Origin of the sequence: Haloarcula vallismortis ATCC 29715, from assembly GCF_000337775.1 — an archaeon.
Taxonomy (GTDB): Archaea; Halobacteriota; Halobacteria; order Halobacteriales; family Haloarculaceae; genus Haloarcula; species Haloarcula vallismortis.
Window position 1 is genome coordinate 1 of the sequence record NZ_AOLQ01000027.1, and the last position, 50,992, is coordinate 50,992.

General features: G+C 59.5%; 41 protein-coding genes and 3 pseudogenes. 25 read left to right on the plus strand and 19 right to left on the minus strand.

What is annotated here, in order from left to right; all coding sequences use genetic code 11:
- Positions 1-392, plus strand: a pseudogene (locus C437_RS20140) (carbon-nitrogen hydrolase family protein); the annotation flags it as partial.
- Between the two features lie 52 nt (positions 393-444).
- Here C437_RS20140 and C437_RS20560 read toward each other — a convergent pair.
- A complete protein-coding gene (locus tag C437_RS20560) occupies positions 445-612 on the minus strand; it encodes a hypothetical protein (RefSeq protein ID WP_004516314.1) in 168 nt (55 codons plus the stop codon).
- A gap of 406 nt (positions 613-1,018) precedes the next feature.
- Between C437_RS20560 and C437_RS07440 the strand changes: the two genes are divergently transcribed.
- From C437_RS07440 to C437_RS07455, 3 genes are all read left to right on the plus strand, one after another.
- Positions 1,019-1,672, plus strand: a complete 654-nt coding sequence (locus C437_RS07440) for a DNA-binding protein (RefSeq protein ID WP_004516315.1) — start codon at positions 1,019-1,021, stop codon at positions 1,670-1,672.
- Between the two features lie 702 nt (positions 1,673-2,374).
- Entirely contained in the window at positions 2,375-2,872 is a 498-nt protein-coding gene (locus C437_RS07450; protein ID WP_004516317.1) for a dihydrofolate reductase, read from the plus strand.
- A gap of 237 nt (positions 2,873-3,109) precedes the next feature.
- Complete coding sequence (locus C437_RS07455; RefSeq protein WP_004516318.1) at positions 3,110-4,486, plus strand: aminomethyltransferase family protein; 1,377 nt, start codon at positions 3,110-3,112, stop codon at positions 4,484-4,486.
- Positions 4,487-4,779: 293 nt separating this feature from the next.
- On the opposite strand, the gene C437_RS07460 is transcribed toward C437_RS07455, so the two are convergent.
- The 3 genes from C437_RS07460 to C437_RS07470 form a co-directional block, all read right to left on the minus strand.
- Positions 4,780-5,640 carry a methylenetetrahydrofolate reductase gene (locus tag C437_RS07460; RefSeq protein ID WP_004516319.1) on the minus strand — a complete coding sequence of 287 codons (861 nt, stop codon included), beginning with the start codon at positions 5,638-5,640 and terminating at the stop codon, positions 4,780-4,782.
- Between the two features lie 78 nt (positions 5,641-5,718).
- A complete protein-coding gene (locus C437_RS07465) occupies positions 5,719-6,921 on the minus strand; it encodes a hypothetical protein (RefSeq protein WP_004516320.1) in 1,203 nt (400 codons plus the stop codon).
- A 138-nt stretch (positions 6,922-7,059) separates the two neighbouring features.
- Positions 7,060-8,016 carry a succinylglutamate desuccinylase/aspartoacylase family protein gene (locus C437_RS07470; RefSeq protein ID WP_004516321.1) on the minus strand — a complete coding sequence of 319 codons (957 nt, stop codon included), beginning with the start codon at positions 8,014-8,016 and terminating at the stop codon, positions 7,060-7,062.
- Between the two features lie 363 nt (positions 8,017-8,379).
- Between C437_RS07470 and C437_RS07475 the strand changes: the two genes are divergently transcribed.
- From C437_RS07475 to C437_RS07500, 6 genes are all read left to right on the plus strand, one after another.
- A complete protein-coding gene (locus C437_RS07475; protein WP_004516322.1) occupies positions 8,380-10,953 on the plus strand; it encodes a GcvT family protein in 2,574 nt (857 codons plus the stop codon).
- Between the two features lie 162 nt (positions 10,954-11,115).
- Positions 11,116-12,255: an aromatic ring-hydroxylating oxygenase subunit alpha gene (locus C437_RS07480; RefSeq protein ID WP_004516323.1), complete on the plus strand. Its 1,140-nt coding sequence runs from the start codon at positions 11,116-11,118 to the stop codon at positions 12,253-12,255.
- A 4-nt stretch (positions 12,256-12,259) separates the two neighbouring features.
- Entirely contained in the window at positions 12,260-12,628 is a 369-nt protein-coding gene (locus C437_RS07485; RefSeq protein WP_004516324.1) for a hypothetical protein, read from the plus strand.
- A 293-nt stretch (positions 12,629-12,921) separates the two neighbouring features.
- Positions 12,922-15,474: a GcvT family protein gene (locus C437_RS07490; RefSeq protein ID WP_004516325.1), complete on the plus strand. Its 2,553-nt coding sequence runs from the start codon at positions 12,922-12,924 to the stop codon at positions 15,472-15,474.
- A gap of 56 nt (positions 15,475-15,530) precedes the next feature.
- Complete coding sequence (gene ilvA / locus C437_RS07495; RefSeq protein ID WP_004516326.1) at positions 15,531-16,793, plus strand: threonine ammonia-lyase; 1,263 nt, start codon at positions 15,531-15,533, stop codon at positions 16,791-16,793.
- Positions 16,794-16,883: 90 nt separating this feature from the next.
- The gene (locus C437_RS07500; protein ID WP_004516327.1) at positions 16,884-17,327 is read left to right on the plus strand and encodes a universal stress protein; all 444 of its coding nucleotides are present in this window, start codon (positions 16,884-16,886) and stop codon (positions 17,325-17,327) included.
- Here C437_RS07500 and C437_RS20345 read toward each other — a convergent pair.
- Complete coding sequence (locus tag C437_RS20345) at positions 17,324-17,491, minus strand: hypothetical protein (RefSeq protein ID WP_004516328.1); 168 nt, start codon at positions 17,489-17,491, stop codon at positions 17,324-17,326. The two genes, C437_RS07500 and C437_RS20345, sit on opposite strands and share 4 nt — an antisense overlap.
- Before the next feature lie 414 nt (positions 17,492-17,905).
- Between C437_RS20345 and C437_RS07505 the strand changes: the two genes are divergently transcribed.
- The gene (locus tag C437_RS07505) at positions 17,906-19,666 is read left to right on the plus strand and encodes a BCCT family transporter (protein WP_004516329.1); all 1,761 of its coding nucleotides are present in this window, start codon (positions 17,906-17,908) and stop codon (positions 19,664-19,666) included.
- A 69-nt stretch (positions 19,667-19,735) separates the two neighbouring features.
- On the opposite strand, the gene C437_RS07510 is transcribed toward C437_RS07505, so the two are convergent.
- Positions 19,736-20,344 (minus strand): hypothetical protein, encoded by a 609-nt coding sequence (locus C437_RS07510; protein WP_004516330.1) that lies wholly within the window; start codon positions 20,342-20,344, stop codon positions 19,736-19,738.
- Positions 20,345-20,450: 106 nt separating this feature from the next.
- Between C437_RS07510 and C437_RS07515 the strand changes: the two genes are divergently transcribed.
- On the plus strand, positions 20,451-20,882 hold the full coding sequence (locus C437_RS07515) for a hypothetical protein (RefSeq protein ID WP_241431644.1): 432 nt from the start codon (positions 20,451-20,453) through the stop codon (positions 20,880-20,882).
- A 9-nt stretch (positions 20,883-20,891) separates the two neighbouring features.
- Here C437_RS07515 and C437_RS07520 read toward each other — a convergent pair whose 3' ends face one another.
- Positions 20,892-21,125, minus strand: a complete 234-nt coding sequence (locus tag C437_RS07520) for a hypothetical protein (protein ID WP_049919673.1) — start codon at positions 21,123-21,125, stop codon at positions 20,892-20,894.
- Between the two features lie 25 nt (positions 21,126-21,150).
- Entirely contained in the window at positions 21,151-23,550 is a 2,400-nt protein-coding gene (gene folP, locus C437_RS07525; protein ID WP_004516333.1) for a dihydropteroate synthase, read from the minus strand.
- 316 nt (positions 23,551-23,866) lie between these two features.
- Here folP and C437_RS07530 point away from each other — a divergent pair, with 316 nt between their 5' ends.
- Entirely contained in the window at positions 23,867-25,612 is a 1,746-nt protein-coding gene (locus tag C437_RS07530) for a formate--tetrahydrofolate ligase (protein WP_004516334.1), read from the plus strand.
- Positions 25,613-25,696: 84 nt separating this feature from the next.
- On the opposite strand, the gene C437_RS07535 is transcribed toward C437_RS07530, so the two are convergent.
- From C437_RS07535 to C437_RS07545, 3 genes are all read right to left on the minus strand, one after another.
- The gene (locus C437_RS07535; protein WP_004516335.1) at positions 25,697-26,290 is read right to left on the minus strand and encodes a cyclodeaminase/cyclohydrolase family protein; all 594 of its coding nucleotides are present in this window, start codon (positions 26,288-26,290) and stop codon (positions 25,697-25,699) included.
- A 513-nt stretch (positions 26,291-26,803) separates the two neighbouring features.
- On the minus strand, positions 26,804-28,114 hold the full coding sequence (locus tag C437_RS07540; RefSeq protein ID WP_004516336.1) for a hypothetical protein: 1,311 nt from the start codon (positions 28,112-28,114) through the stop codon (positions 26,804-26,806).
- Positions 28,111-28,803 (minus strand): hypothetical protein, encoded by a 693-nt coding sequence (locus C437_RS07545; protein ID WP_074654956.1) that lies wholly within the window; start codon positions 28,801-28,803, stop codon positions 28,111-28,113. The genes C437_RS07540 and C437_RS07545 overlap by 4 nt, the downstream gene beginning before the upstream one ends.
- A gap of 308 nt (positions 28,804-29,111) precedes the next feature.
- On the opposite strand from C437_RS07545, the gene rdfA reads away from it, so the two are divergent.
- Complete coding sequence (rdfA, locus tag C437_RS07550; protein WP_004516338.1) at positions 29,112-29,708, plus strand: rod-determining factor RdfA; 597 nt, start codon at positions 29,112-29,114, stop codon at positions 29,706-29,708.
- A 38-nt stretch (positions 29,709-29,746) separates the two neighbouring features.
- Here the strand turns inward: rdfA and C437_RS07555 are convergent, their stop codons facing one another.
- Positions 29,747-31,705 carry an archaea-specific SMC-related protein gene (locus C437_RS07555; protein ID WP_004516339.1) on the minus strand — a complete coding sequence of 653 codons (1,959 nt, stop codon included), beginning with the start codon at positions 31,703-31,705 and terminating at the stop codon, positions 29,747-29,749.
- 232 nt (positions 31,706-31,937) lie between these two features.
- On the opposite strand from C437_RS07555, the gene C437_RS07560 reads away from it, so the two are divergent.
- From C437_RS07560 to C437_RS07580, 5 genes are read left to right on the plus strand one after another with little or no spacing between them, the layout of a single operon-like run.
- Complete coding sequence (locus tag C437_RS07560) at positions 31,938-33,089, plus strand: PTS fructose transporter subunit IIC (RefSeq protein WP_004516340.1); 1,152 nt, start codon at positions 31,938-31,940, stop codon at positions 33,087-33,089.
- Between the two features lie 14 nt (positions 33,090-33,103).
- The gene (locus tag C437_RS07565; protein ID WP_004516341.1) at positions 33,104-33,580 is read left to right on the plus strand and encodes a PTS sugar transporter subunit IIA; all 477 of its coding nucleotides are present in this window, start codon (positions 33,104-33,106) and stop codon (positions 33,578-33,580) included.
- Positions 33,577-33,864: an HPr family phosphocarrier protein gene (locus C437_RS07570; protein ID WP_004516342.1), complete on the plus strand. Its 288-nt coding sequence runs from the start codon at positions 33,577-33,579 to the stop codon at positions 33,862-33,864. The genes C437_RS07565 and C437_RS07570 overlap by 4 nt, the downstream gene beginning before the upstream one ends.
- Positions 33,857-35,542 (plus strand): phosphoenolpyruvate--protein phosphotransferase, encoded by a 1,686-nt coding sequence (gene ptsP, locus C437_RS07575; RefSeq protein WP_004516343.1) that lies wholly within the window; start codon positions 33,857-33,859, stop codon positions 35,540-35,542. The genes C437_RS07570 and ptsP overlap by 8 nt, the downstream gene beginning before the upstream one ends.
- Positions 35,539-35,973, plus strand: a complete 435-nt coding sequence (locus tag C437_RS07580; protein ID WP_004516344.1) for a PTS fructose transporter subunit IIB — start codon at positions 35,539-35,541, stop codon at positions 35,971-35,973. Before ptsP ends, C437_RS07580 begins: the two co-directional genes overlap by 4 nt.
- A gap of 14 nt (positions 35,974-35,987) precedes the next feature.
- Here C437_RS07580 and C437_RS07585 read toward each other — a convergent pair whose 3' ends face one another.
- Entirely contained in the window at positions 35,988-36,536 is a 549-nt protein-coding gene (locus C437_RS07585) for a heparinase II/III domain-containing protein (protein WP_004516345.1), read from the minus strand.
- A 36-nt stretch (positions 36,537-36,572) separates the two neighbouring features.
- Entirely contained in the window at positions 36,573-37,820 is a 1,248-nt protein-coding gene (locus C437_RS07590) for a glycosyltransferase family 4 protein (RefSeq protein WP_004516346.1), read from the minus strand.
- A gap of 1,086 nt (positions 37,821-38,906) precedes the next feature.
- Here C437_RS07590 and C437_RS20905 point away from each other — a divergent pair.
- Positions 38,907-39,365, plus strand: coding sequence for a hypothetical protein (locus C437_RS20905; protein WP_004516347.1), 459 nt, complete (start codon positions 38,907-38,909; stop codon positions 39,363-39,365).
- Positions 39,366-39,692: 327 nt separating this feature from the next.
- On the opposite strand, the gene C437_RS07600 is transcribed toward C437_RS20905, so the two are convergent.
- The 4 genes from C437_RS07600 to C437_RS07615 all read right to left on the minus strand — a co-directional run bounded on the left by C437_RS07600 (position 39,693) and on the right by C437_RS07615 (position 44,607).
- Positions 39,693-40,445, minus strand: coding sequence for a DUF1616 domain-containing protein (locus C437_RS07600; protein WP_004516348.1), 753 nt, complete (start codon positions 40,443-40,445; stop codon positions 39,693-39,695).
- 86 nt (positions 40,446-40,531) lie between these two features.
- Complete coding sequence (gene wecB, locus C437_RS07605; RefSeq protein ID WP_049919679.1) at positions 40,532-41,647, minus strand: non-hydrolyzing UDP-N-acetylglucosamine 2-epimerase; 1,116 nt, start codon at positions 41,645-41,647, stop codon at positions 40,532-40,534.
- Positions 41,648-41,789: 142 nt separating this feature from the next.
- Positions 41,790-43,070, minus strand: coding sequence for a nucleotide sugar dehydrogenase (locus C437_RS07610; RefSeq protein ID WP_004516350.1), 1,281 nt, complete (start codon positions 43,068-43,070; stop codon positions 41,790-41,792).
- 217 nt (positions 43,071-43,287) lie between these two features.
- Entirely contained in the window at positions 43,288-44,607 is a 1,320-nt protein-coding gene (locus C437_RS07615; protein ID WP_004516351.1) for a glycosyltransferase family 2 protein, read from the minus strand.
- Positions 44,608-44,956: 349 nt separating this feature from the next.
- On the opposite strand from C437_RS07615, the gene C437_RS07620 reads away from it, so the two are divergent.
- Complete coding sequence (locus C437_RS07620; protein WP_004516352.1) at positions 44,957-45,886, plus strand: NAD-dependent epimerase/dehydratase family protein; 930 nt, start codon at positions 44,957-44,959, stop codon at positions 45,884-45,886.
- A 213-nt stretch (positions 45,887-46,099) separates the two neighbouring features.
- On the opposite strand, the pseudogene C437_RS20910 reads toward C437_RS07620, so the two are convergent.
- Positions 46,100-46,372 (minus strand): annotated as a pseudogene (locus C437_RS20910) (IS1595 family transposase); the annotation flags it as partial.
- 333 nt (positions 46,373-46,705) lie between these two features.
- Here C437_RS20910 and C437_RS07625 point away from each other — a divergent pair.
- From C437_RS07625 to C437_RS19830, 4 genes and pseudogenes are all read left to right on the plus strand, one after another.
- Positions 46,706-47,590, plus strand: a complete 885-nt coding sequence (locus tag C437_RS07625; protein WP_004516353.1) for an alkaline phosphatase family protein — start codon at positions 46,706-46,708, stop codon at positions 47,588-47,590.
- A 110-nt stretch (positions 47,591-47,700) separates the two neighbouring features.
- Positions 47,701-48,714 (plus strand): DUF1616 domain-containing protein, encoded by a 1,014-nt coding sequence (locus tag C437_RS19825; RefSeq protein ID WP_074654958.1) that lies wholly within the window; start codon positions 47,701-47,703, stop codon positions 48,712-48,714.
- Positions 48,715-49,319: 605 nt separating this feature from the next.
- Positions 49,320-50,594 carry an IS4 family transposase gene (locus tag C437_RS07645; protein WP_004516355.1) on the plus strand — a complete coding sequence of 425 codons (1,275 nt, stop codon included), beginning with the start codon at positions 49,320-49,322 and terminating at the stop codon, positions 50,592-50,594.
- Positions 50,595-50,727: 133 nt separating this feature from the next.
- Positions 50,728-50,992 (plus strand): annotated as a pseudogene (locus tag C437_RS19830) (IS6 family transposase); the annotation flags it as partial.

Consider the following 50,992-nt stretch of genomic DNA (forward strand, 5'->3'; position numbering starts at 1 on the left):
CGTATATGAACGACGCTGTGCCAGACGGCTTCTCGGAGGATGAACTCGGATTCAACGTCGCCGCGGGCGGGAGTATGCTCATCAACCCGGCGGGGATAGTCAAGGCCGGTCCGCTGGTCGGTGAGGAGGGGCTTCTGACCGCAGAGTTCCGGGACGACGAACGGCGGGCAACAAAAGCGTACTTCGATGCGATGGGCCATTACACCCGATGGGACGCAGTCAATTTGTCCATCAGTGATGACACGTTAGCACCGGCACACCCTCGAAAACCCTGTACGGATACAGTCGCTGAAGACAGCTCGCTCTCAGCAGCACGGGCACAAGCAGTCGCCGACGAGTACGACGTTCCTATCGAGGTTGTCGAAGCGGTCGCCGACGAACTGGGTGAGTAAGGGGTCGTGGCTAGTCCATTTTCGGATGGACTGCTAAACCGTGGTCAAGGAATCACTTATTGTAGCTGTCCGGGATCAACACGACACCGTGGAAGTCAAAGAGGTCGGAAACGACCGACTCAATACGATCGAAATTCGGTGGGAGCGCGACTGCCGGCAGATAGAAATCGTCGTTGGAGAACTTGCCATTCTCTGTAGTCTTGGTCTGTTGGTTACTCATTTCAATACATAATACTCGTTATAGCATACTAAGCTCACTGGTGGATAATTACGGACATTTATTACAGACAATTTTCAATGATTATTGGCACAGATTATCAGTAGAGCCCGTTCGTTTCCCTAGATTGTGTGGATTGAGAACACATAGCATTTGAACCAGCTTCCCCTGGTCTGTTCCCGGAATTGGCTTGATATCTGTTCTCAACGGTGAGAGTGTCCGTTCCTCAGAACGCTCTGGATGGCTTGGATTACAGTCAGATTTATATTTTTGCCCTCGTGTGTGCATCTGTGTATGTAAACATTGACGTGGAGACCCAGCATATACATAGCAACTCACCGATGATGGTGTTCAGCTGTCCAGCTCGAACTGATCTTTGACGCCTCGATAGCAGTCCCCTCCCCACACAATGTCAATAACGACGAAGATTCACATCGAACACGAACGCCTCGCGCTGGTTCCAACCTTACAGAACCTCGGCGATATAGCCATCCGTGTCATCACGCAGGGGAACACCGATCCGGGGTCTACTGTGTTTCCGTTCCTCATCGAGTACCACGACAGGGCGCGACTTGAGGAGATGCTTGATACCGACCCGACAGTCCAGAGCTACGAACTTGTCGACTGGACCGACCAGACCGGCATATACTACATCGAACACACTCCTGAAACGAAACTCATCAGCTCCGTCGTTACCGATGTCAACGGTTTCCTCATCCATACAGAGACAAAGGGCAATGGGTGGCTTGTCCGACTCTTGCTCCCTGACCGCGAAGCGCTCAATACTATCTGGGAGTATGCAAACGAGAACGATATTTCCCTCGATATTATCGAAATATACGGAAACACGGACACCGGTGGCGAGTCGTCGTATGGATTGACCGATGAACAGCGGACCGCCCTGACAACTGCGTACGAAAACGGGTATTTCGGAGAACCAAGGGACATCTCGTTGAACGAAGTCGCCGACGAAATCGGACTATCCTCGACAGCCATGAGCGGCAGACTCCGCCGTGGGATGCGGAACCTCATTGCGGCAACGATAATAGACAGAGAGGACTGAGCTCGCAGGTCGGATATTGGCGAGTGTTCGGAGGGTGTTCCTCCTTGCGTTTCAAGTTTCAATCTCAGCTGGTGACATCGAATCGCATTTGAAAACGGATTGTACGATTTATCTATGAAGCGTGGCGAAGAGAGATGTCTTCTGCCGGATAGTATATCTCATTCACCGTCAAAAGCTACTTCGATTGCCCACTCGAATCCTTTTGACGATAGACTGGCCGTAGGGCTGTCGCGTCCTTGTTGTATCCCAACCACACGCTCAACGCCGTCGCGGCGAAGATGAGATACACAGGGAACAGGAGGACGAGCACGTATCCAGCAAACAATGGAGTCAGAACGTCTAGCCAGTACAGAGCCGCGATTCCAGCGAGCCCACCGACAGCGCTCGCGACAATTCCCAGGCGAAACGCCTGAGCAGCGGCGGGCCCGGGCGACAGGTGAATCGTATCCATGCAACATTTTATATGGCTGACCCTCATAAGTGGCGCGCGAAATACGCTATCATGGTCCGAGCTAGCACTGGAGTAACAACATCTTACCCACCCGGTCGCATGCGCCGCAGGTACGATACCCGAGAGCAACCGTTCGTCCCCCGCTCTGTGCCTCCAATTCGGGCAGCGGGACTGATATGCGAATTGCGGGCGGTGGCCCCACTCGTCGACTGGGACGGAGTTATTACCAGCAGCGCGGCAAAGAGCTATGTATGAAACTCTCTGTGATCGCCGCCGTCGCAGCTAATGGCGTGATCGGCGCTGGCGGCGACGTTCCGTGGCAGTATCCCGAAGACCTGACACACTTCAAACAGACAACAGTCGGTCATCCCGTGATTATGGGGCGGCGGACCTTCGAAAGTATTCGGCGTGACCTTGGTGGCCCGCTACCGAAGCGACTGAACATCGTCTTGACCACGACACCGAGCCAGCTTCCCGACAGTGTCACGGCCGTTACCTCGACAACGACGGCGTTGGCAGAAGCGGCCGACAGTGGTGCATCTCTGACGTACGTTATCGGCGGGGCGACGGTGTACGAGCAGTTTCTTCCACAGGCCGACGAGTTGCTTCTGACCGAACTAACAGCATCCTTCGATGGCGATACGGTCTTCCCGACGGTCGACTGGTCGTGCTGGACGGAGACCGACCGAACGACACACAGCGAGTTCGCTATCGTGAAATACACGCGAACCAGCAGTCCATCGGACTAATAGATAACTGAACAGTCACAGCGATTGCACAGTCGTGTTTTGTATTGACCGTCTCGTACCACAGTGACCAGTCTTGATCGAGTCATACGCTTACGCACTCTGATGAAAATTCATGCTCAAGAGCCCTAACACAGCGACTCAGAGCATCGCTGCTGCCAGTCAACTCTACCCCGCATATAAATCCCAGAAGCAAGTAACAGTATCTTTTATTAGTATTTCACATCTTCTTTCAGAGGCATGAGCGGTAACGAGGAACACCCTAACTATCCCAGTGTCGACCAGTCAGATCGGACAGTCCCCCGTAACCTCCGCCAGACTGGTGACCCCAACATCGAGATGTTGGTGTCAACGCGCGTTCGAAAATCCCCGTTCTTCCACAAGTCTTTCAATGAGGAGGGGGCCTGGCGAGCGACCGTCTACAACCGCCTCTATCACCCGCGCGGCCTCATCGAACCCGAAGACGGCGGCGTGATGAAGGAATACGACGCACTGACTAACACCGTCACCCTCTGGGACGTCGCCGTAGAGCGCCAGATCCGTGTCAAGGGTCCAGACGCCGAGGCGCTGACGAACTACGTTGTCACGCGTGACGTGACGGGCATGGACGCTATGGACGGGAAGTACGTCATCCTCTGTAACGAGGACGGCGGCGTCCTGAACGACCCCGTTCTGCTGCGTCCCGAGGAAGACGAGTTCTGGTTCTCTATTTCAGATTCGACGCTGATGCAGTGGCTACAGGGCGTCAACGTCGACAACGAATTCGACGTCGAAATCGACGAAATCGACGTCGCACCGATGCAGATTCAGGGCCCGAGGGCGCTCGACGTGATGGTCGACGTCGTCGGCGACGAGGTCAAAGACGTCCCGTACTACGGCCTGATGGACGCCGAAATCAACGGTGCCGACGTGCTCATCAGCCAGACCGGCTTCTCCGGCGAGAAAGGGTTCGAGATCTACGTCCGAAACGCTCACGAGGACGCCGAGAAGGTGTGGGACCCCGTCATGGCATCGGTTAAAGACCACGACGGCCGCCAGATCGCACCGGGACACCACCGCCGGATTGCTGCCGGCATCATGTCCTGGGGTCAGGATCTGGACCACGAGACCTCGCCGTTCCAGGTCAACCTCGGCTACCACGTCCCCGACGACAAGGAGGCCGACTACATCGGTAAAGAGGTTCTCGAAGAGCAGAAAGAACAGATCGAGAACGGCAACTACCCGTTCGAGCACAAGCTCATCGGCCTGAAGATCGCCGGCGAGCCGATCCGCGACTACGCCCCCGACTTCTGGCTCATCTCTGACCCGGACACGGGCGAGGAATGTGGCTACCTCACCTCTCCGTGGTGGAACCCGGACCTGGAGACCAACATCGGCATGGGCTTTGTCCCGGCTGAGAAGATTGAGGAAGTCACCGACACGCCGCTCAACGACGAAATCTACGACGAGGAACTGGATCTGGAGTTCCGGGTTCACCTCCCCGACGAGTACGCCGAGGAACCCGGCGAACCGGTGTTCGCCACCGCCGCGAAGGTGCCGTTCAAGGAGTCCGTCAATCCAAGCGCCCGTGAGCAGGCGAAGCTCAACGCTCGGAAAGAAGCCGAAAGCGACGACTAACCCCTCACTCCGCCTGTCCCAGCCGCCGGCGAACCTCCCTGCCGTCCGCCGTTTATTCCCCCGATTGCCGTTCCCAGTTTCCACTGCTGTTGTCGTCGGGCTATGTCGTTCTCACACGTTGATCAGTCCACAGTTCTGTGACCGTCCAGGTGTGCTTGGGGGAATATCGACGCAGTTTCTTGCTGGACTCCGATGGGAATCATTTAGCCACAGCAACGCTGGCTGACAGAGGGCATTTCGGCCGAAAACAGACCTTGTCGGTGGGTGTCCCGAGTCTAGTCGAACAGTTGGGTTCAGGAGTCGAGACGCTTGTGCCGCCACTGCTCCGTGTCAGGCGTTTGATTGAAGGTGTAGATGTGAACGCCGCGGATGTTGTACTCGTTGTCCCCGACGTATGGCGCAAGACCGTCGATGAGTTCGTCTGGTTCGTAGGTCCCCCGGGAGCCGACGAGTTGCTTGACGAACCCGAGGATGCCCGTCGTCTTCCTGAGGAATTTGATCGAGTCACCGACGCCGACTTTCTGGGATATCTGCATCAGTCGCTGGTAGTTCATTACCCCTGGGATACCGACTTCGACCGGGAGTTCGATACCGCGACCGCGGATATCTTCGACCCACTCTAACACGGCATCCGGGTCGTAACAGAGCTGCGTGACGATGTACGTCGCGTACGGTGCTTTCTGGGCCATCGACTCCGCCAGCGTCTCGTCGTCGATGAAGTCGTGGCCCTCGGGGTAGCCAGTGATGCCGACTTCTTCGAACGTGTACTCGGTCTCTGCGAGCGCTTCAAGCATATCGAGAGCTGACTCGTACTCACCGGCCGGCTCTTCGCGGTCGCCGCCCGGGACGAAGATGTCCGTGATGCCTGCCTGTTCCAGTCGCTCGGCTATTGCTTCGAGTTGCTCCCAGTCTTCCACGTAGCGGGCTGCGACATGTGGCACGACGTCGTACCCCATTGCAGCGGCTTGCTCTGTCTTTTCGACGGTCTTCTCGATGCCGAGCTGTGGCGAGGTCGTAATTGCAATCGTCGCGTCGTTAGGAAGGTGGGTAATCTCCTCGTCGAAGCTCTCGAACGGCATCAGTTCGAACCGAGCGCTCGTCAGCAGCGTCTGGACACCTTGACTGTCTGAGACTGCACGAGTTCCGAGGGCCATGTGTTGTCATATATAAGACGTACCCGTACTTTTCTCTGTGGGTGGGGCATCGAACCCATTTATAAGAACCTGCTAGCATCACGCGCTATGTGGCGTGCACTGTCGGATTCGACTCGCTACTGTCCTGTATGAGACAGCTTGGTCCGATTCGTCTGCGAGTCGACGCAGGACGAGGTCTAACAGATTGAGTTCCTCCAGCAGGTCCCGGGCCTGGCTGCGGTCAAGCCCCAGACATCGCTGTACTTCGTACACCGTATCCGACTCGACGACCGCGTCGGCAACGTCTTGCAGTTGGACAGCAGGTGGGAGCCCAATTCCGTCAGTGACCAGTTGCTCGTCGGGAAGCTCTCCGACGGACTCTTCGGCGGACCCGGCTGATTCTGCGGAAACAGGCTCGACCGTAGTGACCTGTTCGTCCCCGTCTATAGCTCCGGACTGGTCTGCGCCCTCGTTCGAGGCAGCTGATTCAGTCGACGGTTCTTCCTCGCCGTCATCGGAGGTATTGTACGTGTTCGGGACGTGGATGTCCGCTTCGATCATGTACCGTCGGACAGTCTCGGAGGAGACGTCCATCTGTATTTTTTCAGCGATTTCTCTGAAGTTGTCGCAGTCGTCGTACAGGGTTTGCAGGTAATCAGTGTCCTCATACGGTGGCACGGAGTCGTCGCGGACGGCTGCGTATGGGTCGGATTCGGAGTCGGTGTCGCGACCGGAGGGCGTATCGGCCGTAGACGCGTCATCTGGCTGTGGGCCTTCTTTTGAACCACTATCTCCGTCGCTGACAGACTCTGCAGTCGAGACGGCCGACCCGTCGGACGGAGGACTGTCACCCTCGGCGGTATCGGCCGAACGCGATCCGGTAACTGTCGCTATGTCGCTAGAGCCAGCCTGTTCAGGTCCACAGTCCGCGCTGGCTACCCCGTCTGACGCGGCCGTGGCGTCGATTGTCAGATCTACTCTCAGGAGTAAGCCATCGTCGGTGACCGTTGCCGAGGCGTCACATATTGACAGTGAGATACCGGATGTCGACGGGAGGTCGGTAGCCGGTGGTGAGAACGTGACTTCGAGGTCACCAGTATCGGTCAGCCTCGCCGTCTCCGGTGTGAGACCCGTATCAGCGCCGCCACCGGAACGCAGGGAGACCGGCATGGCCACCGTCACATCGAGGACTGCATCACCGGTGCCGGCAGGCGATGCTTCGACGGTCTTGATGGACCGGCCGCGGGATTCGTACGCATCGATAACTTCCGCGAGCGCCGTGAAAGCGGTGTGGAGTCCCATGTTATTGAGTGACTATGACACGTTATGGTGTAGAGATAGGTGTGGAATACCGAACCCATTTATAAACGCCCGCAAAACTGCGGCCATCACCACACGTCTGACACAGCACTCATCGGTGAGCCACCGGACATGTGCCGGTCATCCCGGTGTCGCGATACCCGCAAGCCGCTCTCCTTTCACGACGACGGACTCCCTAGCAATCGAGAACACCACTCCTCGTTCTGTCGCCGAAACGACCTGTTGTTGCTCGAAGGCGGCTGGTTCGTACACAGTCCCCAGTCGCTCCCCGGCGTCGACAGTGTCGCCGACGGCGATATCCGGGCGAGATTCGAACAGTCCCGATTCTGACGCGGTGACTGGCTCGGCATCGTTTCGGAGTATCGTCTGCGAAGCTCTTGACTCGGGGTCTTCCGGGAGGACTCCACACTCGCACAGAAGATTCTGCATTCCGTCGACACCCGCTGCAACCGCGTCCTGTGCAATCCGACGACTGTTCGATAGTTCCGCAGTGATAACCGGAATCCCGGCGGCCGAAGCCGCAGCCCGGAACGTCTTGCCGGACCCGTCGTCATCTGTGTCCTCGGGTGCGTCGGTGAGCCTGTAAGAAGTGCCGAACGCTTCGGCGAGGCGCTCGGCGGCCGGATCATCTGCTCGACATCGGACGTGTTCCAGCATATCTGCCGTACCGGTGTGGAGGTCGACCGCCGCGTCGGCATCGTTGACGAGCTCCCACAGCCGAGCGGCGAACTGCTCCTGTAAGCTTCCCTGCTCGTTGCCCGGCCACACGCGGTTCAGGTTCGGGTTCATCACGTCGTACTCCCCCGGAGTCATGTAGGATCGGTGATCGAACGCGAGCTGGTTTACCACCGGGACAACGACGACCGTTCCTGCGATGACCGCGTCAATCAGGCGGTCGTGGAGCCGCCGTAACGCGGCTGGGCCGTTGAGTTCGATGCCGTGTTGCGCCGCCTGAATATACACAGTCGGTCCGGAACCGCCGACATACCGGTGGACCGTCACAGACACGTCTCGTCCCGACGGTAATCGTCCGATCTGACGGTCAGCCGTCGTGTGCGTCACGGGCGCGTAGTCCATACTAAGGCCCGACGGTGCGCAGACAAAAGCGCTGGGAGTAGGCGCTGTGCCGGCCCAGATAGGACGGTGCTGTGATTGTCTCTGGACGGTAGCGCTGGCTGTTACGCCGCCGCTGGTGTGAAAGCACTACAGGGAACACGTCATGATGGGCTGTTAACACATAACGTGACAGCACAATCGGGCCGTTGGAAGCGACTGCGAATCTCTGAACAGCGGCGACAATCCCTGCAGGGGACGCAAATGTATTAACAATGGTACTCCTGTTATTCTGAAACACTACGTGACAATTCCATTTCAGGTTGCAAAGGAGACGGACCAGGCGGTAACTATATTGCCACGCCATAGCACGTTTTACCCAGAGTCATGGAGCCTACCGATAGCCTGCCGACCCAGGCCGATACCGTTATCGTCGGTGCTGGAATCGTCGGCTGCAACATCGCTTACCAGCTGACAGAGCTCGGCCGCGAGGACGTAGTCGTAGTTGACCAGGGGCCGATGCCGACTACGGGGGGATCGTCGACGCACGCCCCCGGTATCATGTTTCAGACCGCGGAACCGAAGGTCCTCAGCCAGTTTGCGGACTACAGCCGCCGCCTGTACTCGGACCTCGAAGGGGCTGACGGGCATCAGGCGTACAACGAAACCGGCGGCATCGAAGTCGCGCGCAGCGAGGAGCGCATGGACTTCCTCCAGCGCCGCGTCGAGTACGCCAAGGCATGGGGCATCGAGGACCCGCAGCTGCTTTCCCCTGAGGAGGTCACCGAGCATCTCCCGCTTGTCGACGCCGACCAGATCAAGGGCGGCTACTACTCCCCGACAGACGGGCAAGTTTCGGGCGTGGTCGCCTGCGACGCGCTGGCCCGAGAAGCGATGGACCGAGGCGCGAAGTTCGTTCCGCACACGCGCACCGAGGACGTGGAGACGGAGAACGGCTCGATAGAGGCCGTTGTCACGGAGAACGGCAGTATCGAGTGCAACGAGGTCGTCGTCGCGACGAACATCTGGGCCCGGCAGCTCGGCGAGAAACTCGACGTGCACCTCCCCGTGACGCCCGTCGAGCACCAGTACACGATGACTGAGTCGCTGGACGAGCTTGCCGACAGCGCGGTCGACATCACCGACCACCCACTGTTCGAAAACTACGAGAACGTCTCCGGAGAGAAAGCGAAACGTCTCCTCGTCGGCCCGGACCGGCCGATTCTGCGTGACCAGGACAACGCGATGTACTACCGGAACCACGGGGACTCCTACGGCATCGGCTCGTACAACCACGAGCCAATCGTGCCGGACCCACAGGAACTCGGCGGCAACGACCCCGACGGCGAGCAAGGGTCTGTCCACGAGTTCACCGACTACCACATGGACAACGCGACCCACCCGGACCGGCCGGACAAAGCTCCCCGTCAGGCCAGCAACGAACTGTTGCCCGCGACAGCCGACAAGGAGCTCGAACACAAGTACAACGGGATGTTTGCGGAGTCGCCCAACGGTCTGCCTGTGATGGGTCCCGTCCAGGAGTACGACGGCCTCTGGACGGCGGCGGCCATCTGGGTCACCCATGCCGGCGGGGCCGGCAAAGCGCTCGCCGAGTGGATGGAACACGGCGTCCCGCGACTGCCGTCCGGTCCGATTGACCTCGCGCACTGCGACGTGAACCGCTTCGACGACCACGAGGGGAGTTGGGACTTCGCCCGAGACATCGGCGGCGAGGAGTACCGCATCGTCTACAACATCATGCACCCCAAGTGGGTCTGGACCGACAAACAGCGAGACATCCGTCGGACTCCGATGTACCACACCCACAAGAAGTACGACGCCGAACTGTGGGCAGAGGCGGGCTGGGAGGAACCGCACTGGTTCGACTCCAACGCCGACCTGCTGGCGGAGTACGGGGACCAGATTCCTGACCGCGAGGGCTGGGAGGCGAAGTACTGGTCGCCCATCGAGGGCGCTGAAGCACTGAACGTCCGCAACAACGTCGGGCTCCACGACATGACATCCTTCAACAAGATGGAGGTCATCGGGAGCGACGCCGGCGAGTTCGTCCAGTACCTCTGTACGAACGACATGGACATCGACGTGGGCGAGGTGAAGTACACGCTGATGTGCAACGAAGGCGGCGGCGTGCGAGCGGACATCACGGTCACGCGAACCGACGAGGACCGCTACCTCCTGCTGACCACTGGCCGTGAGGTCGGGAACAATCACGTCGCGTGGGTGCGCGAGCAGTCCCCCGAGGATGTGGTCGTCAATGACGTGACCTCCAGCCTGGCGGCGATGGTCTGTACCGGTCCGAACGCCCGAAAGGTCCTCTCGAAGGTCACCGACGTTGACCTCTCTGACGACGCCTTCCCCTTCTTCACGAGCCAGCAGTTCTTCGTGAAGAACATCCCTGTCACCGCGCTCCGGGTCTCCTATGCGGGCGAACTCGGCTGGGAGTTCTACACGCCCTCTGAGTACGGCGAACGCCTCTGGGAGCACATCATGGAGACCGGCGAGGAATACGGTATCCGGCCCTATGGCAACGGCGCACTGAATTCGCTGCGCATCGAGAAGGGGTTCCGCCTCTGGGGGAAGGACCTCCACACGGAGCACAACCCCTACGAGGCCGGCCTGGGCTGGGCGGTCGACCTCGAAACCGACTTCATCGGCAAGGAGGCGGTCGCGGCGGCCGCCGACGGCGACAACATCGACCACAAGGTCGCGTGCCTGACGCTGGACGACGAGGATGCTGTCGTGCTTGACAACAAGCCTGTTCTCGACGGCGACGAGACCATCGGCTATCTCCACAGCGCCGAGTACGGCTACACCGAGGGCGCGTGCGTCGCCTACACGTACCTGCCGCCCGAGTACGCCGAACCCGGCACCAGTGTCGAAATCCTCTACGAGGGCGAGCGGTACGACGCGACCGTCCGCGAGGAACCGCTGGTTTCCTGAGTCCGCACACCGGGCTCCAGACCTCTTAGCTGGACTTTGTGCAGACTCGGTGGAAACGGCGTGTCGGGCCCGGTATCGGAATCCAGTCCTCCCAGGCCTGTTTAAACGGGTGTACTATCCGTGGCCAATGGTGATGTGGAACACGGGTGCAAAAACAGACGTATGACGAGGTGGAACCCGTCTAATGACGATGTCGAAGCAGTTAGTCCTGATATAACCGACGAAACGAACGCACTTCCGGCTAAATACTTTACAGACCCGAATGTCCACGGGCTGGAAAAGGAGAAGATATTCGGTCGATACTGGGTGTACGCCGGACACGCGAACGCGATTACCGAGCCTGGTGCGTATTTCACCCGGACCATCGGAGACAGGCAAGTCATCATCGTTCGTGACCACGACGACGAGGTCCGGGCGTTCTTCAACGTCTGTGCCCACCGCGGCTCGAAAATGGTCGAGGATACGCCCATGACCGACCCCGGAAACATGGGGCGAATCCGTTGTCCGTACCATATGTGGTCTTATGACCTCGACGGCGACCTCGAGAGCACGCCACAGAGCTTCGAAGAAGCGGGGCTCAATCCGGACCTGAGCGACGACGACGTCTGTGGCATGAACGCCAGCGAGAACAGCCTCAGCGAAGTCGAAACTGACCGAATCGGTCCGTTCGTCTTCCTCAACTTCGCCGACGATCCGACACCACTGGCCGAGCAGGCGGGGACGCTGAAATCGGAACTGGAGGCCATGCCGCTGGGCGAGTACGAACACGCCACGCGGTACGTCTCCGAGGTCGACTGTAACTGGAAGACGTTCGCCGGCAATTACTCCGAGTGTGACCACTGCCACGCGAACCATCAGGACTGGATAACTGACATCGAGCTCACGGAATCGGAGCTTGAGGTCAACGACTACCACTGGATTCTACATTACACCCACGACGAAGACGTCGACGACGAGATGCGGATTCACGACGAACACGAGGCCAAGTTCTACTACTTCTGGCCGAACTTCACCGTCAATATGTACGGAACTGCGGACGGATACGGCACGTACATCATCGACCCGATCGACGAGGGTCGGTTCCAGCTCATCGCCGACTACTACTTCAGCGACGAGGCGATGACCGACGCCGAACGGGAGTTCGTCCAGACGAGCCGACAGCTTCAGGAGGAGGACTTCGAGCTCGTCGAGCGGCAGTACGAAGGGCTCAAGTCAGGCGCGCTCGCGCAGGCACAACTGGGTCCGAACGAACACACGGTCCACCGACTGCATCGGCTCGCACAGGAAGCCTACGAGGCCTGAACTGATGACACAGGGAAGCCAACAGGACGCGCCGTTCGTCGCTCAATGCGCCGCGACTGGTGCCACAGTAACGACCTCGACGGCCAACGAGGTCGTTGCCTTCTACCGCCGCCGGCAGCGACTCCTGGACACAGATATCGAGTGGGTCTCCGCGGAGCACCGTGCCGTCTCACAGGCCCCCGAATCAGACGACGTCGCATATGTCCTCCGAGAGCTAGACGACGACTTCGAGCGGGGCGTCCCACTGGGCATCCTCGCTGCCGCGATGAGCAAACAGGGACGGACAGTCGGAGACACGTTAGCAGACGTGTACGACTTGCGTATGGCCGGGTCGCTCTGGGAGCCCCGGTCCGACTACCTCCGCCCGGTTTGACGAACCGGTTCAGCCACGTTTTCTCCCCAGAGCGGCTGTGTTAATACTGCTGTCAATCGATGAACCCTCACAAGCGACTCTCTAGCGACCTTTTCAGCCAGGGGGAGACCAGATATTGTCAGCCACGCAGTATGCTGAGGTTCGATGCGACTCGCGCTCGTAGCGGTCGGCCATACATCACAGATATGCCCCGAGTGGTAGATAGACGGCCTGATAATCCGAAATACGCTGAGCCGCGACTGTCGCCACCGGTGTATTTAACATCGTGACAGAAACAGTCCCAAACGAAATACATGAGCACAGAGACTCCCCCGTCTCGGGCGGATACAGTTGTTATCGGTGCCGGGGCCGTCGGATGTAGCGTCGCGTATCACCTGACTGAACTCGGCGCGGAAGATGTCGCGGTCATCGATCAGGGGCCGCTGCCCGTCACTGGCGGGTCGTCAGTCCACGCCCCCGGTATAATGTTCCAAACGTCGCCGTCGAAGATCCAGACGAAGACAGCCTACTACACCAGTCGGCTCCTTTCTGATGCCGGTGTCTACGATGAGGTCGGTGGCATTGAGGTGGCCCGGAGCGAGGACCGAATGGACTTCCTGCGTCGCCGAACGGAATGGGCGACTTCCTATGGCCTGCCCGAGCCGCAACTGCTCTCGCCCGAGGAGGTCACCGAGCACCTCCCGATGGTCGACGAAGACGAGATTCTGGGTGGCTACTACTCGCCGACCGACGGGCGCGTCGACGGCATCGGCGCACTGCAGTGGTACATGGAACACTCCTCGGCGTCGTTCTACGGGAACACGGAGGTCACGGATCTGGATGTCGAGGGCGGCGAAATCAACGCTGTCGAGACCGACCAGGGCCGCATCGACTGTGAACGGGCGGTTATTGCGACGAACAACTGGGGCTATCAGACCGGCCAACTGGCCGGGCTTGACTTGCCGATTGCCCCGGTCGAGCACCAGTACGTCGTCACGGAGCCGATGGACGAACTTGCTGACGCCGAGACATCGGTGGGCGACAACACAACCGGACTGGAGGTCCCGGGCGACCGCTCTATCGCGGAGTACATGAGCGAAGGGCCACATCAGCCTGTCGGCCGCGATCAGGACCACTCGCTGTACTTCCGGACTCATGGCGACGCGCTTGGTATGGGGTCGTACAACCACGAGACACTCTCGGTTGACCCCGAGGCGATGGGGAAGAACTCGGAGGAGCATCAGGCCTCCGTCCGTGGGTTCACAAAGGAGCACTGGGAGACGCCGACCCACCGCGGGCGGGACAAGTCCGCGAAGCAGGCCTTCGACGAACTCCTGCCGGCGACACAGGACGTGGAGTACGAAGCCACCGAGAACGGCATCTTCGTCTTTACGCCCGACGGGATGCCGGCAGTCGGCGAGACGGCGCAGGTCGACGGCCTCTGGACGGGGCTGGCCATCTGGTGGACCCACTCCGGGGGCTACGGCCGTATTCTCGCGGAATGGATGGAAAACGGCACGCCACGGCTGCCGTCTGGACCGGTCGATACCGGCGGCATCCACGTCCGGCGGTTCGAACCCCACGCCGGCGAGAAGGACTACTTCGTGGACCGCGGAGCCAAGCGATACGAGCAGGTGTACAGCATCGTCGAGCCGCGGTGGCAGCCCGACGACCACAGGGGGCTCAGAACCAGTCCGTTCTACCACCAACAGAAAGAACTCGGCGCGGAGTTCTACCAGAGCGGCGGCTGGGAGACGCCACAGTGGTACGAGTCCAACGCCGACCTCGTCGAGAAATACGAGGACCGGATTCCCGACCAGGATGGCTGGCAGGGCATCAACCGTTCGAAAATCGAGGCCGCCGAACACCTCCACACTCGCGACAAGGTGTCGATGTTCGACATGACGACGTTCAGCTCTATCATGGTCGAAGGCGAGGGCAGTCAGGCGTTCCTCCAGCGGGTCTGTAGCAACGACATGGACCTCGAAACCGGTCAGGTCCGCTACTCGCTGCTGTTGAACGAGGGCGGCGGCATTCTTGCTGATATCACCGTCGTCAAACTCGACGACGAGGAGTTCATGGTGACGACCGGCGGCGGTAACTCCCCCGGTATCCACGGCGGCCACCTAACAGACGAGGCTCCCGCGACGGTGTCGGTCCACGTCGAGGAAGGGGCGAAATCGACAATCGGTCTCTGGGGACCGAACGCGCGGCTGCTCCTCCAGCGGTGTACCGACGCCGACGTGACCAACGACGGCTTCCCGTACTTCCGGGCCAAGCAGATGTACGTCGGTGACGTACCGGTCATCGCGTTGCGTGTCTCGTACGTCGGTGAACTCGGGTGGGAGCTATGGGCCCCGACGGAGTACGGCCAACGGCTCTGGGAGACGCTGCAAGAGGCTGGCGAGGACCTCGGCGTCCGACCGATGGGCGGCGGCGCGCTCAGCTCCATGCGGTTAGAGAAAGGCTACCGCCTCTGGGGGACGGACATCGACACGGACTCGAACCCCTTCGAGGCCGGCTTACCCTTCGCTGTCGACATGGACACCGAGTTCATCGGCAAGGACGCGCTAGAGGCTGCGCGCGAGGAGGGCATCGACAGCAAAATCACGCCGCTCACCCTCGATGACTCGACGGATATCATGCTGAGCGGCCGACCTGTGCTGAAAGACGGCGAGGCGATCGGCTACGTCCAGGCCGGCAACTACGGCTACAGTATCGACAAGTCGATCGCGTACACGTACGTGCCGACCGAATACGCCGAAGCCGGAACATCGGTTCAGATACAGTGCGAAGGCGAGACATACGACGCGACGGTGCGTGACGAGCCGCTGTTCGATCCGGCCCGGGAGCGAATCACGAAATGACCCGACAGCGCACTGACCCACCAACTTTGACATAACGCCCGGGACGATACGAACATATGACACAAACAGAATCGGACGCCCTGCCCGTCACATACGCGGACATCGAACGTGCCCGCGAACGACTGGACGACGACACAGTCGTCAAGAAGACGCCGGTCGAGCGGAGTACGTCGCTCGGTGAGTTCGTCGACGCTGAGGTACACCTGAAGATGGAACACCTCCAGTGGACAGGGTCGTTCAAGACCAGAGGCGCGTACAACAAAATCTCGCAGGATGTCGCCGACGGCGTGGAGTCGTTCGTCGCCGCCAGCGCCGGGAACCACGCACAGGGTGTCGCCCTCGCCGCGACAAAATGCGGTGCGGAGGCGACGATCTTCATGCCAGAGAACGCACCACAGGCCAAAGTCGACGCCACTAGAGCCTACGGCGGGAGCGTCGAACTGGTCGGTAACGACTTTCAGGAGACGATGTCTCACGCCAAGGCCGTCGTTGAGGAGACCGATGCGGAGTTCGTTCACGCCTACGACGATCTGGACATCATCGCCGGACAGGGGACGCTCGGAACGGAGATGTACCACGACTGCCCGGACGTCGACACGGTCATCGTTCCCATCGGCGGCGGCGGACTTATCAGCGGTGTCTCGACCGCGATTAAACACCTCTCACCCGAGACGCGTGTCGTCGGCGTTCAGGCGACCGGTGCCGAGACTGTCCACGAGAGCCTCGACAAAGGGATTCCGGTGGTGCTTGACGAGGTCGACACCATCGCTGACGGTATCGCCACCGGCGGCATCTCCGAGACGACCCTCGGCATCATCGAGGCGAACGTGGACGAGGTCGTGACGGTTTCGGACACCGATATCGCACAGGCGATTCTCTTGCTGATGGAACGGGCCAAACAGGTCGTTGAAGGTGCCGGGGCCGCCTCCGTGGCTGCCGTGCTGAGTGACGACCTCGACGTCTCGGGTGAAACTGTGATGCCACTGCTCTGTGGCGGGAACCTCGATATGACACAAATGCGTGAGGTTCTCATCCACGCACTCACAGAGCGTCAACAGCTCCTGCAGCTCCGGGTGCGCATCAACGATCAACCGGGTGTGATGGAGGAAATATCCGGCGTCATCGCCAGACAGGGGGCAAATATACACGACGTCCGGCACGAACGGTCCGTCGAGAATCTCGAGATTGGGGAAGCATACCTCGTGTTCAACGTCGAGACAAGCGGTGCCGAGCACGCACAGACCATCATCACAGCGATTCGTGACGCGGGCTATCCTGTCGACAACGTCGCACGCGAGGCACAAAACGGCGCACTGTGAGCTGAAATTAGGGCTCAGACCGACGGCTCGACGGCACGAGCGGGGAAACCTATAACAGGTATGTGTGGGAAGTACACATGAGTCAAGACCATGTACGACCACATACTCGTCCCGTACGACGGCAGCGACGAGGCCAGAAAAGGGGCAGAACACGGCATCGAACTCGCTGCTGCGCTCGGCGCGACGGTGCATGCATTGTACGTAATCGACCTCCCGGGGACGCCACGTGCGCTCGCGCTCAGGGATGACGAGGAGGAGATGCGAGAGGAGTATCGGGACTACGGCGAGGAGGTGCTGGCGAATCTCGGGACTGTCGCCGAAGAACACGGCGTCGACTACGAGATGCATTTCAAGACCGGTGCGCCCAGCGAAGAAATAGTCGAATTCGCCGAAGACGAAGGCATGGACGCAATCGTTCTGGGCTCAGCGTTCCGTGGGAAACTCGGGAACCTTCTCGGCGGGACGACGGACAAGGTGGTCAGAACGTCGAGTGTGCCAGTTATCAGCCAGCGGATGAGCGTCAACGATATTTAACCCCCGCCGTCTATCAGCCGCGTTTCGCGTATGTATATCACCAGACTCGCGCTGAGGAAGCTGAATCCTGCGAGCCGAAAGTCACCGACTGTCATCCCGATGAGACCGACGCCCATCAGCAGTGCTGCCACCACGGCTGCCCCTGTTGCCAGAAGTCGTGCCATACTGGTGGTATGTGAGATCCCGAAATAAAGACGCCCCCGCCCGCTGCGAAGCAAGCGAACCACTCGGCGGCAGCCAGCAAACCTCAATGTGCTAGATAAAATAAATGTCTGCCGAACCACAGCAGTACAGCGGCTTAATCCCTCATATAGTGGTGTTTAATGTGAAGTTTTATTAGAGTTGCATCAGTGGATATGTATGAGACTGTGTAGCACATACAACACGTCGACAACAGCTTTGCGGGCACACCGTGTCCGCCAGAGCGAGTACAGTGTGACAAACAGGAGGCGACCGCTGTAGACGCGCTGTGCCGGGATGTCGCTGGCATGACGGTAGCAACGGACCACGACAGCACAAGACCGCGACTACGAAAATGAGACATCACAGAGCAGTACTGCGTTCGAGAGGGGTACCGTATGGCAGACAGTGACGACGCAACCGGCGAGATGTCGGACGGACTTCAGGTAGAGCTGTTCCATCCGGAGTCCGACCGCGAGCCCGGTGATACGAACATTCAGGCAGCCGGATTCGACGTCCATCCGGTGGTATTCCCGGTAGCACTGGCGATAATTGCGCTGTTCATCGCAGTGACCATACTGCTTGGTGACACAGCAGCCTCCGCGTACACGTGGCTGTTCAACACCATTGGGGACACATTCGGCTGGTTCTACCTGCTGGCAGTAAACGTGTTCATCATCACATTGCTGTACTTCGCGTTCAGCAAGTACGGCAATATCAAGATCGGCGGCGTCAAGGCCGAAAAGGAGTTCAGCGACTTTTCCTGGATGGCAATGCTGTTCAGCGCCGGCATGGGTATCGGACTCATGTTCTTCAGCGTCTCGGAGCCGCTGTACTACTTCCAGAACCCCCCGAGCTTCTTCGGGGCTGAAGCTGGAACCGGTGCAGCAGCGTCCGCCGCGATGGCACAGACGTTCTTCCACTGGGGCTTTCACCCGTGGGCGGTGTATGGCCTCGTTGGACTCGGCCTCGCGTTCTTCTCGTTCAACCGCGGGCTCCCGCTCACCTTCCGGTCGATCTTCTGGCCCCTACTGGGGGATCGGATTTACGGCTGGCCGGGCCACATCATCGACCTTGTGACGGTGTTCGCGACGCTGTTCGGGCTGTCCACCTCGCTGGGACTCGGTGTCGCACAGGTCAACACCGGCCTGTCCTACGTCGGCGGCGACATGCTCGGTGCGGTGAGTATCCCGACGGGGACCTGGCCGCAAGTCGCACTTATCGCCGGCATCACGCTCATCGCAACCCTCTCGGTCGCAGCGGGACTCGACGGCGGTGTCAAGCGCCTGAGCACGCTCAACCTCTACCTGATGTTCACACTGCTCGGGTTCCTCGTGGTTGTTGGCCCGACGGTGTACCTCTTTGGCACCTGGGTAGAGGGACTCGGTGCGTACTTCGGCAACATCCTCGCGCTCGGGTTCTTCACCGGGACACTCAACGAAGCAGCGAACGGGACCCCTACCGCCTGGACAGTGTTCTACTGGGGCTGGTGGATCGCGTGGTCGCCGTTCGTCGGGATGTTCATCGCCCGAATTTCGAAGGGCCGGTCCGTCCGGGAGTTCGTCCTGGGCGTCCTGTTCCTCCCATCGATGTTCTCGACACTCTGGCTGTCAGTGTTCGGCGGGAGCGCGATGTTCAACTCCCTGGCGGGCAACGGGCAGGCGCTCGCAACGTACAACGAGGTCGGCCAGACCGTCGCGATGTTCGCCCTGCTGGAGCAGTTCCCGCTTGGCGTGGTGAGCGGTCTCCTCGCGACGCTGCTGGTCATCACGTTCTTCGTCACGTCGTCAGACTCCGGCTCGCTGGTCATCGACCACCTGACTTCGGGCGGGAAACACGACGTGCCGCGAACGCAGCGGATCTTCTGGGCGCTCACCGAAGGGCTCGTCGCCTCGATCCTGCTCATCGGTGGCGGCCTGACGGCGCTCCAGACGGCCGCAATCACGACAGGGCTCCCGTTCGCACTCATCCTGTGCCTGATGTGTTATACGGTGTATCTGGGACTCGACAACGAGTACCAGATACTGGAGTCCGAAGAGTTCGCAGAAACCATCCAAGACCTCTCCGAACGGGAGGACATGGATATCGTGACCGCCGGCGACGAGATGGTAACGGACATCTCCGAACGGGGTGACGACGCTCCGACTGGTACCGACTGAAGCGTTCTCGTTTTTGCCGCTTTCCACAGGACCGGTAGTAACAGCTCCTGAACAGACAGGCAGTTGGCGTTAGCGGGCGTCTACTTCTGTCTCGACCGTCCGCTCGGAGTGTATCCAGACCCGAACAGAGCCGCCGATTCCGAAGGCGGCGATGGCGAGACTGGACGCGATACTGCCGGCGGGTGGAAACAGGAGCCACGTCACAGCGCTGAGAGTCGCTCCGATGAGTAGGCCCCTTGACGGCCGACGGTTGCCGAAGACATCATTAAGCAGAGTGCCGACGACGAGGAATCCGAAGCTCGTGAGCCCTAGAACGAACGCGCTACCGATGAGGATCACGATACGGACCAGTATCCCGCTGGCGACACTGAGACCAGCGAGCGTTGTTGCCCCGTAGAGACCCACGATAGCGAGTATCACGTACCCGGCGATGCCATAGACGACGGCAGTTGCCGGGCTGTCCGATATCGCATCGATAGCGTCGTCGACTGAACCCCGCCGCAACTGGAGTATCACCGCGCCGGACACGAGTACGAGAATGAATGACACGAGGGCACGGAGCGGCCTGGATAGGTCCGCGGCAAGGGCGGGCTCCAGTTGTCCCACGACGGGTGTCCCAGTAGCTGCCGCCAGCCCCGTGGCGGTCGACGCGATAGCGACAACTGCGTCACAACTCATATGACACATACCGTCGGTCGCCGTGAAAACCTATCGACCGTCTGGGACCGGGCCACCGTCGGCGCTGCCCGGAAATTTAAGCCGTCAGCGTACGTATCATACTACAGTGTCTGGATGGCTTGCGGTTCTGTTCTCGAAGCTCGTCTGGCTCGGGGAGCGGATCGCCGCCCCACTCCGACGGGGAGACGGACCAAACAAATTCAGGCTATCGAGCATGGACACGGCCACGACGACCTACGACGGTGACAGTGGGTGGGCGAGACGGCCGCCAGCGACGGTCGAGTGTCCGCGATGCGAGTCGGAAATCTTCCAACACAACGCGCGTGACAGCATCGACTGCCCGCGGTGTGTCGGCGAGTACAACCACGATGAGTTCGCCGACCTGAAACTCCTGTATCTCACGTGCCCAGTCTGTCGAGGTCGGATGGAACACGGCAAACGACATCCTGAGCGGTTCGACATCCCGGAGTGGGCAACCTGTACAGACTGTCGGTACCACTGGGAGTACGAACACTCATACGACCGTAATACCGACTAACCGTCCTCCTCAGTAGTACTTCCAGTCATCCTCGCGGCTTCCCTGGACGACTCCGTCCTCGTTCTCGCTGTCCATCTCTTCTCTCTCGTCGGGCCAGCGGACACCCTCGCCGACGACGCTCTTGTACGCGAAGGCACCCAGACCGACGAGTATCAGCAGGAGAACGACGGTTCCGGCGACTGCCGCCAGCTGCCCAACGGATTCGAGGAGACCCGAACCGAGCTGAATCGGAAATTGCATCATACACACACTACGGGCTGGACAGGTATCACTGTTGTCGAAGCCGAGACGCCCGCCCTGCCGTCGCTGATACCGTTTTGAGGACGGCGTTGTTCTCAGAGACGTCGTGGACCCTGACGGCGTCGGCCCCGCGCTCAGCGGCCAGTGCTGTTGTTGCCAGAGTTGGCGGCAGCCTGTCTGCTCCTGCGTCGCTCACGTCCGCGAACATCGACTTCCGGGAGTGGCCGACCAGCACCGGACAGCCGAGGGAGTGGAATTCGTGAAGACGGTCGACGAGTTCGAACGACTCGGCGGCGTTTTTCCCGAACCCACAGCCGGGGTCGACGATAACCTGCTCGCGGTCGATGCCGGCCTGCTCGGCGAGCAGTAGCTGTTCCGTGAGATCCCGTAGCACGTCATCGACGACATCATCGTAGGTCACAGTTCGACCCGGGTCCACTGGCGCGGACAGACTATGCATCAGGATAATGGATGCGTCGTGGTCGGCAACCACGAACCGCATCTCGGGGTCCGACAGTCCCGACACGTCGTTGACGATGTCGGCACCGGCCGCAAGCGCCGCGTCAGCGACGGCAGCTTTTCTGGTATCGACGGAGACAGTTGCATCGAGCGATGACACGGCCTCGATAACGGGCACGACGCGGTCAATTTCTGTTTCGACGGTCACCGGGTCTGCGCCGGGACGCGTGCTTTCGCCGCCGATATCAACGATATCCGCCCCGGATTCGATCATCTGTTCTGCACGGTCGATAGCAAGGTCGCGGCGGTTGTACTCGCCACCGTCATAGAAACTATCCGGCGTGACGTTGAGAATTCCCATCACGGCCGCGGCTTCAGTGTCGAACGGCGGGGGGAACGACCTGTCTGCCAGTGCGCCTTCGAGCTGTGTGGCGAGCTGACCGAGCCCCAGTCCCGCCGAGGCCAGTCGGTCACTGAGCTGTCGGAACTGTCGCGGCGTCCCCGAAAGGTACACCTCGACGAGTTTCTCCGGCATCCCGACAGCCGAACAAGTGCAGGTGCCGTCGCAGTCCTCGAACGCCTGCCTGACGGCGTCGGCCTGATCGCGCCGCAACGTGACTGAAAGTACGCGCTGGCGGATTGCTGGCTCGTTGCTGGGTCCAGCACCGCCTGTCGAAGGCACCTGCCGGAGGCTGTCCTCGGGAACGACGAGCCGGCTCCAGCGGTCCCGTGCCTCGGCAACTGCATAGAGTGAGCCGGCCACGAGGACGAAGTCGTCCGCGCCGGCCGTGGCTATCGCTCGTTCGGTGGCTTCTGGAACGGATTCGACCTGCTGTACCCGGGCCGCCTGCCCCTCAAACGCGGCAGCGAGCGAGTCGGTGCTCGCGGCTCGGTCGACTTCTGGTCGCGCGGTAAAGGCCGTCTCGACGGCTGGGAGCGACGCGATCATTCGTTCGTACTCCTTGTCGTTCATCGCGGCGAAGACCACATGGAGGTCATCGTACTCGTATCGCTCGACGAGTGTAGTCAGTGTCTCCATCGCACCGGGGTTGTGGGAGCCATCGAGGACTACCATCGGGTCGGTCGACCGGATTTCGAACCGGCCCGGAAGCGTCGCGGCCCGCAGCCCCTCGGATACGGTTTCTGTGTCCACATCAATGAGTTGTCGAGCCAGCGTTGCGGCAACGCCGGCGTTCTCTGCCTGATGCTGTCCGAGTAGCTTGAGGTTCGATTCGAGGGCCCAGTCCGGCCCAGTGAGTGAGATGCGGTTCTCGACAGCCGAGCGCATGCCGTTCTCGACGGCTGTGACATCTGCCCCGTCGTCGCCGACGGTGATGGTATCGGTACTCTCCTGAACCGCATCGAGAGCAGCGCCGGTCGTTCCCGTCACGAGCGGGGCGTCTCGTGGCGCGACCTGTGCTTTATCGCGGGCAATCTCCTCGACCGTGTCGCCCAGCAGGTCAGTGTGTTCTAAACTGATGCTGGTGACGGCGCTTGCGACGGGATCGACTGCGCTCGTGGCGTCGTACCGGCCACCGATACCGACTTCCAGCACCGCAACGTCGACACCCTCAACATCGAAGTGATAGAGCGCTAGTGCAGTGAGAACCTCGAAATGTGTCGGCTTGTCGTCTTCGGCAGCCAGTTGGTCGATACAGGGCTTGATCTGCTCGACGAATCCTGTCACCCGTTCTTTCGGGACCCGGCCGCCGTTGACTGTGATCTGCTCCCGGAAACCGTTCAGTCCTGGCGATGTGAACAGGCCGACATCTAGCCCGGCGGCCCTGAGTACGCTCTCTGTCATCCGGGCGGTACTTCCCTTTCCGTTTGACCCGGCAATCTGCACGCTGTCGAAACTGTCGTGCGGGTCACCGAGATGTGAGAGCATCCGCGCCGTCGTATCGGTTCCCAACTTGGGCCGACGACGCTGTAGCGACTGCAGGTAGTCCGCCGACTCGTGGTACTCCATACCATAATTGGTCGCCGGCGGCCTGATTAATGTATCGCCAGCGCGAATCTGTCGTGCTAGCGCGTATGTCGGTGGTGTAGCCGATTTAGGCCCGAGCCGGTCCATATCCCGCAACGGTGGGCCGAAAGCGGTGATCGAGGTATCTCGTACATCCTGACTTCGGGGCCGCTGCCGGTCGGCCTATTGTTAGGTCTGGGAGCCAATCTCGTAATCCGTGCTACATGATGTGTCTTCTGTGGCGTCTCGAACACATCCTATCCCAGTAGTGTCAGGTACGCTAACATTATTACGACGGTGCAGGGAAGGGCTAGTCGAGATGTCTTCACAGGATGAGCAATCCGCGATCGAAGAGACACAGGAGCCGATTCCTACGGACTACGACATCGCTCAGTCGACCGACATGGAGCCGATCTGGGAACTGGTCGAGCCGTGGGGTCTCGGCCTTGACGACCTCCAGTACTTCGGCGAATACACCGCGAAAGTCAAACAACACGCCATCGAACGCCTCCGCGAACAGGCCCAGAACAAGGAACAGAACCTCGTTCTGGTAACCGGAATGACGCCGACGCCGAAAGGCGAAGGCAAGACAGTAACGACCGTCGGCCTCGGACAGACGCTAAACCACGTCGGCGAGGAGGCGATGATCGCCATCCGGGAGCCGTCGCTTGGTCCCGTATTCGGTGTCAAAGGCGGCGCAGCAGGTGGCGGCCGGTCGCAGGTCCTTCCGATGGAGGACATCAACCTTCATTTCACCGGCGACCTGCACGCACTCACCTCCGCGCACAATCTCATCTCCGCGATGCTCGACGCGAAAATCTCGCAGGGCGACGAGCTGGACATCGACATCAATAATGTCGCGTGGCCGCGGGCCATCGACATGAACGACCGCGCGCTTCGGGAGACAGTCGTCGGCCTCGGCGGCAAGACCGGTGGAACGCCGCGAGAGGACAGTTTCATCCTGACGGCCGCTTCGGAGCTGATGGCAGTCCTCTGTCTGGCACAGGACATCGGAGATCTGAAAGAGCGCGTCAGTCGCATCATCGTCGCATACGACGAGGACGGTGACCCGGTCACGGTCGACGATATCGAGGCGACCGGCCCAGCAACCATGCTGCTCCGGGACGCGATCAAGCCGAACGTCGTCCAGACCATCGAAGGGACGCCAGCGCTGGTCCATGGCGGCCCGTTCGCGAACATTGCCCACGGGACAAACTCGCTGGTCGCCGACAAAACCGCGTTCGGCATGGGTGACTACCTCGTTACCGAGGCCGGCTTCGGCTCTGACCTCGGCGCTGAGAAGTTCATGGACGTGGTCTGTCGCAAAGGCGATATGACGCCGAACGCCGTCGTGCTCGTGGCGTCGGTCCGGGCGCTCAAATACCACGGGCTCGATCAGTGGCCGGTCGACTACGACGAGATCGACGAGGCCGGCGTCGAAGCCGTCGAAGCCGGCTTCTCGAATCTCGACAAACACGCGACGAACCTCCAGAAGTTCGGCGTCCCGGTCGTCGTCTCCGTCAACCGCTTCCCGGACGACACCGACGAAGAAATTCAGGCCGTGTTGGACCACTGCCGCGGCGATCTCGGCGTCCGTGCCGCGGAGTCGAACGTGTTCTCCGACGGCAGCGAGGGCGGTGTCGACCTCGCGGAGAATGTCATCGAGGCGACCGAGGAGAGCGACGAGGAGGACTTCCGGATGCTGTACGACGACGAGGACAGCATCAAAGAGAAGATTCACACCGTCGCGACCGAGATTTACGGCGCTGACGACGTGAAATACACCGGCGGCGCGCTCGATGACATCGAGCACATGAACGACCTCGACTTCGACGACTATCCGGTCGTCATGTCCAAGACGTTCCACTCACTGAGCGACGACGCCAGTCGAAAGGGTGCGCCGGAGGGCTGGGAACTCGAAATCAGTGAGGTGTACCCGTCAGCTGGCGCGGGCTTCCTCGTTGCGCTCACGGCCGATGCGCTCACGATGCCGGGCCTGCCGGCCCGTCCGGCCGCGGCCGATATGGACATCGACGAGGACGGTAACATCTCGGGACTGTTCTGACGAATCGGCCTCGCGTCCCAGCTCCTGCGGTTCGTCCGCTCGATTTTTCTGAACGGCGCTCGGCGTTCGACGAGCCGACGACGCTCAGTTCTCCGCGTTTGCGACCGCTTCTTCGAGCGCCGCCTCGCCGGCCGCTTCTGCTTCGTCTGCCCGCTGTTCCATCTTCGCCACGAACGATTCGTCGTCTATCATACCGAGATTGGCCCGAGCAGTCGAGACCGACGCCTGTAGCGCCGCCGCCGCGAGCAGCGCTCCGACAGCCGCGTCCGGGACGGCGACCGGCGTACTCTTCGCAGTCACCGTGCCGGCGTGCTCAACGACGTCGAGACAGACCTCGGCCGTCTCCAGTGGTACCTCGGTCGAGCGTTTCGAGGCCGCTTGAATCCTGGCGTCGTCTCCGGACTCGAACGCGGCCCCGACCGCGTCGACCGCTGCCGCGTCCTCATCGGCGAGGGCGAGCAGCCGCTCACGGTGGTCGGCCAGAGCCTCACCGACCTCGCTTAGCTCACTAGGCGCCGTCTGGGTCCCGTCTGTGCCGACAGTGTGAATACAGACCATCTCACAGAGCGCCGCACCCATCGCGCCGCCGACGGCCGCGACTGCACCGCCGCTCGGAGTCACCTGGCCCGACGCGACATCGTCGAGGAACTCGCCGATAGGCTGGTCCGCGAACGTCATCTGGCAAGTAGAATTGTTGCAAGTGTGGGCAACTGGCTGTCCATACCGCATCTGTTGCGCCGCGCTCGTCTAATTCTTCCCCCGTAAATGGATTTACACTCGCGTTCCGGTGCCAGAAAGAGAGAACACACTCATACATTCAATAGTATGATAAGATGGGTTTTACTGCCCGCTGGTGAAGGTCTCTCACATGACAATAGACACGCTATGACAGTTGGCTCATCCGGCCTCGGAACCCCCGTCGACAGCAGACAGTCACTGGCACTCAACAGTCATTTGGACCGCCGAGATGTCGTCAATTGGCGTGGCCGTCACCGGATGTATCCAATAAGCTTTGCCAACCCTCTCAGTTCAGTACTGGAATAACAGTGGTAACATTGTGATTTTGCACCATAATGTATCACCAACTGAGAATGTCGTGTGCGACAAAACGTGTAACCAGTCCGTCTACAGGACAGTAACCCCGTTTCCGCTGACCGGAACACTAGCCACAACGCCGCCTCTAACGCTGTATTAGTCGGATTTTAGCGCCTGAACAGTCTGTTCTGTTGCTGCCGCCGCTGAACGGGCAAGCGCCGTCGCATGCCAGTAGTCCGCGACGCTTCTGTCGAGAGTGGACGCCGTGATCTCGCCCTCATAGTGGATCAACCCACGGTCAGCCGTCATTACCTTGTGGCCGGCGTCGACGAGAACCGTCCGGACAAAATCCGGGTGCGAACTCGATTCGAGGGCCGCGGTGAGTGCATCGTACGCAGTCTGTCTGATGTCCCGAACCGCTGTCCCGTCTGACGGCCGAGCGAGTTCTTCAGCTTCCCGACGGTTCTGAATGCGTTCGAGCGCCCGGAACCGAGCGAGGCGGCCGTTCGCATCGACGACGGCGCTGGCGGGCCCGACGCCATCCATGAGGCGGCTGATACCGCTCTCGGCCCGCCAGCGGAGTTCGTCCACAACCATCTGCCCCGGCGAGCGGTCGTCAGCGGCCGTTTCCGGCGGCAGGTCCGCCTGCCTATCCCGGACATCTGCCAGCAGTGTCTCCGCCGCGTCGGCCAGCGTCGGCCTGACTGTCCCGGCGTCGGACGGGAGCGAGTCACTGAACTGCGCTTGCATATGGTGAGCGTCACTGAGATACGCCTGTGCGGACTCGGCCGTCTCGCCCCATTCGGCAACCGACAGCAACTCCGACTCCGCTCTTGACACGACGTCCGTTTCACTGGCCCGCTCCAGCCCCGCTTCGACGCGGGCGTGGACCAGCGCCGCGCGCACCGGGTCCGTCCCGACGTATTCGTGCTCCTGTCGGGTCTTGCGGGCCTCTGAGACGGTCTGGCTGTGCTCCTCCCGGAGCGGAGCAGCGGTACGGCCGCTCTCGGCCACGCTCCATCCCGCGGCGGCATAGCGGGCGTTTTTGCGCGCCCGCCGCAACGACCGGAGCGCTATCAACCCGGTTCGGGCCGTCCGTGCGTCGTCAAGTCCGTCCGAGGCATCGCCCGCGGCATCAGTCAGGTGCTTGCGGACGTGACCGTTCGGTATCTCGTCAGAACCGAGCGGGGTCGGAAGCGTCGCCAGAAGCGAGCGAACCCGCTCCCGCGCGGCGTCGAAATGGCTCGTTGCGATGTCGACCGGGACCGACGGGGGCACTGGGACGTGGCGCTCTTCGTCGCGCTGGATATCGGGCAGATTGTAGACATCGATTGTTGCTTCGCTCCCACCGCCCACGCTGTCGATACTGCTACAGCCGGCGATGGCACTGGCCCCAGCTAGCGCAAGTACACCACGCCGAGTCATCCGAGTCCAATCATCGTCTGTCTCGGATGTCTCGTCGGTCATGCCTGTTCACCACCAGTCAGGGTCCGGCGGTCACTATCCGGTGCTAAGCCGCCACCACCTTCGCCTTCGGCACTCGCCCGCTGGCCGTCGCAGCCGCTGCCGCCGATAGAAGAGGAGTAACTGGAGACATCGTCGGCGTTGAGCGTGTCGGGGATCCGGATGAACCACACCGAGTACACCTCGTTGCCTGCTGTGCAGGGTTCATCGTAGGGACGGCTCACTCGGCCGTAGTCGGTCGAGATTGTATCCGTCGCCCAGCTAATCTGACAGAGCGTCAGCCGGAAACACTCTTCGACAATCGCACTCTGGAGATAGACACTCTCCGTTTCGAAGTCAGTCTCACCCAGAAAGGAATCGATTGTCGAGCGGTCCACATCCTCGGTGAGAGCGATTTGATCGGCTTTCGATGCTGTATCGATGACCTCAGACATCAATCGACGGGAATGTCGGCTCTCGGTCGGCCGCCCGTCACTATCGGCGAGCCAGACCGGTCGACGGTCGGTGTCCACGCGCGAAACGACCGCTTCTGGGTCGGAAACTGTACCAGCCTCTGGCCCTGCTGGGACATCGTTTTCGGATGCGGTACGTGTCGATTCGTCGCTGCCCTCGAACATCCCGCTACAGCCGGCCAGCATCGTCGCTAGCCCGCAAGCGCTGTGGAGGAGGGCACGTCGGGTGGAGGGGACCATCGTGCAGGTTCACGCTTGTAATGTCTGGTATAAAACCCTCGTGGTAGATGAGCGATATTCGGAGCGGCTTCTCTGTCCCGAAACACGGGTTTCATGCTGTTTAAATCGTAACCAGACCAAGTATATGTGTGCATAGCCATCGTGTATAGACAAATATGGTTAAAATAGCTATGTAAAAAGCAACCTAGAACCGAATGGGACTCCAATAGTTATACCTGATTCCACAAACTGAGATAGCTGCTAACTGTGGCTCGCAGCTGAGACACAGCAACGCAACGGCTAAACCGGGCCGACGTGTTCCGGCGATAATGGGGTCAGAGCAGTCGAAAGTCGCACAGCTGATCGACACGTACGGATTGGAGTCGATGGGCGCGGAGCTGGAACGGGCATGGCTCGGAGACAACCAGGAGCGACAGAGTCTCCGTGACCTCGCCGACCGATTCAATCACGCCCTGCTCGTGGCTGCGATCCGCGACGCGGGGATGGACGTCATCGATGGGGAACCGGAGAACTTCTATCGGCTCTTGACGGCCGACGATGTCAGTGCGGGGAAACGGATCGAAGCGCGAAACCGGCTCGAACGGGCCGGCATCGACGTCGACAGGTTGGAACGCGAGTTCGTCACCTACCAGGCGATTCGCTACTATCTGCGGAACGTACGCGATGTGAGCTACGAAGGCGACTCAGAAACGGAACAGGTCGAACGGGAACGGGGAACCATCGACCGTCTCCGCAGTCGCGTCGAGACAATCGTCCGGGATACGGTCGACCGGCTGAACACCGCTGACAAACTCAGTGTCGGAGAGTACCGAGTGTTCGTGAGCATCGATATTCGCTGCCAGGACTGCGGGGCGCGCTACAGCATCAGCGACCTTCTCGACCGCGGCCGCTGTGATTGTGATTGACCGTGCGATGAGCGGTCTCTGGGAAAGCCACACTGGGGTCAGATATCGGTAATTCGGTTGTAACGGTCTGGAAGCGCCTGTGCATCCGCAGGGAGCAACGCGACGAGGAGGTAAGACGGGTACTCCGCGAAGTATTCGACGAGTGAGGCGATGCGCTTGGAGTCGATGGCTTCGAGCGAGTCAAGCAACATAAACGGCACCTCCTCGTACACATTGTGGACGAGGTAGCCAGCGAGTGCAAACACGAGCCCGGTCACTTCGCGTTCACTCTCACTCAGATGGTCGACCGTGTCTTCGTAGACAGTTCCACCCGCAGTACTCCTGACGACGTGGAGCGTGAACGTCGATCCCGTGACGCTGTCGTCGCTGTTGTGGACCGGATCATCTGGTGTGTTCGTCCGTTCGAGCCAGATCCGCTCGATGTTGCCATACCCGAGGATGTCGAGCAAGTCGGCCATCTTTTGGTTGAATTGGTCGGTCGCCTCGGCTTCGAGACGGTCGATACGTGACCGAAGGTCGATCAGCTCGTCGACCACGTCTTCCCGCTGGTCGGCCAGCTCGTCATTCCGACGGATTTCTGACTCGATATCGGCGATCTCTTCGCTTATCGTATCTCGTTCTGATTCGAGTCGGTCGAGTTCCAGCTCCAGTTCGTTCGCTTTCGTATGGAGGTCCAGCACCTCATCGAACTCTTCGGTCCGGAGCGTCGTCACCCGCTCCTCAAGTTCCTCGACACGGGTCGAGAGATTGTTGCGTCGTTCTCGGAGGTCAGTAACAGCCGTCTGCCGTGTGTTGATTTCGGCGTCAACCTCGTCAATTGTGGCGGCAAGTTCTTCCGCCCGCATGCGGGTCTCCGCGATTTCGTCATGCTGGTCGGTCAGCTCGTCGAGTTTATTATCGATATCGTCAATCTCCGTGATCGTCTCCTGAAGATGGTCACGCATGCTCTGTAGTGTTGACTCAATACGGGCCGGCTTTACTTGCGAGCCACAGGTCCAGCAGGTCGTCTTTGAGCCCTTGTACAACTGTTCTGTGATATCACCCACGCTCTCGGGCTTTGCGTCGATAGCCTCAGCTATCTTGCCGTGTTCGCCAGATAATAGTTCTTCGTTGAACTCGATGACGTTCTGCAGTCGAGTGGTGTACTCTGAGAGCTCACGTTTTCGTTCTCGAAGTTGCTCAATGTCTGATTCGAGCGCTTCGAGTCGGTCATTCGGTGAGTCCGGGAGCCCGGACCGTTCGACTGCGAGGTTTCCTCGCTCGTCGCGCAACGCCGCGATGCTCTCCTGTTCTGACTGAATATCGTCGCGGACACGTTTCAGCTCGGACCGAGTCGCCTGGAGTTCATCGATAGCTGTCTCGAGTTCGTCCCTGTTTTCCTGGGTCGTCTGGAACTCTACGTCCCGCTCGTCGATTCGTTCTTCGACGCGCTGGAGTTCGTCTCTTGTCTCGGCAATCTCGTCACGTAGATCTGCCTGTTGGCGCTCTAAGTCGGGAAGGTCGCGCTTGAGTGACGCGATTCGATCGAGTTCCTCGTCGATCTCTTCCTTGCGCTGTTCGGCCGCACGTATCTGTCGGTGGATAGACGCCACATCGACGGGTCGCATGATAATCTCTCGGAGATCCTCACCCCGTTCGACGGCCCGCCTGGCCTCGTTGTCTTCCAGCAGGAACGCGAACAGGTTCGCAACTGTCGGGTCGGTGAGAAGGCCGAGACCCGATCCGACGAGCCCGTCGTCAGCTCTGCTCAGTGTTCGAGTGTACGTCTCATCTCCCAGTGAGAGCTCGACGGTGCCCTTCTCGGCGTCACCTTTGACGCTTGCCCACTCGCTCCCGTGAGCGGCCATCACTGCCTGTAAGAGCGATGTCCGATTAGTCGCGTTCCGGCCCCGGAGTACAGTCACCCCTGGCGGGACCTCAACTGTTGTCTCGTCGATCCCCCCGACCTTCTCGACGGTGACGGTCGCCACTTCTCCGGCTACCGAGAGTGAACCCATGTTTCGGTGTGAGCGAGTTACGGAGATAAGTACTGTGGCGCGCGTGGCACTTCCGGTTCGGATTGGTACCCTACTAGGTGTCGGTGGCTAACAGACATATGGCTGTTATTCAAACGAATTCCCATACCTAGTTTCGTGCAGAAACAATCGCCTACATCCATATATCAAACGGTTTCGATAAATAACACACTCAAACGTGTACCTTTATATTATGCAATCGGCGTAGCTGTCGATGTCGGTGACCATGACAGATCAAGACCGAGCCGAGAGTGCGCTTCGCGCTCACGTAACCTCCGTCAAGGAGGACCTGATGACGGGCGTATCGTTCATGATTCCCTTCGTGACTATCGGGGGCATCTTCCTCGCCGTCGCGTACGCAATCGGAGACACACAGGCAGTGTTCGAGAACACCGGCTCGGCAGGCTGGTTCCTCGCACAGATTGGCGTGGCCGGGCTGACGATTATGGTTCCGATCCTCGGCGGATACATCGCGTACGCCATCGCCGACCGTCCGGGACTCGCTCCAGGTTTCCTGCTGGCATACATTCTCCAACAGGGGAACGTCGTCGCCGAAGCGGCGACGGTGATCGGCATCTCTGGCGGCGAAGCCGGTGCCGGCTACCTCGGCGCAATTGTCGCTGGACTACTTGCCGGGTACGTCGCGCGCTTTTTCAAGAATCTCGATGTTCCCGATTTCATCCAGCCGATGATGCCGGTGTTGCTCATCCCCGTCGCGACGATGGCAGTTCTGACGCCTATCATGCTGTTCGTGCTGGGCGTTCCCGTCGCGCTCGCTAACGAGGCATTGACCTCTTTCCTTCAGTCGATGCAGGGCGGGCAAGCTATTGTCGTCGGCTTGATCCTCGGCGGGATGATGGCCTTCGACATGGGTGGCCCAGTAAACAAGGTCGCCTACGTGTTCGCGACCGGACTCATCACAGAGGAAATCTACGCACCGATGGCCGCGGTGATGATCGGTGGCATGATTCCGCCGATTGGGCTCGCGCTCTCGAACTTCATTGCCCCGCACAAGTACGCGGCCGAGATGTACGAGAACGGCAAAAGCGGTATCGTACTCGGCCTGTCGTTCATCACCGAGGGTGCGATTCCGTACGCAGCCGCCGACCCACTGAGGGTTATTCCGGCTATCGTCGCTGGCAGCGCCGTCGGCGGTGCGACCTCAATGGCCCTCGGTGTCACAATGCCCGCGCCACACGGTGGTATCTTTGTGATTCTGCTGTCGAACCAGCCGCTCGCGTTCGTAGGCAGCATCCTACTTGGCTCGCTCGTGACGGCCGTCGTCGCGACGGTGATCAAACCGGACTTCGAAGACCGTATCGACGCCAAGGCGGAGACGAGCAGCACGCAACCGACGGATGACTAACTAAACTGACAACAATGACAGACGCAATCTCAGTGGACGACATCGAAGAACTGATTCCGGCGGACCACATCTCGCTGTCCGAGCCGCCGGCAGAAAAAGAAGCGTGTATCGAGTCCCTGCTTGACCTGCTGGTCGACGGCGGCAGAGTCGAGGACCGCGAGCGCGCACTCCAAGCACTGCTGGAGCGTGAATCAGAGACGACAACGGGCGTCGGTATGGGAATCGGGATACCACACGCGAAGACTGACGCTGTGAGTCGCCCATCGCTCGCGTTCACCCGCTCCGAAGAGGGAGTCGATTTCGGCTCTATGGATGGCGAGCCGGCGACGCTCATCTTTATGATTCTCGTTCCGGAAGCTGGCGGTGAGGAGCACCTCAACATCCTCAGTTCCCTCTCGCGTGCCCTGATGCACGACAACGTTCGGGACCGACTCCACGCGGCAGAGGACGAAGCGACCGTTCAGGACGTGCTCCGGGAGGCTATCGCATGACGGTCGAACGCACTGTAACGATTGTTCCGGAAGCGGGCCTGCACGCCCGGCCAGCGTCGGCATTTGTCCAGACCGTCAACGACCACGAGGCAGAAGTCTCGGCGGGTCGTCCGGACGGGGATCTCGTTCAGGCAGCGAGTATGATCGCCGTCACCAGCCTCGGTGTCGGACAGGGCGACGACATCAAGCTGGTCGCCGACGGCCCAGACGCAGAAGCCGTACTCGACGAACTGGAACGAATACTAACGACACCGGAGGCGGAACTGAACACTGACGATGGCTGAGCGCACGCTCCACGGAACCGGTGCCACGCCGCGCTCTGGCGTTGGGACAGTTGTCTGGTACGGCCGCGACATCTCGATCCCGGAGCCGGACGACATAGAAGTCGAACCGGAAGCAGAGGCACAGCGGTTCGCCGACGCCGTCGACGCCGCTCGCGACGAGCTAGAATCCGAGCGCGAAGCGACCACCGAACGCGTTGGGGAAGACGAAGCCGCAGTGTTTGACGCGCACATCCAGTTCCTCGAAGATCCGACTATCGAGGAGGCCGTCAAGACGGCAGTCAACGAGGGGCACCCGGCCCCTACTGCCGTGGATGCCGCGTTCGGCCAACACATCGAACGGTTCGAGGGGATGGACGGCCGAATGGCCGAGCGTGCGGACGACCTTCGAGACGTGCGTGACCGACTCCTCCGTCTGTTGACGGACGGCGAACGGGTCGACTTCAGTGACTTGCCCGACGGCAGTGTCGTCATCGCCGAGCGGTTGACGCCCAGCGATACGGCACAACTCGACCCAGAACGCGTCGCCGGCTTCGCCACAGTCACGGGCGGACGAACATCTCACGCGTCGATTTTCGCCCGCTCGCTAGCCCTGCCGGCCGTTGTCGGTGTCGGGGAAGATCTCACCACCGTCGACAGCGGAGCAGAGGTCGTGATCGACGGCGACGATGGGACCATACTCGTCGGTCCTGACGACACCGAGAGAGCCGCCGCAGCAGGCGGCTCGGGAGCCGCTATCGTCGATGAGACCGTCACAACTACTGACGGACGGCACATCGAAGTAGCGGCAAATATCGGCCAGCCAGCGGAACTGGAGCCCGCGGCGGAACGGGGAGCCGACGGCGTTGGCCTCTACCGAACCGAGTTCCTCTTTCTCGACCGCGAGGGCCCACCATCGGAAGACGAGCAGTACGAGGCAATCCGCGAGGCGCTCGATGCCTTCCCAGACGGGCGCGTCGTCGTCCGAACACTGGACATCGGCGGCGACAAGCGGATTCCCTACCTCGACCTGCCCGACGAGGAGAACCCCTTCCTCGGCGAGCGCGGCATCCGGCGCTCGCTTGACCCGGACTCGGACCTGTTCGCGACGCAACTCCGAGCGCTTCTGCGCGCTGCTGCGGACGGGGCCGGTGACCTCGCGATCATGTTTCCGCTGGTCGCCACGGTCAAGGAACTCGACGCCGCACTCGACGCACTGGACGCGGCGGCGGCCGATGTTGAAGATTGCAGCGCCGACGCCGTTGATATCGAGGTCGGCGTCATGATAGAAACACCAAGCGCCGCCTTCATGGCCGACGAACTCGCCGCACGAGTCGATTTCCTCTCTATTGGAACGAACGACCTGACACAGTACGTGATGGCCGCTGACCGCGAGAACGAGCGCGTCGGTGACTTACACGATCCCACGCACCCGGGCGTCCTCCGTGCCATCCACCGGACGGTTCGTGCGGCCCACGCCGAAGACGCCTGGGTAGGACTGTGTGGCGAAATGGCCGGCGACCCCGAACTGACGGAACTGCTGGTCGGTCTCGGGCTTGACGAACTCAGTATGAGCGCCGTGACGATTCCGGAGGTCAAAACGGCCGTCAGCGAAACCGAGTACAGCGCCGCGAGCGAGCGCGCGGACCACGCCCGACTCGCCGCAACACGAAGCGAAGTCCATACCACATTAGACACATGAAACTCGTTGCAGTCACCTCCTGTCCGACTGGTATCGCACACAGTCAGATGGCAGCCGAGAATCTTGAACAGACAGCCGAAGACAAAGGGCACGATATTAAGGTGGAAGTTCAGGGCGCGATGGGTGCGGAGAACGAGCTCTCCGACTCAGATATTGCAGCCGCCGACGCAGCCATTATCGCCGCAGACACGGCGGTTAGTCAAGACCGATTCAACGGCGTCCCGCTAATCGACGGCACTGTCAAGGACGCCGTTAACGACGCCGAAGGGATGATCGCTGATGCGATTTCGGCCGCTGACGGCGACGCATCGGACAGTGGGTCCGATGTAGATAGATCCGAATCCACGAGTCCCGAATCTAATCAGCAGCGCCGCCGTGGCGGTGACCGCTCGAAGAGTCTCGTGGCCCGACTGAAGCGTCTGTTCAGTTGAGGTCAGTTGTCTCACTACGGCCCCCAGCTCGGAGCAAATACGTCCGTCGCCGCTAAGCTAATCGTCTCGCTGACGCTCGTGACCGGCTTACTTGCCCCCGCCTGAACGGCTGGACGCGCCGTCGCCACCGTCCCTTGGGGCCAGCAGGTACCCGAAGGCCGTCGTTCCCGATGCGGGCCCACCTCCAATTCCAGCGTCTGTCGCTCCTCGACGGCGCCGAACTCAGGAAAGTACTCGGTCGCCGTTGTTCGTACGTCACTGACGCCGAGCGGATGGACACGGAGTAGGGCTGAGTCGTCGTAGCCAGCTGTCGCCCGCACCGTCCCCGAATTCCCGACCCTAACGGCGACCTCCGGATGGAAGTGGAGCCGCGAGACGCTCGGCTTGGTCGCAGCGTCTGGCCCTTGGAGTTCGTCCCGGACCAGCAACCAGTCGTCACTCGCAAGAATCGCCCTGTCATGTCGGTACGACACCGGTGCGGCGTTGGCTGTCTCGTAGCTCCCTTTGAACAGGTTCGGGTCGGTCCCCCTGTAGTCGGCTGTAGGCTCCGTCCGCGCACCCATCAGAGACTAGCTGCAGTCGGAGGCATCCGAGTCGGCTCAGTCATCGTCTGAGCTGGGGGCCGCGTGGGGTATCTGTCGTTCGCTCGCCGTCAGCGCCCGGATTTCTTCGCCGAGCCGGTCCGCGATGGCCCCGCGGCCGTATTCCTCGGCTACGAGGGAGCGTCCGTCTCGCCCCATCGTCGTCCGACGACCGGGGTTTTCAAGAAGAGCGTCGATTGCGGCCGCGATGTGTTTCGGGTCCGCTTCCGTGTGAATACCCGCTTCTGTTTCGGTAACGAACCGTTCGATTTCCCCGCGCCCGGTGGCTACGACTGGGAGCGAGCACGCCAGATACTCGTAGAGCTTCGTGGGCATCGCGTAGTCGAGTTCCGGGCTGTCCTTTATCGGTGCTAGCCCGACAGCCGCGTCGTTGAGAATCTCCGGGACCTGCTCTCTATCTACCAAGCCGACGAACTCCACGCTGTCTTCGAGGTCGAGTTGCTCCGTCACCGTTTGGAGCCGGGAAACCTCGTCTCCGTCGCCGACCAGTCGGAGTTTCACGTCGTCGCTCGACACATATTGCATCGCCCGGATACACGGTTCGAGCGCCTGGGCGCTCCCGATGTTTCCCGTGTACACGATTTGTTCATCATCGCCGGCCCCGCCTTCCGGCGTGAACCGGTCGGTGTCGACGCCGTTCGGGATAATGCGAACCTGGTCCCGGAGTTCACCCCCGTAAGCATCGGTGACAGCATCGCCGAGCGTCTCCGTTGTCACAGTGATTCTATCGGCAGTGTGTAATGCGACCGACTGGAACGCGCGTCCGACTTTCACCAGCGGGCTGTCCGCCGTGATGTAGCCCAAGGCAATCGAGTTTTCAATCCACAGGTCGCGTACGTCGACGACCCACGGTTTCCCGATGGCAACGGCGACGAGCCCAGGGATCCCGGTGGTAATCGGCGGCGTCGATGTCATGACGACATCGTACTGTCTGAAATTCACCACCAGCCAGAGCGCCGCGTGAAGCGCGAAGACGAGGTAGTACGGCAGTCGGCGGAGCAAGGAAGGGTTCTCCGTCTGGGGCTGCCACGTCCACAGACGGTGGACAACCACTCCGTCGTCGTGTTCCGTCCGCTCGCGCTCCCACGTTCGCTCGAAGTTACCGGGCGGATAACACGGGGATGGTGCCAGTACCGTCGTGCTGATGCCGCCGTCAAGGTTGACGGCAGTATCGTGGATTCTCGACGCGTTTCCCCCTTTTTCAGGCGGGTACCGCTGGGAGACGATAACGCAATCCGTCGTCATCGGAGCCAGATGTGTGCCGCAACTATCCCTCCCGGGCGATTCTCACATGACGGTGACAACACGCCCGTCGGTCTGTCGCTTGTCATTGAATCATTGCACCGTATCCCTGACAGGGATATTAGTATGTGTCTGATACTCCACCGGCGGTCTGCGGACAGGCCAGTTATGCGTTCTCTTGACTCTTAGGCTGTCACGATGGTCATGGGCCCCGGAGCGTGTGCCTTCTGTTGAGGGAGACGACCGACTTTAGAACCTGACCAGACTCGACCTCGTCTGCCTTGTATGATACCTCCTCATTCCGGTTATTAAACACTTATATTGTCATATTTGACTTGCTCGTGAAGCCAATCAATACGTACGTGTGGTTATCTGGTAATTATATTATCTATTTAAACAAGTAAGATTGATGTATCTACTATACTAGTATAGTAAAAGTGTAGATAATTGTCATATACCTGCTTCAAGCGCATGTGTATGTTCGATAAGCACAAAATGACTGACGGCAAATAAGGACAAATCCGGACATTCAGCCACTCTAAGCGCAAACGAACGTGGTAAAGTAAACCTTAACAGACGGAGTCGCTTCCAGTTCGGACTGACAGCGGTAACCGCGGCCTTCGGTGTCGGCAACCTGGGTATGAGTATCGCCGGGCAAGAGACCAACACTCACACGACAGGTTTCAGCGAGATCGTGTAGCGAGTCCAGATCAGTATCTGAATCGGGTGTGTTCGAACTGGGATGAGTTTCTCGTCTCGGTCTGAACTTCTGATGGTACTGCCGCCCGGTCCAGTTATGGACTGGTAAATACAAGGTACGCCGGCTTCACCCCCTCTCTGATGCCGTGTACCGACACACGATACGCACTTGGAATCCGAGTGGACACTTGGAACGAACTAGGTTCTCCTGCGTTGGCGAGGCTGCAACGAGGCGAATTCGCGACCGCTGTCCGAGGCTTTCTATAAGAAGCCCATAGTAATGTTCCAAGCAGCTCAGTTAGAGACGATAGACATGATTCACTCCATCCGTCCACGGTACCGCTCTCTCCGTTTCAGCTCAGGGGACACTGATACCTGTCTGTCTCTGTTATGACTGCTAGCTCTGGGGTTCTCAGCCGTCGTAGGCTCATCGCTCTTGTCGGCGGTGTCGTGACCGCTATTTCGGGCGTACTCTACAGGTGGCTTCCGGGTGTCGACACCGGTGATGGCGACACTTCCAACGAGACTACCGGCTCGGCAGGGGCGTCAGTCCAACCGACCGCAACGCCGACTGGACCCACCGCAGAGCCCAACGTACCGCGGGACGCCGAAAGCATCGGTGGCTACGGCTCGGAGTCGAATCTGAACGGCCCCAGTTTGGCCGCGGCAAGGCGCAACCTCCAAGCTATCCGCGATGCTGCTGAGGCCGCCGGCAAGGGAGGGACAATATATGTTCCCGAAGGCGAGTATTACTTCGGCGACGAGGATTCGGGCTTCAGTCCGTATGTTGAGTTCGGAGAGGCCGGACCACCGGGTGTTTCAATCTTCGTTAAGCGGCCGACAAATTGACGCTCGCGATCACCGAGCACGCTGCCGCCGATAACCGTCCGAACTAGGGCGCGTTCATATGATACGGCGGGTGCGAACACGCCTCCGCCGAAGTCAGAGACATCAGACTGGACGGCAACTACGAGAACATCACCGGACTCGCCGAGAAGGTAGTTGGGCCGAAAACATCTACCACAGAGCTAGCACTCCTTCGCTCAAACGGAATGTCGACAAACTATACATCAGCCCGGACTTCCATGGCCGGTTTTTCATCAACAACCTCCGAAGACGGGGAACAACCCTGACCACTGCCATCATGGAAAACGCCCTCTTCAGCGACATGGCAGACTACGCGTTCCAAACACAGAACGAGATCTGGGACGGGTACTCCGACGCGACGAGTTCCCCACTGTCGGACTCAGTCACCAGCGCGAACTCCGTGAACTGCTCGCCCCGCTCCGGCGACATGGCTGCATAGCCGATACCAGTTCCGGAGACAGTAAGCCCGAATACCAGCAGGACATGCAGCGCCCGGACACCGGCCGACGGCCACAGGAGCGCCCGAGACCGTGCGTTCGTCACCCACCGAAGGGGAGTGAACCGCTCGGCCGGTGGCATCCGAAGCCGTCGGCCCGCCGCAGCAACCGTGAAAAGCACAGTCGTGACCCCAGTAGAAAGCTGGAACAACCCGGTTGTTACACCGAACGACACCAAGACTAACCCGAGCCCTACCAGCGGCACCAGACAGATGCTGACAGCGACCGCGAGAACGAGCCGCTCACCGGGCGATATTCGTCCAACCTGGTCCTCGAACGGGCCTGCTCCAGAAGCGCGGCGTGGGAACAGTAGGAAAACTAGGGCATGTCCCGGCGCGATGGGGACCGCACCCAGACCGAGAATAGCCTGCAGGGACAACTGTCCGACGAACCCCTGGCCGGCGGCGAGATGCCAGAGCCCGAGGAGCCCGACCAGCAGCAGATCGACTGGGAGCGCATCCACATCGATGTCTGCGTCTACGTCAGTTGCCGTTACCGGCTGGTGAAAGCGGAGTAATAAAATAAGACAGTTGCTACTGGGATGCTTACGGTCGGCGTCGTGCATACCCCAGTCCCGAGTGTCCGACTGTTACAAGCGGACTGGAACGCTCTCACAGGCGAGTTCCACCCTCGGAGCCGCGTCCAGCCGCGTTACTCTGTTGCTGTGACCGTCTCCTCGACGGCGAGTTCCGGAACTGTATCGAGAATCTGAACGGCGGCTGTCCCGTCTCCGAACGGCGTCGTCCAGCCGCCGGCCTTGCCACGCATTTGCGCCGCCGCCGCGACGATGGCGCTTGGGTCCCGGCCTGCGACGCAGTTCGCACCGACGAACGCCGTCTCGGGCCGTTCGGTCCCGTACCGGAGCGTCACACACGGCGTCCCAAGGATGCTGGTCTCTTCCTGAACGCCACCAGAATCAGTAAACACTAGATCTGCCGCGCTCTCCAGTCGGAGGAAATCGAAAAACCCCAACGGCTCGACGAGTCGAACCCGGTCTGGGACTGCGATACCGAACTCTTCGAGGCGGTCCTCTGCACGGGGGTGTATCGGGTAGATGACCTCGCTGTCCACTCGAGCGCTGGCCCGCGAAACGCCGCTAAGAACCCGCTCGAATGCGTCCCGGTCGTCGACTGTCTCCGCCCGGTGGGCGGTCAGGAGGTCGAACTGCCCCTCGGTGACCCCAAGTTCGGTCAGAATCTGACTCTGGCTCGCGGCTTTGTCGTCGTAAGTCTGGACCGCGTCCACGACCGTGTTTCCGGTGACTGTGATGCAATCCTCCGGAATTCCTTCATCTCGGAGTAGCGACGCCGTCTCCTCAGTCGGCGGGAAGAGATAGTCGGAGACGTGGTCGATAATGACTCGGTTGGTCTCCTCGGGCATGTCGTCATCGAAGCTCCGAAGCCCGGCCTCGACGTGGGCCACCTCGACGGGCATCTTGCTCCCCGCGAGTGCACCCGCGAGCGTGGAGTTCGTATCGCCCTGGACGAACAGGACTGCCGGTTCGACATCGTGGAGTTCGGCCTCGATACCAGCGAGCATCGCGCCGGTCTGTGCTCCGTGGTCATCCGAGCCGACTTCAAGATTCGTGTCCGGTGGTGACAGCCCGAGCTGTCGGAAGAAGACTGCGTCAAGAGAGTCTGAGTAGTGCTGCCCGGTGTGGATTACGTGCGTGTCGATGCCGCGGCGGTGGCACTCCTGGATTACCGGTGCTAGCTTGATTATCTCCGGACGCGTTCCAAGAACGAAGCTGGCGGTGCTCGCAGTCATTGTCGTCCCCGGTTTCGCAGGTCGAGCGTCCGATGCCGGTCGCATCCAGTCGGTTCCATACCGGGTCCGTGAGGCACCAACAGAATTGTTATAAAGTTCCTACGCCGCCGCCCGCGTCACTGTGGTACCAATCCTGCCCGGCTCAGAGCGTCTGGACATCAAACCCATGGTCGCTCCACCGCTCCGTGTCGATAACGTCGACCGGGTCGACCACGGTCCGGTCCGCCATCTTCGAACCGATAGCTGCCGGGTCGAGTTCGCCGAACTCGTCATGTGCCGCCCCGAATATCACCGCATCAGCCCCGTCGACTGCGGTATCGAGCGAGACAAGTTGTAGCCTCGAATCCGTCGCCCGTGGATCGTGGATGGTAACAGAACTCTCGCCCCAACCGCCATCCATGGCCGTTCGTGCCTCCGTCGTAACATCTCCCAGTAATTTTGCGACCTCTAAGCCAGGGCTGTTCCGTGTGTCGCTGACGTTCCCCTTGTACGTGATTCCAAGGACAGCCACGGTCTTGCCGTGCAGCGATCCGACGGCGTCCTCAACCATTCTGACGACGTGTTCCGGCATCCGGTCGTTGACCTGACTCGCCACGTCCAGTAGTTCTGTCGCACCTGTCCCGTCACTCAGGAAATGTGGGTCAACGGGGAGGCAGTGCCCGCCGACGCCGGGACCAGGATTCAGAATGTCGACCCGCGGATGGTTGTTCGCGAGGGTGATAGCGGACCGCACGTCGACGCCGTAGTTCTCGGCCAGCAGTGCAAGCGTGTTCGCGTACGCGATGCTGACGTTCCGCTCGGCGTTTTGTGCGAGTTTCACGAACTCGGCGGTCGTCGGGTCGGCGGCGACGTGGATGTCCCCGCTGGTGAGCGGCTCGTAGAGGGACTCAATGGCTCTGGCAGACGCCTCGTCGACGCCGCCGACTATTCGGTCGTTGGTCCGGAGTTCAGTGAGAGTGTTCCCCGGCATCACCGTCTCCGGCGTGTATCCCAGGACCACATCGTCTCCGACATCGAGGCCCCCGCGGGAGAGAATCGGGGCCAGAACTCCGGTGGTCGTTCCCGGCGGGACCGTCGACTCCAGAACCACGGTATCGCCAGGCCGGAGTACGCTCGCCACGTTCCGACTGGCGTCTTTCACACAGGTGAGATCCGCCTCGCCGTTCATTTCATCGTACGGCGTTGGGACACAGATTATGTGCACATCGGCCGGTCGCGGCCGGGGGATTAACGATAGATTCCCATCCAGTGCGTCCCGGACGTACGACTCGAAGTCCGGTTCACTGATATTCGGTTCGCCCTCGCTGAGGCTCTCGAGCACGTCCTCGTTGACGTCGAAACCGATGACATCGGTGCCGTCGTTGGCGAAGTGCGATGCCGTCGCGAGCCCGATGTAGCCGAGCCCGTGGACGCAGATCGTCACGTCTTCCAGACCTCCCGTGGGTCTCGGGGCGATTCACGGCGCTGTCCCCGCTCCAGACAGTCCGGTTTGGGTTCGTGTCCCATTGGCCTACGAATGCAATACAGTACCCTTTGTTATGCAGAAGTTGTGTGCGATCAGAAACCGCAGGAGCCGGGTAAACCATGCCTGACGACAGAGATGGCACATGGTAATTGGTGCCGCACCGTCGTATCGACGGCTACTGTCGGTACAGTTCCAGAGAGTGGAGAATGATTCCGGTGAAGGAAGCGAGGATACCGGTGATTGTGAAGGTAGTGCTCGCCAGTGCGTGCCCGAGCGGAAAGGTCCCGCTCTGGAGATAATTGAACATCGTAAGGTACGTGAACAGGAATCCAGCGAGGACGAAGCAGACACCGGGGACGCCGAGCAGCAGAATCGGGTGCTCACGCTCGACCGTCCGGATGATGTTCCCGACAAGCGTGAGTCCGTGCTCGACCGGACCGAGATTGTTGGACGCTTCCACGTCGTAATCTATCGTCGTCGGCACCTCCGCTATCTGGTAGCCGTTCGAGTGAGCGTGGTACAGAATGTTCGTGCTGGCGTCCATCCGGTCGCCGATCGAACTGTCCGAAGCCAGCGAATCTATCGCTGCCCGGCTATACGCACGGAAGCCGCTCTGCGTGTCGCTAATCTGTTTGGTCGGCGTGAGAATTCCGAGGCTGAGGTTGGTCATGAGGTTGACCGTGAACAGCCCGAACCGCCTGTACAGCGGCATCTCGGTCTCGGCGTCGTCGTCGAACCGGTTCCCGATGACAATGTCCGCGTCCGACTCCCGCTGCCGTTCGATTAACTCCGGGATGTCGCTCGGGTCGTGTTGCCCGTCGGCGTCAAGGACGACCAGGTAGTCGGTGTCGCTCCGGTCGGCCTGCTCGAAGATGCTCTTGAGCGCACCGCCGTATCCGACGTTGCGCTCATGTTCGTACACCGTCGCGCCGGCCGCGTCCGCAATCTCGACAGTGTTGTCGGTACTGCCGTCGTCGACTACAAGGACGCTGTCGGCGTACTCCATGGCCGACTCGACCACGCTTCCGATTGCCCCCGCTTCGTTGTACGCTGGGATTCCGACCATGACGGTCGGCTCCGGGTCGGTGACCGGTTCGATACGAGCGTCAATAGTGAACTTCTCGGTGCCTTTCAGCGCTTCACGGCTTGCCGGGAGATTGACCGACCCATCCCCGCCGCCGTGGTACACGAGACCTGGATAGCCTGCCTGCTTGGCGTACCGCCGCAGCCGCTCCCGAGGGGTATCAGCTTCGGTCCGATTCTCGGTCGGCTCGACCACCTCTGCGTCGAGCCAGCGGGCGAAGGCGAGTGCCTGTGGGTCGGCGTCGACAGTCGCGGTGACGATTGCCTGGTGTGCCCGCGAGTGTATGCGGAGAATCTCGGCTGCAATCCACTCGGCGTTTGACTCTGTCGCGACCAGTCCTACCGCGGGCAAGTTCTTCGAAACCTCACGGATGCCATCGCTAGCGGGCGATTGCTGGACTCTATCAGACATGTCTGCCCCACTCCCGAACCGCTCTTGACGGCGGCCGCTCGGTGTGGTCGTCCACGAACGCCGGTACGCATATTAGCATCATTGTGTCGGGTAGTGGACTCCGTTGTGCTCCGCTGTGTACTAGTTGACATATTGTTATTCCCAGCTTTCCGAGATTTGCGCTCTTCTACGCCGTCTGCAGTGAGCAGGTAACAAAGATTAGTACCCCTCGGAGCAGGCCGACGTGTCCGCGTCGCAGCCACAGGACGACTCACACCGGTAGCTGGCCCGTGGCACGCCTCTCCCTCTTGGAACAACAGCCGTATGCATACGAATAACTTAAACTGTGAAACCCACGTCTCAAAACGACATGTCTACGGCCACTGTCAGCGACCGTCGGGTGCTGGTCACCGGAGGCGGCGGGTTCATCGGCAGCCATCTCACGTCGGCACTGGCGACGGACAACCACGTGCGGGTCCTCGACGACTTCTCGACGGGACAGCGGGCAAACCTCCCCGAGGACGTGACCGTCATTGAGGGCGATGTTCGGGACAGGGAAACGGTCGACGCGGCAATGGAGGGGGTGGACATCGTGTTCCACGAGGCTGCGATGGTCAGCGTTCCGGAGTCAATCGAGCAGCCGGCTGACTGCCACGAGCTGAACGGCACGGCGACCGTTGATGTATTCGACTGCGCTCGAAAACGGGACACACAGGTGGTGTTTGCGTCCAGTGCCGCCGTGTACGGCACCCCCGATGACGTTCCCATTGGAGCGGACTCACCGACCGAACCGAACAGTCCATACGGGTTCGAGAAACGCCTGGGTGAGCAGTACGCGCGGTTTTACAACGAGCGGTACGGGCTGCCAACGGTTCCGCTACGATACTTCAACGTCTACGGTCCCCGCGGGCTCGACGGAGAGTACGCCGGCGTTATCGGCACGTTCATCCGTCAGGCCCAGGCCGGCGAGCCGCTCACGGTCGAGGGCGACGGGACGCAAACACGGGACTTCGTCCACGTCGACGACATCGTACGTGCGAACCTGCTCGCGGCCACGACGGACGCCGTCGGGCGACCGTTCAACGTCGGAACTGGACAGAGTGTCAGTATAAACGAACTCGCCGAAACGGTTCGGGATGTCGTTGGTGCGGATGTCTCGATCGACCACGTTCCCGGACGCAAGAATGACATCGAACACAGTAAAGCTGACCTCAGTGACGCACGCGAACTGCTCGGGTATGAACCGACGGTGCCACTCCGGGAAGGCCTCAAGGCGACCCTTGATGCAGAAGGCGGTTAGCCGACTATCAAACGACTATATTAATTGCTTGTAGAGGTTAGCGATTCAGAATTGACAGTCCCATCTCAGACGATTGTAAAAAACCGCTCTTGCGTAGTTCATTGTTGATTTCATAGGGGCCTCGAACAGCGTGTTCGAGTGCGTCTCGTCCCTAACTTCGAGTTGCTCGCCGAAGTCGGCATGCTCTAAGACACTGTGTCAACTTGTCTTTATGTATAGTTCGATGCGCCGGTGAATCGTTCTGTATGTTACCCCCATCGAACTGCAGTTGGCGTAAACTCGTACTAAACCGAAAACGCGCAGACCGAGAACAACCACCGGCAGAGTTCGACCTTCGAGTGAGAAGATTGTGCCAGTCTTATAATTAAAGATGCGGCCGTATTTTTCATAAAGATCCGGTTGAAACTCTCTATAGCTGCCGTCTAACAGGTCAAAACGGCAGCAAAGACAGGTAACACGGTCGCGCCAGTGAAACTGTCGCAGCAGGTCCGTGGCGACTCATTCCGACTAGAACACATCTAGTGGAATCATCATATTAACCATCGCTGACGCGGTACGCTTGTTCTCTTCGACTCTCCATTTCCCGCACAGCAGTATCAATGCTTTTCTACGGATGAGCGAACACATGATGATTGTTATGTCTCTTCCAACACAATGAGGCATATTCGAGCAATGATAGAAGCCGGCCGCTGCAACGCCAGCAGGCTGCGAGGCTGTTTCGACATCTTCAGGCGATTTCGAACCGAGATTTAGTTTTGATTAGCTGATAGGGTAGCGACTCAATACTGAATACCAAAGCGTAACTCTGTACTGATAATCATGGCTAACCTCAATCGGCTGCAAGGAGCAGTCAGCAACCCCGGACGAGCATTGACAGAGCTGAATCGGTTGTATCATACTCGCGGCGGCTTCGGATACAACCCTGACGGCGTCGACGTCTTCGCCGAGGATTGGGATACGCTCGTTCTTCTTGATGCTTGCCGGTTTGATGAATTCAAGCGCCAAATCAAGCTCTCGGGCTCATTGGAGAAGCGGATTTCCCGAGGCGCAACAAGTGCAGAATTCGTTCGGGGTAACTTCGGAAACAGACAACTTCATGACGTGGTCTATACCTCGGCGAATGGTTGGTTTGCAAAGTTACAAGAAGAAATCGATGCTGAAGTTCATCAATTCACATTTGTCGAGCGCGATGCCGTGCAAGGATTGACAAGTAAACCGCAAGCTGTTACCGACAGAGCCATTCAAGCGGCTAACGACTTTCCGAACAAGCGTCATGTTGTCCACTACATGCAACCGCATCAGCCATACTTGGGGCCGACAGGTCAGAGACTAAACTTCGGGTCAACGCTTGCCGAAACAGTCGAACAGAATGATCTTTCACAGCGAGAAGTAAAAGATGCCTATCAAGAAAACCTCTCGCTTGCGCTTGACGCTGTTGAGAGACTCGTTGAATCTATCGATGGAAAAATCGTAATCTCAGCTGATCATGGTGAACATCTGGGCGAACGGGAGCGTCCCCTCCCTGTTTCGTTTTATGGACATATGGGTGGACTCTACACCCCCGAACTTGTCGAGGTACCATGGTACGTACTTGAATCCGACCGGCGCCGAAAGACTGTCCGTGAGGAGCCCAGTAAGGAGGGAAGTAATCCAGATATCGAGGCTGTCGAGCAGAACCTTCGTGACCTTGGGTACAAAGTGTAGATTCAGGCAGAACGAACCCGGTACGACCGACAATCGATGGTCAGGAACCGTCTATAGAATGCGTATAATGAACCACATAAATATGTGTGCTCAATGAGACGAGTGTTGATATGAGTCACTCAGAGGTGGAAGGGACTTCACCTGCAGACTTCTTCCGGAAGCTAATTGACTTATGCGCGGTGAGTATTGTTACACTCTTGACTGATGCAGTTATTTTATTCTTTGCACCGGACACTGTTCCCACTCTCAGACTACTATTAGTTCTGCTGTTACTGTTCTTTCTCCCTGGATACGCTTGTATAGCAGCGTTTAGACCCCGACGCATACGACAGAAGGAATCCACGCAGGGAGAGCGTTACGGACTGCTACCTAATCCTGATGATGGATTCATGTACCCTGAACGATTAATACTAGCTATTGGTGTAAGTGTCGGGATGGCAACGGCCACCGGGTTCGGTCTTCACTTCAGTGGCCTCGGTATCAGAACGACTCCAATTATCGCAGTCCTGAGCTTAGTCACATTGACCGGGTGTGGAGTTGCTACTGTCCGGCGGTACCGACTTATGTCGGATTTATCAAGAGCTAAGAGCAACCAAAGCAGTATCATCACCACCCTTCGTAGCTTGTTGGTCAGGGGGACCGGTATAGACTTAGCGATTACGTCGTTAATACTTGTGAGCGTAGTAATCATCGTCACCAGCGCCGGTTCCATAGCAATCTCTGCAGATAGTCAAAAGTCATATACAGAGTTGTATATTCTTGGTGAAAATGAGAACGGTGAGTTGGTGGCGGGGGAGTACCGGTCGGATGAGATCGGAGGTCCCACAGTACATGTAGGCGTCGGGAATAATGAAGGGCAGCAGATGAACTACACTATTGTAGTCCAACTCCAGCAGCTCGAGGATGATAGGATAGTACAGTATCAAGAACTCAGACGGAATCAAATGGTCATACCAGCAAATAGTACGTGGGAATCAACGTATTCTGTCCCTGTCAACAGCGCATCAACAGGAGAACGGCTACAGTTTTTACTCTACACTGGTTCGCCCCCAGACGAACCTAATCAAGAGAATGCATATCGAACGGTTCACATTTGGATTAACACACCAAATGATTCAACATGATATCTCAGGATATTGATAAAATTATGGCGCCCATATTAATACTTGAATCTATTGAAAACCCTTCGTGAAGAAGAGTACTTTACAGGAACCATCAATACCAGTATAATAATATGCAACAAGCGATTGAAACCTACCCTGAACCCGAATCAGTCTTGATTGTAGCACTAAGCATAAGTATACTTGTAGCGCAGTTCTACTTCCAACCGAAAGAGAAATCAAAATGGCGAATGCGGATCAGGTGGCTGTTTTATATCGCCGCGATGATTTTGACCGCACTTATTTCCAGTCGCCTTTACCGACTATACCAGAGTATAGGGACATAATCAAACAATTGGCTCTATTGAGTCGATGGGCGGCGTCAGTTTTGACCGTTAGAACTATAATTAAACCGAGAAACCGACTATAGTTCATGTCTAAGATTTCCTGCCTCACTAGTAAAGCGGTCTAGTTAGCTGAAGTGCTGTTGATGAGTGAGGCGAAGCAGCCGAGTCATCCGTCTTTAGCTAAGACGAGAACCGCGTGACAGCGACGGCTTATCGAGGGTACTTTTCGAGAGGAATGAGGAGGAGAAGTCTGTGCACAACCCTCGCTCCTCAACGAGAATCATGCGTCGGCTCACTACACTGTTTCCCTCTGAGTTCCTCGAAGAGCACGCCGAGGAACTCGGCGTGGTCGAGCGAGAGGGCAAACTTCAGATTCCTGTCCTCGTGTGGGCGCTCGTGTTCGGCTTCGCCGCAGGCGAGAGCCGAACACTCGCTGGGTTCAGACGCTGCTACAACGCCACAGCTGACGAACCGATCTCTTCTGGCGGTTTCTATCACCGGCTGACACCGACGCTGGCAGAGTATCTCCGCGACCTCGTCGAGCGCGGACTCGACGAGGTCGCTGTCCCTGATGCTGTTGACGCTGATATCGACCGATTCAGGGACGTGATGATCGCTGATGGAACGGTGTTGCGGTTGCACGAGTTCCTCTCTGATGAGTTCCAAGCCCGTCACGAGGAGCAGGCTGGAGCGAAGCTCCACCTGCTCCACAACGCCACCGACCAGACAATTGAACGGATCGATGTGACTGATGAGAAAACGCATGACAGCACGCTGTTCAAGACAGGATCGTGGCTGCAAGGACGACTGGTTCTGTTTGATCGCGCGTACTTCAAATACCGCCGCTTTGCGTTGATCGACGAGAACGACGGCTACTTTGTGAGTCGGCTGAAGCAGAACGCAAATCCGGTGATAACGGCGGAATTACGGGAATGGCGCGGCCGCGCCATTCCCTTGGAAGGCGAGCAGATCCACGATGTGGTCGATGATCTCTCGCGGAAGTACATCGACGTAGAGGTGGAAGCAGAGCTCAGGCGAGGCCAGTACGAAGGAACGCGCTCGCTGGATACGAAGCGGTTCCGCGTCGTCGGCGTCCGTGACAAGGACGCCGACGACTACCACCTGTACATAACGAATCTGCCGAGAGAGGAGTTCCTGCTGTCAGACCTAGCGACGCTGTACCGGTGTCGATGGGAAGTAGAAACGCTGTTCCGTGAGTTGAAGACGCAGTATGAACTGGACGAGTTTGATACGAGCAACCCAGATGTCGTAAGGATTCTACTGTACGCGGCGTTGCTGTCACTGCTGGTGAGTCGTGATTTGTTGGATCTGGTCACCGAGCAGGCCGACGATGAGATCGTGTTTCCGCCGGAACGCTGGGCGGCGACCTTCCGGTCGCACGCCCAGCTCATCCTTCACGAACTCGGTGAGTACCTCGGCTATTCGCCACCGCCGTTGCTGGAGCGGCTGATCGAGGATGCTCAGAAGATACACCAACAACGACCGATACTCCAAGAGACGCTCGCTACCGCTACACAACCGAGGTGTGAGTCTTAGCTAAAGACGAATGGCAGCCGAGTATCTGGTGGTGTCGCTGCACTGTCTGCGTACGTACCCAGAAAATCCTACTGAAGGGCACTGTCTAGTTGAGTGAGTTTGAGAAGCGAGCAGGCCGTAGCGAGAGGTGTTCATGACACTCGCAGACCTGCTCAGAGAAACGTTAGAGGAGGACAGCCAAGACGTTTGGGAGAACGAGCGCACCCCGACACCCGTCCGGCGATTTGGGGTCCGTCTCCATACGGCTGGACTGTCGATCAGGGAGACGGTCGCTATCTTAGACTTGCTGGGTGTCGATCGCTCTCACGGCGCGGTTTGGAATTGGGTTCATACACTGTCTGAGGCCCAGAGCGACCCGCCGACGGCGTCGCCGTCGCGGGTCGCGGTTGATGAGAAAC

Bases quoted from the DNA above. Each gene is read 5' to 3' on its own strand.
- C437_RS20560 (WP_004516314.1), bottom strand. From the start codon at position 612: ATGAGTAACCAACAGACCAAGACTACAGAGAATGGCAAGTTCTCCAAC.
- C437_RS07440 (WP_004516315.1), top strand. From the start codon at position 1,019: ATGTCAATAACGACGAAGATTCACATCGAACACGAACGCCTCGCGCTG.
- C437_RS07450 (WP_004516317.1), top strand. From the start codon at position 2,375: ATGAAACTCTCTGTGATCGCCGCCGTCGCAGCTAATGGCGTGATCGGC.
- C437_RS07455 (WP_004516318.1), top strand. From the start codon at position 3,110: ATGAGCGGTAACGAGGAACACCCTAACTATCCCAGTGTCGACCAGTCA.
- C437_RS07460 (WP_004516319.1), bottom strand. From the start codon at position 5,640: ATGGCCCTCGGAACTCGTGCAGTCTCAGACAGTCAAGGTGTCCAGACG.
- C437_RS07465 (WP_004516320.1), bottom strand. From the start codon at position 6,921: ATGGGACTCCACACCGCTTTCACGGCGCTCGCGGAAGTTATCGATGCG.
- C437_RS07470 (WP_004516321.1), bottom strand. From the start codon at position 8,016: ATGGACTACGCGCCCGTGACGCACACGACGGCTGACCGTCAGATCGGA.
- C437_RS07475 (WP_004516322.1), top strand. From the start codon at position 8,380: ATGGAGCCTACCGATAGCCTGCCGACCCAGGCCGATACCGTTATCGTC.
- C437_RS07480 (WP_004516323.1), top strand. From the start codon at position 11,116: ATGACGAGGTGGAACCCGTCTAATGACGATGTCGAAGCAGTTAGTCCT.
- C437_RS07485 (WP_004516324.1), top strand. From the start codon at position 12,260: ATGACACAGGGAAGCCAACAGGACGCGCCGTTCGTCGCTCAATGCGCC.
- C437_RS07490 (WP_004516325.1), top strand. From the start codon at position 12,922: ATGAGCACAGAGACTCCCCCGTCTCGGGCGGATACAGTTGTTATCGGT.
- ilvA (WP_004516326.1), top strand. From the start codon at position 15,531: ATGACACAAACAGAATCGGACGCCCTGCCCGTCACATACGCGGACATC.
- C437_RS07500 (WP_004516327.1), top strand. From the start codon at position 16,884: ATGTACGACCACATACTCGTCCCGTACGACGGCAGCGACGAGGCCAGA.
- C437_RS20345 (WP_004516328.1), bottom strand. From the start codon at position 17,491: ATGGCACGACTTCTGGCAACAGGGGCAGCCGTGGTGGCAGCACTGCTG.
- C437_RS07505 (WP_004516329.1), top strand. From the start codon at position 17,906: ATGGCAGACAGTGACGACGCAACCGGCGAGATGTCGGACGGACTTCAG.
- C437_RS07510 (WP_004516330.1), bottom strand. From the start codon at position 20,344: ATGAGTTGTGACGCAGTTGTCGCTATCGCGTCGACCGCCACGGGGCTG.
- C437_RS07520 (WP_049919673.1), bottom strand. From the start codon at position 21,125: ATGATGCAATTTCCGATTCAGCTCGGTTCGGGTCTCCTCGAATCCGTT.
- folP (WP_004516333.1), bottom strand. From the start codon at position 23,550: ATGGAGTACCACGAGTCGGCGGACTACCTGCAGTCGCTACAGCGTCGT.
- C437_RS07530 (WP_004516334.1), top strand. From the start codon at position 23,867: ATGTCTTCACAGGATGAGCAATCCGCGATCGAAGAGACACAGGAGCCG.
- C437_RS07535 (WP_004516335.1), bottom strand. From the start codon at position 26,290: ATGACGTTCGCGGACCAGCCTATCGGCGAGTTCCTCGACGATGTCGCG.
- C437_RS07540 (WP_004516336.1), bottom strand. From the start codon at position 28,114: ATGACCGACGAGACATCCGAGACAGACGATGATTGGACTCGGATGACT.
- C437_RS07545 (WP_074654956.1), bottom strand. From the start codon at position 28,803: ATGGTCCCCTCCACCCGACGTGCCCTCCTCCACAGCGCTTGCGGGCTA.
- rdfA (WP_004516338.1), top strand. From the start codon at position 29,112: ATGGGGTCAGAGCAGTCGAAAGTCGCACAGCTGATCGACACGTACGGA.
- C437_RS07555 (WP_004516339.1), bottom strand. From the start codon at position 31,705: ATGGGTTCACTCTCGGTAGCCGGAGAAGTGGCGACCGTCACCGTCGAG.
- C437_RS07560 (WP_004516340.1), top strand. From the start codon at position 31,938: ATGTCGGTGACCATGACAGATCAAGACCGAGCCGAGAGTGCGCTTCGC.
- C437_RS07565 (WP_004516341.1), top strand. From the start codon at position 33,104: ATGACAGACGCAATCTCAGTGGACGACATCGAAGAACTGATTCCGGCG.
- C437_RS07570 (WP_004516342.1), top strand. From the start codon at position 33,577: ATGACGGTCGAACGCACTGTAACGATTGTTCCGGAAGCGGGCCTGCAC.
- ptsP (WP_004516343.1), top strand. From the start codon at position 33,857: ATGGCTGAGCGCACGCTCCACGGAACCGGTGCCACGCCGCGCTCTGGC.
- C437_RS07580 (WP_004516344.1), top strand. From the start codon at position 35,539: ATGAAACTCGTTGCAGTCACCTCCTGTCCGACTGGTATCGCACACAGT.
- C437_RS07585 (WP_004516345.1), bottom strand. From the start codon at position 36,536: ATGGGTGCGCGGACGGAGCCTACAGCCGACTACAGGGGGACCGACCCG.
- C437_RS07590 (WP_004516346.1), bottom strand. From the start codon at position 37,820: ATGACGACGGATTGCGTTATCGTCTCCCAGCGGTACCCGCCTGAAAAA.
- C437_RS20905 (WP_004516347.1), top strand. From the start codon at position 38,907: ATGACTGCTAGCTCTGGGGTTCTCAGCCGTCGTAGGCTCATCGCTCTT.
- C437_RS07600 (WP_004516348.1), bottom strand. From the start codon at position 40,445: ATGCACGACGCCGACCGTAAGCATCCCAGTAGCAACTGTCTTATTTTA.
- wecB (WP_049919679.1), bottom strand. From the start codon at position 41,647: ATGACTGCGAGCACCGCCAGCTTCGTTCTTGGAACGCGTCCGGAGATA.
- C437_RS07615 (WP_004516351.1), bottom strand. From the start codon at position 44,607: ATGTCTGATAGAGTCCAGCAATCGCCCGCTAGCGATGGCATCCGTGAG.
- C437_RS07620 (WP_004516352.1), top strand. From the start codon at position 44,957: ATGTCTACGGCCACTGTCAGCGACCGTCGGGTGCTGGTCACCGGAGGC.
- C437_RS07625 (WP_004516353.1), top strand. From the start codon at position 46,706: ATGGCTAACCTCAATCGGCTGCAAGGAGCAGTCAGCAACCCCGGACGA.
- C437_RS19825 (WP_074654958.1), top strand. From the start codon at position 47,701: ATGAGTCACTCAGAGGTGGAAGGGACTTCACCTGCAGACTTCTTCCGG.
- C437_RS07645 (WP_004516355.1), top strand. From the start codon at position 49,320: ATGCGTCGGCTCACTACACTGTTTCCCTCTGAGTTCCTCGAAGAGCAC.